The sequence below is a fragment of the Vibrio echinoideorum genome, from assembly GCF_024347455.1.
Taxonomy (GTDB): domain Bacteria; phylum Pseudomonadota; class Gammaproteobacteria; order Enterobacterales; family Vibrionaceae; genus Vibrio; species Vibrio echinoideorum.
This window is the reverse complement of the sequence record NZ_AP025483.1, coordinates 747,436-805,106: the sequence shown is the minus strand read 5'-3', so window position 1 is coordinate 805,106 and position 57,671 is coordinate 747,436. Positions and strand designations below refer to the sequence as shown.

The 57,671-nt window shown below is 43.8% G+C and carries 55 protein-coding genes (2 of these 55 only partly in view); 22 read left to right on the top strand and 33 right to left on the bottom strand.

From position 1 onward, the window contains the following. From OCV36_RS03770 to OCV36_RS03755, 4 genes are all read left to right on the top strand, one after another. Positions 1–687 carry the 3' portion of a tellurite resistance TerB family protein gene (locus OCV36_RS03770; protein WP_017072684.1) on the top strand. The gene continues 9 nt to the left of window position 1, outside the view, so the window shows 687 of its 696 coding nt (coding positions 10–696); the start codon falls outside the window, past its left edge; its stop codon occupies positions 685–687. A gap of 187 nt (positions 688–874) precedes the next feature. Continuing rightward, a complete protein-coding gene (locus tag OCV36_RS03765) occupies positions 875–1,078 on the top strand; it encodes a YaeP family protein (RefSeq protein WP_017072685.1) in 204 nt (67 codons plus the stop codon). 1 nt (position 1,079) lies between these two features. Continuing rightward, positions 1,080–1,271 carry a DUF4250 domain-containing protein gene (locus OCV36_RS03760; RefSeq protein WP_135456039.1) on the top strand — a complete coding sequence of 64 codons (192 nt, stop codon included), beginning with the start codon at positions 1,080–1,082 and terminating at the stop codon, positions 1,269–1,271. Between the two features lie 231 nt (positions 1,272–1,502). Next, complete coding sequence (locus tag OCV36_RS03755; RefSeq protein WP_017072687.1) at positions 1,503–1,829, top strand: hypothetical protein; 327 nt, start codon at positions 1,503–1,505, stop codon at positions 1,827–1,829. Positions 1,830–2,168: 339 nt separating this feature from the next. Here the strand turns inward: OCV36_RS03755 and glyA are convergent, their stop codons facing one another. After that, complete coding sequence (gene glyA, locus OCV36_RS03750) at positions 2,169–3,419, bottom strand: serine hydroxymethyltransferase (protein ID WP_017072688.1); 1,251 nt, start codon at positions 3,417–3,419, stop codon at positions 2,169–2,171. A 347-nt stretch (positions 3,420–3,766) separates the two neighbouring features. Here glyA and OCV36_RS03745 point away from each other — a divergent pair, with 347 nt between their 5' ends. From OCV36_RS03745 to OCV36_RS03735, 3 genes are all read left to right on the top strand, one after another. Next, positions 3,767–4,369 carry a YitT family protein gene (locus OCV36_RS03745; RefSeq protein ID WP_135456037.1) on the top strand — a complete coding sequence of 201 codons (603 nt, stop codon included), beginning with the start codon at positions 3,767–3,769 and terminating at the stop codon, positions 4,367–4,369. A gap of 88 nt (positions 4,370–4,457) precedes the next feature. Next, entirely contained in the window at positions 4,458–6,017 is a 1,560-nt protein-coding gene (locus tag OCV36_RS03740) for a winged helix-turn-helix domain-containing protein (RefSeq protein WP_135456035.1), read from the top strand. Positions 6,018–6,116: 99 nt separating this feature from the next. Next, positions 6,117–7,049, top strand: a complete 933-nt coding sequence (locus tag OCV36_RS03735) for a hypothetical protein (RefSeq protein WP_135456033.1) — start codon at positions 6,117–6,119, stop codon at positions 7,047–7,049. A gap of 98 nt (positions 7,050–7,147) precedes the next feature. On the opposite strand, the gene treC is transcribed toward OCV36_RS03735, so the two are convergent. The 5 genes from treC to gmhB form a co-directional block, all read right to left on the bottom strand. Next, entirely contained in the window at positions 7,148–8,833 is a 1,686-nt protein-coding gene (treC, locus tag OCV36_RS03730) for an alpha,alpha-phosphotrehalase (RefSeq protein ID WP_135456031.1), read from the bottom strand. A 121-nt stretch (positions 8,834–8,954) separates the two neighbouring features. Next, positions 8,955–10,379: a PTS trehalose transporter subunit IIBC gene (gene treB / locus OCV36_RS03725; protein ID WP_135456028.1), complete on the bottom strand. Its 1,425-nt coding sequence runs from the start codon at positions 10,377–10,379 to the stop codon at positions 8,955–8,957. A gap of 204 nt (positions 10,380–10,583) precedes the next feature. Next, complete coding sequence (gene treR / locus OCV36_RS03720; protein WP_017076201.1) at positions 10,584–11,528, bottom strand: trehalose operon repressor TreR; 945 nt, start codon at positions 11,526–11,528, stop codon at positions 10,584–10,586. A gap of 89 nt (positions 11,529–11,617) precedes the next feature. Then, positions 11,618–11,959 carry an MliC family protein gene (locus OCV36_RS03715; protein WP_135456026.1) on the bottom strand — a complete coding sequence of 114 codons (342 nt, stop codon included), beginning with the start codon at positions 11,957–11,959 and terminating at the stop codon, positions 11,618–11,620. A 65-nt stretch (positions 11,960–12,024) separates the two neighbouring features. After that, on the bottom strand, positions 12,025–12,576 hold the full coding sequence (gene gmhB, locus OCV36_RS03710; RefSeq protein WP_004734374.1) for a D-glycero-beta-D-manno-heptose 1,7-bisphosphate 7-phosphatase: 552 nt from the start codon (positions 12,574–12,576) through the stop codon (positions 12,025–12,027). 240 nt (positions 12,577–12,816) lie between these two features. On the opposite strand from gmhB, the gene metN reads away from it, so the two are divergent. The 3 genes from metN (at position 12,817) to OCV36_RS03695 (ending at position 15,400) form a co-directional block, all read left to right on the top strand. Beyond that, the gene (gene metN, locus OCV36_RS03705; protein ID WP_017076203.1) at positions 12,817–13,851 is read left to right on the top strand and encodes a methionine ABC transporter ATP-binding protein MetN; all 1,035 of its coding nucleotides are present in this window, start codon (positions 12,817–12,819) and stop codon (positions 13,849–13,851) included. After that, positions 13,841–14,524 (top strand): methionine ABC transporter permease, encoded by a 684-nt coding sequence (locus OCV36_RS03700; protein ID WP_017076204.1) that lies wholly within the window; start codon positions 13,841–13,843, stop codon positions 14,522–14,524. Before metN ends, OCV36_RS03700 begins: the two co-directional genes overlap by 11 nt. 66 nt (positions 14,525–14,590) lie before the next feature. Continuing rightward, positions 14,591–15,400 carry a MetQ/NlpA family lipoprotein gene (locus OCV36_RS03695; RefSeq protein ID WP_017110404.1) on the top strand — a complete coding sequence of 270 codons (810 nt, stop codon included), beginning with the start codon at positions 14,591–14,593 and terminating at the stop codon, positions 15,398–15,400. A gap of 91 nt (positions 15,401–15,491) precedes the next feature. On the opposite strand, the gene OCV36_RS03690 is transcribed toward OCV36_RS03695, so the two are convergent. The 3 genes from OCV36_RS03690 to syd all read right to left on the bottom strand — a co-directional run bounded on the left by OCV36_RS03690 (position 15,492) and on the right by syd (position 18,418). Continuing rightward, positions 15,492–16,697 (bottom strand): carbohydrate porin, encoded by a 1,206-nt coding sequence (locus tag OCV36_RS03690; protein ID WP_135456024.1) that lies wholly within the window; start codon positions 16,695–16,697, stop codon positions 15,492–15,494. Between the two features lie 394 nt (positions 16,698–17,091). Next, positions 17,092–17,868 carry a Zn-ribbon-containing protein gene (locus OCV36_RS03685; protein WP_135456022.1) on the bottom strand — a complete coding sequence of 259 codons (777 nt, stop codon included), beginning with the start codon at positions 17,866–17,868 and terminating at the stop codon, positions 17,092–17,094. A 4-nt stretch (positions 17,869–17,872) separates the two neighbouring features. Then, positions 17,873–18,418: a SecY-interacting protein gene (syd, locus tag OCV36_RS03680; protein ID WP_135456019.1), complete on the bottom strand. Its 546-nt coding sequence runs from the start codon at positions 18,416–18,418 to the stop codon at positions 17,873–17,875. 131 nt (positions 18,419–18,549) lie between these two features. On the opposite strand from syd, the gene queF reads away from it, so the two are divergent. The 6 genes from queF (at position 18,550) to OCV36_RS03650 (ending at position 26,919) form a co-directional block, all read left to right on the top strand. Then, positions 18,550–19,395 (top strand): NADPH-dependent 7-cyano-7-deazaguanine reductase QueF, encoded by an 846-nt coding sequence (queF, locus tag OCV36_RS03675; RefSeq protein WP_135456017.1) that lies wholly within the window; start codon positions 18,550–18,552, stop codon positions 19,393–19,395. A 37-nt stretch (positions 19,396–19,432) separates the two neighbouring features. Continuing rightward, a complete protein-coding gene (locus OCV36_RS03670; RefSeq protein ID WP_017076210.1) occupies positions 19,433–21,691 on the top strand; it encodes a tetratricopeptide repeat protein in 2,259 nt (752 codons plus the stop codon). Positions 21,692–21,809: 118 nt separating this feature from the next. Beyond that, positions 21,810–23,375 carry a sensor domain-containing diguanylate cyclase gene (locus OCV36_RS03665; protein ID WP_135456015.1) on the top strand — a complete coding sequence of 522 codons (1,566 nt, stop codon included), beginning with the start codon at positions 21,810–21,812 and terminating at the stop codon, positions 23,373–23,375. Positions 23,376–23,710: 335 nt separating this feature from the next. Next, entirely contained in the window at positions 23,711–25,078 is a 1,368-nt protein-coding gene (gene ppnN / locus OCV36_RS03660) for a nucleotide 5'-monophosphate nucleosidase PpnN (RefSeq protein WP_135456013.1), read from the top strand. Positions 25,079–25,219: 141 nt separating this feature from the next. After that, positions 25,220–25,996, top strand: a complete 777-nt coding sequence (gene xni, locus OCV36_RS03655; RefSeq protein WP_102553661.1) for a flap endonuclease Xni — start codon at positions 25,220–25,222, stop codon at positions 25,994–25,996. Between the two features lie 161 nt (positions 25,997–26,157). Then, positions 26,158–26,919 carry a DNA/RNA non-specific endonuclease gene (locus tag OCV36_RS03650; protein WP_135456011.1) on the top strand — a complete coding sequence of 254 codons (762 nt, stop codon included), beginning with the start codon at positions 26,158–26,160 and terminating at the stop codon, positions 26,917–26,919. Positions 26,920–26,979: 60 nt separating this feature from the next. Here OCV36_RS03650 and rlmM read toward each other — a convergent pair whose 3' ends face one another. From rlmM to pomA, 7 genes are all read right to left on the bottom strand, one after another. Continuing rightward, a complete protein-coding gene (rlmM, locus tag OCV36_RS03645) occupies positions 26,980–28,071 on the bottom strand; it encodes a 23S rRNA (cytidine(2498)-2'-O)-methyltransferase RlmM (protein ID WP_029225208.1) in 1,092 nt (363 codons plus the stop codon). Beyond that, on the bottom strand, positions 28,068–28,466 hold the full coding sequence (locus OCV36_RS03640) for a DUF423 domain-containing protein (protein WP_065103071.1): 399 nt from the start codon (positions 28,464–28,466) through the stop codon (positions 28,068–28,070). The genes rlmM and OCV36_RS03640 overlap by 4 nt, the downstream gene beginning before the upstream one ends. Next, positions 28,456–29,079, bottom strand: coding sequence for an alpha/beta fold hydrolase (locus OCV36_RS03635; RefSeq protein ID WP_135456009.1), 624 nt, complete (start codon positions 29,077–29,079; stop codon positions 28,456–28,458). Before OCV36_RS03635 ends, OCV36_RS03640 begins: the two co-directional genes overlap by 11 nt. Further along, positions 29,072–29,980 (bottom strand): transcriptional regulator GcvA, encoded by a 909-nt coding sequence (locus OCV36_RS03630; RefSeq protein ID WP_017076217.1) that lies wholly within the window; start codon positions 29,978–29,980, stop codon positions 29,072–29,074. The genes OCV36_RS03635 and OCV36_RS03630 overlap by 8 nt, the downstream gene beginning before the upstream one ends. 671 nt (positions 29,981–30,651) lie before the next feature. Continuing rightward, the gene (gene thiI / locus OCV36_RS03625) at positions 30,652–32,100 is read right to left on the bottom strand and encodes a tRNA uracil 4-sulfurtransferase ThiI (RefSeq protein WP_135456007.1); all 1,449 of its coding nucleotides are present in this window, start codon (positions 32,098–32,100) and stop codon (positions 30,652–30,654) included. Positions 32,101–32,418: 318 nt separating this feature from the next. Then, on the bottom strand, positions 32,419–33,366 hold the full coding sequence (locus tag OCV36_RS03620) for a flagellar motor protein MotB (RefSeq protein ID WP_135456005.1): 948 nt from the start codon (positions 33,364–33,366) through the stop codon (positions 32,419–32,421). Positions 33,367–33,378: 12 nt separating this feature from the next. Beyond that, positions 33,379–34,143, bottom strand: a complete 765-nt coding sequence (gene pomA, locus OCV36_RS03615; protein WP_004734406.1) for a flagellar motor protein PomA — start codon at positions 34,141–34,143, stop codon at positions 33,379–33,381. Between the two features lie 298 nt (positions 34,144–34,441). On the opposite strand from pomA, the gene xseB reads away from it, so the two are divergent. Genes xseB through dxs form a run of 3 tightly spaced genes read left to right on the top strand, consistent with a single transcriptional unit; the run spans position 34,442 to position 37,494 of the window. Beyond that, a complete protein-coding gene (gene xseB / locus OCV36_RS03610; protein ID WP_010436379.1) occupies positions 34,442–34,684 on the top strand; it encodes an exodeoxyribonuclease VII small subunit in 243 nt (80 codons plus the stop codon). Positions 34,685–34,704: 20 nt separating this feature from the next. Continuing rightward, positions 34,705–35,589, top strand: coding sequence for a (2E,6E)-farnesyl diphosphate synthase (gene ispA, locus OCV36_RS03605; RefSeq protein WP_017076220.1), 885 nt, complete (start codon positions 34,705–34,707; stop codon positions 35,587–35,589). A gap of 21 nt (positions 35,590–35,610) precedes the next feature. Further along, on the top strand, positions 35,611–37,494 hold the full coding sequence (gene dxs / locus OCV36_RS03600) for a 1-deoxy-D-xylulose-5-phosphate synthase (RefSeq protein WP_135456003.1): 1,884 nt from the start codon (positions 35,611–35,613) through the stop codon (positions 37,492–37,494). 190 nt (positions 37,495–37,684) lie between these two features. Here the strand turns inward: dxs and OCV36_RS03595 are convergent, their stop codons facing one another. The 15 genes from OCV36_RS03595 to OCV36_RS03525 form a co-directional block, all read right to left on the bottom strand. Next, positions 37,685–38,044: a putative quinol monooxygenase gene (locus tag OCV36_RS03595; protein ID WP_135456001.1), complete on the bottom strand. Its 360-nt coding sequence runs from the start codon at positions 38,042–38,044 to the stop codon at positions 37,685–37,687. Between the two features lie 50 nt (positions 38,045–38,094). Beyond that, on the bottom strand, positions 38,095–38,601 hold the full coding sequence (gene pgpA, locus OCV36_RS03590; RefSeq protein ID WP_029222743.1) for a phosphatidylglycerophosphatase A: 507 nt from the start codon (positions 38,599–38,601) through the stop codon (positions 38,095–38,097). Further along, on the bottom strand, positions 38,601–39,575 hold the full coding sequence (thiL, locus tag OCV36_RS03585; protein ID WP_135455999.1) for a thiamine-phosphate kinase: 975 nt from the start codon (positions 39,573–39,575) through the stop codon (positions 38,601–38,603). The genes pgpA and thiL overlap by 1 nt, the downstream gene beginning before the upstream one ends. Positions 39,576–39,857: 282 nt before the next feature. Next, on the bottom strand, positions 39,858–40,325 hold the full coding sequence (nusB, locus tag OCV36_RS03580) for a transcription antitermination factor NusB (protein WP_102553670.1): 468 nt from the start codon (positions 40,323–40,325) through the stop codon (positions 39,858–39,860). After that, complete coding sequence (gene ribH / locus OCV36_RS03575; RefSeq protein ID WP_004734398.1) at positions 40,325–40,795, bottom strand: 6,7-dimethyl-8-ribityllumazine synthase; 471 nt, start codon at positions 40,793–40,795, stop codon at positions 40,325–40,327. Before ribH ends, nusB begins: the two co-directional genes overlap by 1 nt. A 336-nt stretch (positions 40,796–41,131) precedes the next feature. Continuing rightward, positions 41,132–42,241, bottom strand: coding sequence for a bifunctional 3,4-dihydroxy-2-butanone-4-phosphate synthase/GTP cyclohydrolase II (gene ribBA, locus OCV36_RS03570; RefSeq protein ID WP_017076226.1), 1,110 nt, complete (start codon positions 42,239–42,241; stop codon positions 41,132–41,134). Between the two features lie 107 nt (positions 42,242–42,348). Further along, positions 42,349–43,005: a riboflavin synthase gene (locus tag OCV36_RS03565; protein WP_029225212.1), complete on the bottom strand. Its 657-nt coding sequence runs from the start codon at positions 43,003–43,005 to the stop codon at positions 42,349–42,351. A 137-nt stretch (positions 43,006–43,142) separates the two neighbouring features. Further along, a complete protein-coding gene (ribD, locus tag OCV36_RS03560) occupies positions 43,143–44,255 on the bottom strand; it encodes a bifunctional diaminohydroxyphosphoribosylaminopyrimidine deaminase/5-amino-6-(5-phosphoribosylamino)uracil reductase RibD (RefSeq protein WP_135455997.1) in 1,113 nt (370 codons plus the stop codon). A gap of 10 nt (positions 44,256–44,265) precedes the next feature. Next, a complete protein-coding gene (nrdR, locus tag OCV36_RS03555; protein ID WP_017076229.1) occupies positions 44,266–44,715 on the bottom strand; it encodes a transcriptional regulator NrdR in 450 nt (149 codons plus the stop codon). A 155-nt stretch (positions 44,716–44,870) separates the two neighbouring features. After that, positions 44,871–46,121, bottom strand: coding sequence for a glutamate-5-semialdehyde dehydrogenase (locus OCV36_RS03550; protein WP_135455995.1), 1,251 nt, complete (start codon positions 46,119–46,121; stop codon positions 44,871–44,873). A gap of 160 nt (positions 46,122–46,281) precedes the next feature. Next, entirely contained in the window at positions 46,282–47,466 is a 1,185-nt protein-coding gene (proB, locus tag OCV36_RS03545; RefSeq protein ID WP_181360270.1) for a glutamate 5-kinase, read from the bottom strand. Positions 47,467–47,542: 76 nt separating this feature from the next. Beyond that, complete coding sequence (gene crl / locus OCV36_RS03540; RefSeq protein WP_135455993.1) at positions 47,543–47,932, bottom strand: sigma factor-binding protein Crl; 390 nt, start codon at positions 47,930–47,932, stop codon at positions 47,543–47,545. A gap of 143 nt (positions 47,933–48,075) precedes the next feature. After that, positions 48,076–49,329 carry an esterase FrsA gene (frsA, locus tag OCV36_RS03535; protein ID WP_029222300.1) on the bottom strand — a complete coding sequence of 418 codons (1,254 nt, stop codon included), beginning with the start codon at positions 49,327–49,329 and terminating at the stop codon, positions 48,076–48,078. An 89-nt stretch (positions 49,330–49,418) separates the two neighbouring features. After that, positions 49,419–49,883 carry a xanthine phosphoribosyltransferase gene (locus tag OCV36_RS03530; RefSeq protein ID WP_135455991.1) on the bottom strand — a complete coding sequence of 155 codons (465 nt, stop codon included), beginning with the start codon at positions 49,881–49,883 and terminating at the stop codon, positions 49,419–49,421. A gap of 84 nt (positions 49,884–49,967) precedes the next feature. Further along, the gene (locus OCV36_RS03525; protein ID WP_017076235.1) at positions 49,968–51,257 is read right to left on the bottom strand and encodes an NCS2 family permease; all 1,290 of its coding nucleotides are present in this window, start codon (positions 51,255–51,257) and stop codon (positions 49,968–49,970) included. A 1,076-nt stretch (positions 51,258–52,333) separates the two neighbouring features. Here OCV36_RS03525 and OCV36_RS03520 point away from each other — a divergent pair. Then, complete coding sequence (locus OCV36_RS03520; RefSeq protein WP_017076236.1) at positions 52,334–53,806, top strand: aminoacyl-histidine dipeptidase; 1,473 nt, start codon at positions 52,334–52,336, stop codon at positions 53,804–53,806. Positions 53,807–53,977: 171 nt separating this feature from the next. Here OCV36_RS03520 and OCV36_RS03515 read toward each other — a convergent pair whose 3' ends face one another. After that, a complete protein-coding gene (locus OCV36_RS03515) occupies positions 53,978–54,517 on the bottom strand; it encodes a DUF3332 domain-containing protein (protein ID WP_029225216.1) in 540 nt (179 codons plus the stop codon). A gap of 270 nt (positions 54,518–54,787) precedes the next feature. Between OCV36_RS03515 and OCV36_RS03510 the strand changes: the two genes are divergently transcribed. Continuing rightward, on the top strand, positions 54,788–55,834 hold the full coding sequence (locus OCV36_RS03510) for a succinylglutamate desuccinylase/aspartoacylase family protein (protein ID WP_135455989.1): 1,047 nt from the start codon (positions 54,788–54,790) through the stop codon (positions 55,832–55,834). Positions 55,835–56,007: 173 nt separating this feature from the next. Here the strand turns inward: OCV36_RS03510 and OCV36_RS03505 are convergent, their stop codons facing one another. Further along, complete coding sequence (locus tag OCV36_RS03505) at positions 56,008–56,325, bottom strand: DUF3622 domain-containing protein (RefSeq protein WP_017076239.1); 318 nt, start codon at positions 56,323–56,325, stop codon at positions 56,008–56,010. A 353-nt stretch (positions 56,326–56,678) separates the two neighbouring features. Between OCV36_RS03505 and OCV36_RS03500 the strand changes: the two genes are divergently transcribed. After that, positions 56,679–57,671, top strand: partial view of an adenosine deaminase gene (locus OCV36_RS03500; RefSeq protein WP_135455987.1) — the 5' portion only. It continues 18 nt past the right edge of the window; only the first 993 of its 1,011 coding nucleotides appear in the window; the start codon lies at positions 56,679–56,681; its stop codon lies off the right edge, out of view.

Genomic DNA, 57,671 nt, shown 5'->3' with positions numbered 1-57,671 from the left:
AAAAGCTTACTTAACCAAGCACTTAAATCAGATCTCGTTAAACAAGGAACTCAGAAGCTTGCACAAGGATCTTCGAACTTAAGTAGCCTTTCCAAAAGCAGTAAGGGTGATGGTAAGAGTAGCAACAAGAGCACACTCGGTGCTTTAGGCGCAGGTGCTGTTGGTGGCGGACTCCTGGGTGCGTTAATGGGCTCTAAGAAGACAAAAAAAATGGGTAAGAAAGCCGTTGGGATTGGTGGTGCAGCGGCACTGGGTGCTCTGGCTTATAAAGTTTATAACGACTACCAGTCTAAACAAGGACAAACACCCAACGCCGAACAAGCTCAATTTGATGAGAACGATTCAAACCACAGCGTTCTGATTCTAAGATCGATGATTGCCGCATCCAAAGCCGACGGCCATGTTGATGAAGAAGAGATGGCTAAGATAGAGCAAGCCGTCGAGAACATGGGCGCGGATTATCAGCTGACTAAATTGGTGTCTGAAGAATTGCACAAACCACTCGACCCAAGCGAGATCGCTCAGCTAGCAACGTCGCCTCAACAAGCGAGTGAAATCTACTTAGCCTCTTTGATTGTGGCAGATGAGCAGAACTTCATGGAAAAGGCCTATCTCAAAGAGTTGGCAAAGCAACTCAACCTTGCTAATGAAGTCACTTATCAACTTGAACAGCAAATATCCGGCTAACTCAATAAATACAAGCTAATCGATAAAGATCGGTCTAAGCAGTGAGCTAACCAAGTGATATATTGAACATCAACAAAATAAGATATTGAGCAAGGACAAACTAACCCTGAACTTAATCAGATCCACTTTGTTTTTGCTTATCTCTATGTGTATATTGAGATCAGTTATCATTTGGTTAGGTATAAAAATGAAAGTATACGATTGTTGTGATTTGGTGCGTGCACTGTATTCTCAAATTGGCAGTGGCGACCAAGGCTATATCCCTAAAGCGATCACCTGCGCGGTAAAAACATTGAATGACCTTGCTGCGGATGAGTCTCTTCCTAAAGAAGCAAGAGATAGTGCTGCATTTGCCGCAGCTAACCTACTGATCTCAGATTTCGAGGACTAATATGAACCTCGCTAATTTTGCAAAGATGGATCCAGTGATGTTGATGAGTATCGTCAACATGAAGCTGCGTGACGACTTCGGCGGTGATTTGGATCGAGTAGTCAACTTCTACGAAATCGACAAAGCAGCCTTGATCGCTAAACTTGCGTCTGCTGGTTTTGAGTTCCTTCCAGAAGCCAAACAGTTTCGATAGTCATTTAAAACAAACTTGATTTTGAAAGGCCAACCTCAGTGTTGGTCTTTTTTGTTTGAGGTACGTGATAGACCAAGACCAATAAACCTATTATAAATTATCTGTTTGCACCTATACTTTTATATCTTAGAGTGAACCAACGCTCCTTGAATCAAAGCGTGTTGTTGTATAGGCTACCCAGAACAGCATATAAAACTCATCACTAAGTTTGATGATATCGAAGGACTAACAATGAAAAGACTCGGACTATTAGCCATTATCGCAGCCGCACTCACCGCAGGTTGCTCTTCAAACTCTCAACAAGACAACTTTCGTGAAGCGTCTTTTGAGTTGTGTAATACTGAAGTCGATATCTACTCTGTAAGCCATGATGAGCGAATTCGTATCGTCTGTTCAGATGGTTCTAAATTCGCTTTGAACAGCGAAGAAACGCTAGAAGTAATGCGTGATATCAACATCGACTACTGTGATGGTGAAGGCTTAGGTAAGTTTAATGAAAGCCGCAGCTACTACTCGTTTAGATGTAAGTCAGGTACTTTACTGAGCATCAAAAAGTAAAACCGATACCAACAAACAGCAAAGGGTTGATGTGCAAACATCAGCCCTTTTTAGTACCTGCCTTTCTGTATTCTCAGATAACCCAACGCTCATACCGACAAATACAAAAAAGGCCCCTATACAGGAGCCCTTCAAATCGTATGTTTCAATCAAATAGATTTAGTTCAAGGAAAAGGCGCGGAGTTTTCAGCACCTTTCCCTAAAACAAAAAAGGACTCAATGAGCCCCTTTAAAAGTACTTTTCAAAGTAGTCGTTTGAAATTCTAGGAGAGCACGCGGAGCTTACGGGTGTAAGTGAGCATGCTCGACAACGAAGTTCAAATTACTACGAAGAAAAAATTAAGCGTAAACCGGTAGACGCTTACAGATCTCTAGTACTTTCGCTTTAGTTGCTTCGATAACAGACTCATCACCCATATTATCTAGGATGTCACACATCCAACCTGCTAGCTCTTTCGCATCGGCTTCTGAGAAACCACGACGAGTAATAGAAGGAGAACCGATACGGATACCTGAAGTAACGAACGGGCTACGTGGGTCGTTTGGTACTGAGTTCTTGTTAACTGTAATGTTAGCTGAACCAAGTGCTGCGTCTGCTTCTTTACCTGTGATGTCTTTGTCAATTAGGTCAACTAGGAACAGGTGGTTCTCTGTAGAACCTGAAACGATGTTGTAACCGCGAGCTAGGAATTCAGCAACCATTGCTTTTGCGTTAGCAACTACGCGTGCTTGGTATTCTTTAAACTCTGGCTCTAGAGCTTCTTTGAACGCTACTGCTTTACCAGCGATAACGTGCATTAGAGGACCACCTTGGCCGCCTGGGAATACTGCTGAGTTCAGCTTCTTGTATAGATCTTCGCCTTCGTTAGAAAGGATAAGACCACCACGAGGACCAGCAAGCGTTTTGTGCGTTGTTGTTGTAACAACGTGAGCGTGTGGAACTGGGTTCGGGTAAACACCTGCTGCGATTAGACCAGCAACGTGAGCCATATCTACGAAGAAGTAAGCACCTACTTTGTCAGCGATTTCACGCATGCGTTTCCAATCACAAACTTGAGAATAAGCTGAGAAACCACCGATGATCATCTTAGGTTTGTGCTCGATAGCGAGAGCTTCCATCTCTTCGTAATCGATTTGGCCAGCTTCATCGATACCGTAAGGAATGATGTTGTAAAGCTTACCAGAGAAGTTTACTGGAGAACCGTGAGTTAGGTGACCACCGTGCGCTAGGCTCATACCAAGAACGGTATCACCAGCGTTTAGTAGTGCCATGTATACAGCGTTGTTAGCTTGAGAACCTGAGTGAGGTTGTACGTTCGCGTATTGAGCGCCAAAAAGTTCACATGCACGTTCGATTGCTAGAGTTTCAACTTTATCTACGAACTCACAACCGCCGTAGTAACGCTTACCAGGGTAGCCTTCAGCGTATTTGTTTGTAAGTTGAGAACCTTGAGCTTCCATTACACGTGGGCTTGTGTAGTTTTCTGAAGCGATAAGTTCGATGTGCTCTTCCTGACGAAGAGTTTCTTCTTGGATAGCTGCGAATAGGTCCGCATCGTAATCAGCAATGTTCATGTCACGCTTAAGCATCTGTATCTCCTGACTCAGATTGTACTGAAAGTTTCAAAAAAACCACACAACGACCGAAAGCAAACGTTTCCGTCACCGTTTTGATGTGACGCATTCTACATAATTTGATCTAGGTCATAAAGAGCTAATTGCAATTTTATCATGCAGTTTTTTCATAATCACAAATAAGATTTATCATGGTTATTAAGCTTATCCAACCAAAGATGAAGCTTACTGTCAATTTTACGCTTTACACCCTGTAAAACGCAGATTACATAGGTTTACCTTAATTTTGCACCTCAAGCTACCGAAAGCTAAGGTTTTTCTCTACTATGCACGCCTTTATTGGTTAGGTAATTATAAAAACGATGGAAAAACACTCACGTAAAGAAGATTGGGTCGCTATTCTTACTGGCACGTTTTTAGTGGCATTAGGCGTCTTCTTTTTACAGTCAGCGAACCTGCTTACAGGTGGTACTACTGGCTTGGCTCTGCTTTTGAGTCAATTTACGCCGGTAACCTTTGGTATTTTGTACTTTATTGCCAATTGTCCATTCTACCTATTAGCATGGAAACGATTTGGCCGTCACTTTGCGATTAGCAGTGCCATCTCTGGCGCTTTGGTGTCTGTATTTGCCGACCATTTATACTTGGTAATCTCATTAGAAGTTCATAATGAAATTTACTGCGCGGTAGCAGGTGGCTTGTTAATGGGTTTAGGTATGCTGATACTATTCCGTCATCGCTCAAGCTTAGGTGGCTTTAACGTGTTGTGTTTGTTTATCCAAGATCGCTACGGTATCTCTGTAGGTAAAACCCAGATGGGCATTGATGCTTGTATTCTGTTTGCATCCTTCTTCTTTATATCGCCTTGGGTAATTGCCGTTTCTGTATTGGGAACTGCGGTATTGAACATCGTATTGGCCATGAATCATAAGCCAACTCGTTACTCTGTTAACTACGCGTCTTAACATTAGCTATCCAACGAATGAATTACTGGCTGTTTTTCATAACAAAAACAACTAGTATTTAGCTTTTATAAGCCGCCTTCTTTTTTCTATGCAAGATTACCTCTCTAGCGCCAAAGACACTCAAACCTCGATTTATATTGAAGGTTTAAAATTCAACCCAACCACGCGTGTTTTAAGTTGTGATGAGCAGGTCATTGATTTAGAACCTCGTTCTATCGAACTCTTAGAGCTGTTTCTTACCAGCGTTGGTGACCCGTTAGCTGCCGAGCACATCATCGAAACTGTTTGGCAAAGCAATTTCATATCAAAGAACGTTCTTACTAATAGAATCAGTACGCTACGTTCGATCATTCAAAAGTACCTACCAGAAAGCGACGCCACTAAGATCTTGGTGACTTATCCACGAAAGGGGTACTTCCTTAGCCCGAGCTCAGTGAGCTTGGCCAATGCACCGACTGAAACAACGATAGCGCCAAAACAAACCGAGCAGCCTAAGCCTCACAAAAAAACGTCACTGGTTACTTCATTACTGCTTTTAATGTCTTTGATATTTCTAATCAGCACTGCAACCTTGGGCTATATGTTTTGGCAGTCTTCGAACCAAGCCTCCGTGCTTGAGCGCGAGCAGAGACTCATTCCGAAGGTAGAACTATTGTTGAACCGCATCGACGCCATCGGTGACAATGCGAGAAAACACAGAAAGTCTGTCAAAGCACTGCTGCTTCAACAACAAATTGAATACGCTTATACCGATTTAGCTAACCAAGATGCACCGAGTTACTTCGTCGATCCAGTAGATAACTCTCCCTTCTTTCCTGGCGCAAAGAACATGCGCACCAGTGATTACCTACTCAATGTTCAATTGAAAGATCAAGAAGTCGATAAACGTCTTACCGCCAAAGTAAGCCTGATTTACCCAAGCTCCGGGAAGCTCGCCTTTCGTGGCATCTACTCAATAGAAATCGATAACCTCAGTGAAAGCCTGATGGAAATCAATCGAGAACTGGCGAACTACTTTGCTCTGCCTGCTCCTTTAGCTTCAGAATGGTCTGTCAATAATGAAGAACTAAATCGTTTACTTGATGGGCAAACACTGGAGCTTGATAAATTCCCCCTCAACGTAATGACCTCAACATTGATTGCACGACAACTGGCGTTGTTTGAGACCGACCACCTACGCCTGATTAGTTTCACTAGTCTTGTGCAAACACGCTTTAAATTGATTCCCGACGAACTCAAACTCTGGCTTGGGATTATTCATTTCAAGTTAAGAGACCTACAAACCGCAAAAGATTTTCTGACTAACACGGCGGGTAACTCCACCATCGAAAACGCACTTGTTTATATGATGATTTCTCATATTGCTTACAAGCAAGGGGACATGGATAAGTTCCGTCTAAACTACATGGAGTCCTTAGTTGCGTTACTGCGGGTGGTTCCTTCTGAAGAACTGTTTGCAAGGTTATCTAAGCCCGAGTCAAAATCGACTTGTCTCCAGCCTTGGAAAAATCTAAAACTGAGCATCAAAGAGCCACTGATCATCAAGCAATGGGAAAACCTAATGCTTAGCTACTGCACGGCGGTAGAACAACAGATAACGAATAAAAAACCTAAAGACTATGATAACAATGACTTAAATATAAATTAAGATCTCGTGTGTCTTCGTTTTTTGCCCTCTAAACCCTCTCAGCAATAGCATTCCTAAAAACATCAGGCCACCTGGCCATTCACATTAGGAATACTCAACATGAAAAAAACCATGACGCTGCTTGCGACCTCTCTATTTGCTCTTTACGGGTGTGGCGGCGGAGGTGGATCTTCAACTGGCTCAACTGAGGCAAGTCAGTTCGATTACCCAATTAACAACTCTCAATTTACCCCACAGAACATCACATTATTATCGTACCTAGTATCAGAAGATGGTGGAGAGAACATAACGCTGGAGCTTGCATACCGAGACATCAGTTCTGAGCTAATGTTGGCCAATATTCAGCTGGAATTGGATAAGCTAGCTATCTCTAACACTACTGAAGGTGTTGCTCAACTAGAGAAGCTAAAAGCAACGGTAGAAAGCATGGTAAATAGTGGTATCAACGGCTTTTACGCTGCTGATATGACAGTGCAAGGTGATACGGACAGTGAACTATTTTACAAAGGCAGTGATGGCTTTGTTAACTCAGTTGATTCCAATATAGAACTGAGCAATGGTGAGGCTGTCGACTTTTTGGTGACCAACCCAGTATTCAAATCTTCAAGCCGCACAGTAAAAGAAAAAAGCCCAAATATTGATATCAGTGACAATTCAGTGAGCCTCTCGTTTGATGTGACGACTGGACAACTAGAAGCCTTGCTTGATGATTTCTATGAAGAAGGCATCAATGATTTAGGGCCATCAGAAACACAATGTCGATTCAACTGGAGCCAACAAGTATCTGAGAATGGCCAACGATCAACGATGACGGTTCAAGGTAAGAAAATTGAAACGGCGTACCTGAAAGTTGAAAACACTTACAACGTTGCATGTGATGGGTATGACTCAGCTGAATTTCAAAGCAATACCGAAACATGGTTTAACCCAAGCTTTGGTGTTGTAAAAACGATGGGCTGGGATGAAAAGAACGGTACTCAACTGAGCGAAAGTGTGTGGGTTCTCGATTCATTTACCGTAAATAAAGGCTAATCAATCGAACAAGCCTTCCGCTGAAATAGGAAGGAAAGCTTTGAGCCTAACATTTAGAATTCAGGCTCAAAGCTTATACTCGCATAGGGGAACGAGTATTATTGCTCTATCAAGAGAATTCTTGTTTCATACGGTCGCAAGATCATCGTATTTACAGAAACTGGCGACGGATCTTCAGGGTAATTCCCCAATAGCAATTGCGCTTCATCCAGATCAAGTTCATTGGGCAACTCAACCTGACACGCTTCACCATAATAGTTATTAATACACAGCAGGATCTGCCCTTCACTCTCACGAGAGTACGCAAATACCGACGGGTGCTCAGGCAATAGATCTTGGTAACTACCGTAAGTAATCACTGGCACTTCTTTACGTAACTCAATCAAGCTCTTGTAGAAATAGAAAACAGAGTCTTTATCTTCGAGCGCTTGCTCAGCGTTGATCTCAGTGTAGTTATTCGCAACATCTAGCCATGGCTGTGATTGTGAGAAGCCTGCGTAAGCTTCACGATTCCACTGCATTGGCGTACGAGAGTTATCACGAGATTTCTGCGCCAAGATCGCCATCATATCTTCATGAGCTACACCATCACGGTTAACCATGATGTCGTACATATTGGTGCTCTCTACATCACGATATTGGCTGATGTCGGTATAACCTGGATTAGTCATCCCAATCTCTTCACCTTGATAGATATAAGGCGTGCCTTGCATCATGTGTACAGACGCGGCCAGCATCTTGGCCGATTCAATACGATATTGTTGATCGTTACCCAAGCGGCTCACGACTCTTGGTTGGTCATGGTTACACCAAAATAGCGCGCCCCACCCTTTGCCGTTCAAACCGGTTTGCCAGTGATTGAAGATCGACTTGAGTTGTAAGAAATCAAACGGTGCATTGGTCCACTTTTCACCATTGGTGTAATCAACCTTAAGGTGGTGGAAGTTAAACACCATCGACAGTTCGCTGTTATCAATATTTGAGTATTTCTGACAATGTTCCAACGTGGTTGAAGACATCTCGCCGACTGTCACGCTGCCGTATTTCTGAAATACCGCTTCGCTGATCTCTTTCAAATATTCATGCACACGTGGGCCATCGGTATAGAAACGGCGACCATCACCAATATCATCATTCGGGAAATCTTGCTGTTTTGAAATCAAGTTAATCACGTCTAAGCGAAAACCATCGACGCCCTTCTCAGCCCAGAAGCTGATAACGTCTTTTACTTCTTCACGTACAACAGGGTTCTCCCAGTTAAGGTCGGCCTGCTCTTTCGCGAATAGGTGCAGGAAATACTGCCCTGTGGCCTCATCCATTTCCCATGCATTACCACCAAACTTAGATTGCCAATTAGTTGGTGCTTGGCCATCTACTGGATCTTTCCAAATGTAATAATCGCGGTATGGACTGTTTTTGTCACCCAATGCAGACTGAAACCACGCATGCTCGGTCGAGGTATGATTTACCACGATATCCATCACGATACGGATGCCACGTTGGTGAGCTTCAGACAGTAACAGGTCGAAGTCTTCCATGGTGCCGAATTGAGGGTTAATCGCGTAGTAGTCTGAGATATCGTAACCATTGTCGATCATGGGTGACGCGTAAACTGGGGTTAGCCAAATCGCATCCACACTCAAGTGTTTAAGATAATCCAGTTTTGAAATGATTCCTTTGATATCGCCAGTACCTTGGCTCCCGCTGTCACAAAAGCTCTTTGGGTAGATTTGATAGATGGTTGCGGTTTTCCACCAACTTTCATCGCGCTCAGTCATCGCCATCTCTAACACTCACTTACCAGAAAATATAAATAAAAAATCACCATGTGAATCATGGTCGAATAGCCGTTATTACTAAGAGAAAAAGCGATGACTCACTTAAAGTCATCGCTTGTTAAATGCATTATGCGTTGGCGGTTTCTAGTTCGCCTTTCATCTGTGCTCGCTTGTAGAAGAACAGCGTCAGCGTTATCGGCAGTACAACCGCCACCAGCATCGCGACTAAGTAAATCGACCAATATTGCGGTTGAATCGAGAAGATACCCGGCAAGCCGCCCACACCGATACCATTTGCCATAACACCAGCGCTACCACAGATTGCAGCGGCTACGGCACTGCCGATCATCGCGCTCAACATTGGGAATTTGTATTTAAGGTTGATGCCGTACATCGCTGGTTCCGTCACGCCTAAATATGCTGAGATTGCCGCAGGTACCGAGATGTCTCGTTCACCTTCGCGCTTACTCAAAATAATGATGCCGACAACCGCAGAAGCTTGTGCAATGTTTGATAGTGCAATTAAAGGCCAGATTGGTGTACCACCTAAGTCTTGCATCAATTGCAAATCCACAGCGTTGGTTGTGTGGTGAATACCCGTGATAACTAAAGGTGCGTATAAGAAACCAAAGACTACTGAACCAAGAATCGCAAAGTCACCGGTCATTGCAGCTTTAGCCGCGAATGCCACACCATCGCCTAACATACGACCGAATGGGCCAATAAAGGCGTGAGCTAGAATCACTGACAATATAATCGATACAAACGGTACAATCACAAGGTACAAGTAAGCAGGCACAATGCGCTTGAGGTTAGTCTCGATGAACGCCAGAGCCACACCCGCTAGCATCGCAGGGATCACTTGTGCCTGATAACCGACTTTCTCAATAACGAACAGACCAAAGTCCCACACTTCAGGTACCGATTTACCTATCATGTATGCGTTCATGAGTTGTGGTGAAACCAAGGTCACACCAAGTGTGATACCCAGAATAGGCGTTCCGCCGAGTTTCTTAACCGTTGCCCAACAAACGCCAACCGGTAGGAAGAAGAAAATAGCTTCACCAATCAGCCACAAGAATGAGTGAACGGTTGCCCAGAATTGGCTGATTTCAACCAAGGTTTTGCCGTCGAACATGCGAATGTCGCCAATCACATTACGGAAACCAAGGATCAAACCACCAGTAATAATGGCAGGCAGCAGTGGTACGAAAATTTCGGCTAAATGGGAGATACCACGTTCAAGAAAGTTCATGTTCTGACGGGCTGCAAGTTTAGCCTCACCTTTTGACGATGAATCTTTGCCAGTTTGCTCAATCAGAAGTGCGTACACCTCATCAACCTCGGTGCCAATCACAACTTGGAATTGACCTGCGTTAGTAAAGCAACCTTTTACTAGTTTCAGCTTTTCTAGTTCTGCTTTGTTCGCCAGTTCCGTATCGTTCAATACAAAACGCAGTCGAGTCAGACAATGGCTGACACTCGCAATATTCTCTTTGCCACCGACTAACTCGATAAGACGCGCAACGTCTTGCTTCGCTATCTTACTCATACTACCCCACCCTGGTTTCATTCAATTATTCATCTAAACCATGCGGCTATAACCACTCAGTTCTAGACCTATGGGAACATTCCCAATTACGGTTATTATAATGCCCGCATGAATGATAAATTAAAATGGGAACAGTCCCATTAATTGAAAGAGATCACACTCTAATTTTAATCTAAGCGGTTCTATTTCGCTTGATTGAGTGAATTATAGAATAGGTGATTGAGTGTGATGTGAGATCTCTGCATTGCCTAAAAGCTGAGAGATCAATAGATTGGCGGCCAATTTACCTGCAGATTGATACCCAGGATCAATACTAAAGACACGAGGAAACAAAAAAGAGAGCAGAGTGTTGCCACCAACGCCAGTAACAACCACATCTTCACGCTGTAGCTCTTGAAGACGCTTAATCACGCCGAGAGCTAGCGTGTCACTGGCACACACAATAGCTTGAGTTGTGGGTGTTAATACATCATCTACTAACTGATAAGCACTTTCATGGTGGAGCTCTCCAGTTCGATAGTTTGCAATCGAACTGGTATTTTCACACCACTCTAGATAAGCCTTCAAACGCAGTTCACCGGTTGATTTATCGCTAGGATCAACACCAATAAACCCAACATCAGAGATCCCTTGATCGGATAAATGCGCTAAAGCACGATCAATGACCTGCTGGTTATCATAGTTAATAGATGTCACGTTCTCGGTATCTAGAGCAATAACTACGGCTTTATGCTCCCAAGCTTCGATCGCAGGAATATCGCAGTCAGTAAAGCCAAACACGATTATGCCGTCTACATTACGACGCTTGAGAACCTGAAGGTGCTCATTGGCTTTTTCTCTATCAAGCTGACTTTCCATGATCACGACATCGTAATCCGCTCGATACAACTCGGCCAGCATTGTGCTAACAGCTTTATTTTCAGAGGGAGAGTCCAAACGAGAAATAATTACACCGATGACTTTTTGACTACCACCACGCATCGACTGCGCAGACTTAGACGGCGTATACCCAGATTCTTGAATTACTCTTTCCACCCTTTCTCGGGTTTCAGGTTTCACTTTTGGATCGTTGGTCAGAACGCGAGATACGGTTGACTTACCAACACCGGACAGTTTAGCAATATCGAGAATAGTGAGTTTTTTGCTCATAAAAAGTCTAACGTTAAAGGGAAGAGAAGAAAAAGTGAGGGCATAATCCCTCACTTAGCTGTTTGTAAATCTTAGAAGTTAACTATGACCTACTTTCGGCAATTTTTATAGACGACACGATCAAGTTCTAGACGAGCATTGTCACCTTTAGTGCGTAAAGTTACGCTGTTAACCACCTCAGATGTACCATCATCTAGGATGTATTTCGTTCCTGAACCTGCCGCTATTTGAATCAGGCGATATTCATTATTAGGCAAACGTAATACTGCTTTTTCATTATCAAGGTAAGCCACTTCGAACGAAACGTCAGACTCACATTGATAAGTCACGAATTGATTATCCGATGTTGCGCTCTCAGTCTCAGGAGCTGCTGATTTAGAGCACCCGACTAATGCAACCGTACATAGAGATGCTATCAACAATGCTTTCATACTGCGTTCCTCATCTTAATATAGTGAACGACACTTATATCTAAAGTGAAAGATATCTTAGTGTCTTAACCTTTTAAGAATGCTGGTACGTCTTTAATACTGTCAAGCACGACACTTGCTAGAGCCTCGCCTTTTTCAGTCACAGGCTTGCCCGTTCTTACCAAGACTCTGGTACCAACACCAGCGGCTTCTGCTGCCATCATATCTTCAGCTTTATCGCCGATCATGACAGAGTTCGCCATATCAATTTTCAGAAAGTCACGAGCAGAAATGAACATGCCTGGTTTAGGCTTGCGACATTCACAATCTTGTTTGTAGTCGCCAATGCCGTGTTCAGGATGATGAGGACAGTAATAGATACCATCTAACTCAACGCCATTATCGACAAAGTTCCAATCCATCCACTGCGTCAAAGAAAGAAAACGATCTTCGCTAAACTTGCCACGAGCAATACCAGATTGGTTGGTCACAAGTACCAATAAATAGCCCATATCTTTAAACGCTTTCGCCGCTTCAAACACACCATCGATGTATTCAAAGTCATGCTCATCATGTACGTAGCCGTGATCAACATTAATCACACCATCACGATCTAAAAAAACAGCAGGTTTAGACAAAATTCAGTTCTCTATCAACTCTCTATTAATCATTAATTATTACACGCTTTATTTGCTTCATCACTATCTATTTAGTTTTGCGTTCGTTAACGATTTGTTTCTACCTCAGCAGCACCATCGCCGTTTAGCCGTCTAGACGTAAAAATATCTATTGACTTAGATCATAGAACACCATAGCATCATCTGTAAATCGAGCGAGCTATCGATATATTATTCTGTTTTACCTGCACGAGTTTCCCTATGATTAAAGTGAATCAAGTCAACAAGGTTTTTTATCAAGGCACTAAAGAAATCAATGCCTTAATTGATATCAACCTCCACATTCCTCAAGGTCAAATCTTTGGAGTCATCGGCTCTTCAGGTGCAGGCAAAAGTACCCTTATCCGCTGTGTAAACATGTTGGAAGCTCCAACGTCTGGTGAAGTGATTGTTGACGGTATTGACCTAACAAAACTTAGCAAATCAGAACTTAGCGAAGCGCGTCGTAACATCGGCATGATATTCCAGCACTTCAATCTTCTGTCTTCTCGTACTGTATTTAACAATATCGCACTGCCTTTAGAGCTTGCAGGTAAAGATAAAGCGGTTATTGAAGCGAAAGTCAGTGAGTTACTTAAGCTTGTTGGCCTAGCAGACAAGCGTGACACCTACCCTGCGAATTTAAGTGGTGGTCAAAAGCAGCGTGTTGCGATTGCTCGCGCACTGGCATCTGACCCGAAAGTTTTGTTATGTGATGAAGCGACCAGTGCACTGGATCCTGCGACCACTCAATCTATTCTTGAGCTGTTGCGTGAAATCAACCGCAAGCTGAACATCACTATCCTACTCATTACTCATGAAATGGATGTAGTGAAAAGCATCTGTCACGAAGTAGCGATCATTGGTGATGGTGAGCTAGTAGAGAAAGGCACTGTGGGTGAAATATTCGCACACCCTAAAACAGAGCTGGCACATCAATTTATTCGCTCAACGCTGGATCTGACGATTCCTGAAGATTACCAAGCACGCTTACAAGAGACTCGCGTAAACAGCAGCTATCCGTTAGTACGTCTTGAGTTTACTGGCGCAACCGTTGATGCACCGCTAATGACGCAAATTGCTCGCAAATTTAATATCGATGTCAGCATCTTAAGCTCAGACTTGGATTACGCAGGTGGCGTTAAGTTCGGCATGATGGTTGCTGAACTGTTCGGTAATGAAGCCGATGATAATGCTGCTATTCAATTCCTACGCGACAACAATGTAAAGGTAGAGGTACTGGGTTATGTCCTTTAGTTTCAAAGAGATTGCTGACTGGATCAGCCTTAACGGTAACCTTCTATTAGGCGCAACAGGCGAAACACTTTACATGGTTGCTGTAGCAGGCATTGTTGGCTTCGCTGTCGGTATCCCATTAGGCGTGATTCTACATACGACTAAAAAAGGTGGTCTGTTAGAGAACACCAAGCTAAACAAAATTCTCGGTGCGGTTGTGAACGTGGGTCGTTCAGTGCCTTTCTTAGTGTTGATGGTTGCTATTATCCCACTGACTAAGATGCTGATTGGTACCTTCATCGGTACAACAGCAGCGATTGTTCCACTGACGATTGGCGCTATCCCATTCGTGGCTCGACTTATCGAGAGTGCGCTACTTGAAGTACCAACAGGTTTAGTGGAAGCCGCTCAATCAATGGGCGCAACACCAACACAAATCATCAATAAGGTTCTGCTTCCTGAAGCACTACCGACTATCATCAACTCAGTAACAATTACATTAGTAACGCTGGTGAGCTACTCAGCAATGGCAGGTACCGTAGGTGGTGGCGGCTTAGGTGATGTCGCGATTCGTTACGGATTCCACCGTTATGATGTGACTATCATGGCTGTGACGGTAGTGATGTTGATTGTGCTGGTACAAATTATTCAATCAATCGGTGATTCATTAGTTCGCCGTGTTGACCACAGATAACGACTTACAGACCAAACTCAAAGTCGTCTGAACCAAATTAAATAGATTTATTAAAAGGAGATTATTATGAAATTTAACCTTAAAGGTTTACTTACTATCGCAGCAGCGGCATCAGCGCTAGTACTAGCAGGTTGTGGTGACAAAGAAGTCGACACTTCTAAAGTAAAAGTTGGCGTAATGGCAGGTGCTGAAGCACAAGTTGCAGAAGTAGCAGCTAAAGTAGCAAAAGAGCAGTACGGCCTAGATGTTGAGCTAGTGACTTTCACAGATTACGTAACACCAAACGCGGCACTGGATGACGGCTCTATCGACATTAATGCATTCCAACACGCACCGTACCTAGATCAGCAAGTTGCTGACCGTGGTTACAAACTGACTATCGCTGGTAACACGTTTGTTTACCCAATCGCGGGTTACTCTAAAGAAGTGAAATCTGTAGACGAAATCCAAGACGGCGCGCGCATTGCAGTACCAAACGATCCAACTAACCTAGGTCGTTCTCTACTGCTTCTTGAGCAACAAGGTCTGCTTGAGCTTCGTGAAGGTGCTGGTCTTCTAGCAACAGTTCGTGACATCGTTAAGAACCCTAAGAACCTAACAATTGTTGAACTAGACGCAGCACAACTACCACGTTCTCTTGATGATGTAGCACTGTCTATCATCAACACAACTTACGCGAGCTCTATCAACCTGACTCCGCAAAAAGACGGTATCTTCGTTGAAGACAAAGACTCTCCATACGTAAACCTAATCGTTTCTCGTGAAGAAAATCTAAACGCTGAAAATGTACAGAACTTCGTAAAAGCTTACCAAACTGAAGAAGTGTACAAAGCAGCTTCTGATATCTTCCAAGGTGGCGTAGTTAAAGGTTGGTAATCAACTAAACTACAGCAATCTATAGATACCCGAAGGGGCTGACATAACGTCAGCCCCTTTTTATTGGTTAGGATTTACAAGAAAGTTCGACTTACCACCAAGCTTCCACTTGCATACCAACGCTCATTTCACTGTTTTTACCTTCACCGAAGGCATTGTCATTTTCAGCATCGTTTAGGTAAGTCGCAAAGATACGGAATTCAGGACGAGACCAGAAACCCACTTGTGGAACCCAAGCCTGAGCGATTGTGAATTTACCACCTGCCCCATCTTTGTTATCGATAGTTTCAACAAAGCCACCAATTTCAAGAATGGTACGCATACGCTTATCCCACTTGTAAAGCGGGCGAATGACCGCACTGAAAGAATCATCATCGCTATTATTAGCACCAACACCCGTCGACATTGCATAACGAACAGTGTGACCAAACTCGATGTTCTCACCAACAGCAAGCACACCCCAGTTAATCAATCGAAAGCCTTCAGCGTCATTATTGTTTGCATCACGTACGATGCCTTTACCGGTACCAAAGGTTGTCATCTGCTCGGCATAGCCAGAGTTAGCCACTTGGAGAATAGTTTTGTTGAAGCCACCTGACAGGTTTTGATTTAAGCTTGCCGTTAGCATCACGCTATCATCCGCATCGACCGTTTGACCTTGCTTTTCATTGGCGAAGTTCATATCAATACCGACCTCAAGATCCGCATTTTTCCACAATGGAATCCCGGCATAGCGCACGTCAGCAATCATGGCTGTGGTTTCTTTCCCATCAAAAACATCACCCGTAACCGTGTCTTGAATCAGGGCGACCGATAATTTACCTGGGCCCATATTGATGTGCTCAACGCCAGCACCAATACCACTGACATCCCAATAGTAGTTATCAACAATGTGTACATCATGACGCTGGTAGTAACGTTCACCCGCCCAAATCCCAATGTCCTTATCTTCAAAAAGCCCGACCGCCTGAACATTCAATTGCACCACATCAACGCTTTTATCCGCGGCGTTTTCATCTTGGCCTTGCCAGTACGACAACATGGAATCAACTAAAAATGAAACGTCGTCCTCCGCATACACCTCTTTCTTAAAACCAAACTCACCATACAGGTCATTTTCGTTGCCAAGTCGGCCAACTTTACTCACCTCCCACTTGCTGTTTGAGCCGCCTTCATTACTCAGGCCAACACCGCCGCGCATGTAGCCATTGAACTCCAATGGTGTGGTTTCGTCAGCGTATAAATTAGGAGTAAGTAAAGCAGTAGAGAGTGCAGCAGCAATAGGTAACAGTTTCATCGTCCATTCCTTTTCAATCTAGAATTAGGTCACTTTCATAAATGGGAACATTCCCATGGGATCGATCCCATTTATATTGAGTAGAATATAAATTGAAAGAGAACTGATTGATTACTGTGATCCAGTTAACTATTGAAATGAGCAAAAGTTGATGGGTGTGGAATTATTCTGGTGAATACCTAAGGGCTACAGAGCGAGAGATAAAACACAGAATGAACGTATTAAAGTGCAAAATTCGTTCGGCAGATGGGTTCTCCCAATACTGATAAACGATCAATATTAAGGAATAAAAAGAGAAATAAACGGAAAGCTAACAGGGAGAAAAGCAGAGGAACAAGTATCGAAGTATTGGCTCATACTTCGATACTCTGAATCTAGAATAGAGCTAAGTGGGTTACTTAATATGATCCCAAGAAATGTTTGACACCAATCGGCAGTCATCACACTTGAAATAGAAAATGTCGTGAATAGGCGCATCAAGCAGCCATTCACCATCACATTGCGGGCATTTACGCTCTTTTTCAGCTTTTAGGCTAATGCCACCGACACGGTATAAGTAGTAATACGTTGGGATCTTAGTGAGGTACTCAATGCGCCCTCTCAAGCCCCAACCGCGTTTAAATAATACGCTTTTGGTATCACTGATCTCGGTTAGAGTTGCGTGTTCAGCTCGACAACCACCGCCCATTTGTACTTCATCACAGGCTTGCCACTCTGTCTGCCATTTCAACACAGCCTTGTGGTCGCCATTAAAGGTTGGCGGGTTACGATATAAAGGGATCGGCAACAGGCTCTCGCCACTGCGTAGCGGTGAACAAGTATGAACAAACGTCGTGTACAACACTTGCCAGCTCGGTGCTTCATCTTCTGCCACTTCTTCCGAGTTAAGATCTCGGCCAAGCAAGCGCATTTTAGGAGCAAGAAGGCTCGCAGCAGACAAACGTTCAAAACACACTTTAACAAAGTCCGAGTGATTGCGCGGATGCAAACTGTCTTGCTCTGGGCACACAACGCGAACATAAAATTCACCGTCGCCCATCACGATTGGAAACTCACGACCTAACACTTGTCCGTTGTAACGAAGTGCATCCATTAAGCCATTAACTGCCTTATCGACAGCGCTGACCGTTGTGTTATCAAAACACTCAAATTGAAGCTCTAGTACGTACATCTATTTATACCGCTGGTTGTAACTTGTTTAAAAATTCTGCCAATGTCTCGGCTAACACATCACGATTTTTGGTTCCCAAACGCTCTAAAACTACGTTACCCGTTAAGTTACAGATAGAGATAACATCCAGTTCAGCGTCAGTAGCTGCGATAAAAACCGTTGGCTTTAGCTTCAAACGACGCTGAGTCACTAGGTGGCCTAAGACGTTTTCTTGCAGGCATTCGAAGTCTTCATCACTCCAAATCTGTAATAACGTCAGATCGTTACCGTCAAAAGTCGCGTTCATATCTGCGCTGTATTGCGCACCGTAGAAGGTTTTGATGTCTTCATGCAGCGTCAACTCGATACCCGTTTCAACGTTAGTGAAATCCGCGAATTGCTCACGTGGATAGTTTTTCCATAACACGGCGTCGCCGCTCTTTTCTTCTACGCAAGGCGACACAATATCAACCAACTCCTCATTGCGAGGTAAGCTTTGGTGCTGCTGCTGCCACGCGTCAACGTATCGCTGACTAAAAGAAAGTAGTGCGTCTTGAGCACGTTGAGTCATGAAAATCTCCTAAACACAAAATAATAAATAGAATCCGAGCCCTTTCAGCGCCGATTAAGCGATGACTTAATGACAGGGTAATAGGGATTCAGTAAAATCGAACCCATTCTAATCGAATTTGAAACGAAAGTATGAGCAAATATTCTGACGCAAAAGAGCTAGCGGGTTTAACCCTTGGCCAAAAAACTGAGTACTCTAACCAATACGATGCAAGTTTATTGCAGCCAGTACCTCGCAGCCTGAATCGTGATGACCTTGCGCTAAACGGTGACCTGCCTTTTGTTGGCCATGATATTTGGACGATGTACGAGCTTTCGTGGCTAAACACCAACGGCCTACCACAAGTGGCGGTGGGTGAAGTTTTCATCCCAGCAACGAGCCCAAATTTAATTGAATCAAAATCTTTCAAGCTGTATCTGAACAGCTACAATCAAACTCAATTCCAAAACTGGGACCAAGTCACTGAGCGTCTGACTCAAGACTTGTCGGCATGCGCTGGCGAAGCCGTGATTGTGAACGTTAACTCGGTAACCGACTACACCAACCAACCTATCGTGACGATGGAGGGTGACTGTATCGACAACCAAGACATCCAAATCACCAGTTATGATTTTGAAGCGTCATTACTTGAAGGTGCTGCTGGCGAGCAAGACGTAGAAGAAACACTGCACAGCCACCTATTAAAATCGAACTGTTTGATCACCAACCAACCCGATTGGGGCAGTGTTGAGATCGCATATTCAGGCAAGAAAATTGACCGTGAATCACTGCTACGTTATTTAGTTTCTTTCCGTGAGCACAACGAATTCCACGAACAATGTGTTGAGCGTATCTTCACTGACATCATGAAATACTGTGCACCATCGAAGCTAACCGTGTTCGCACGTTACACGCGTCGTGGAGGTTTAGATATCAACCCATACCGTTCAACAGAGCAAGATAGACCAAGTCACAATAAGCGTATGGCTCGCCAATAATCAGGTTGAAACACCCAATCTTTAAAGGGATATTGAAATGCGTTGGTTATACGTTGTTAGTCTATTTATTTTAAGCTTAAGCACATCGGTTCATGCGTCGGTTTATTCATCGGCGCTGCTCAATGAAGCCAATAACTTGGTTGAGATCGAGCCGAGCCAAGCAAAACAAATGGCGAATAGCTACCTAACGCTACGTATCCTTTCTGATCAAAGCGAGAAAAGCCCATCGGCCATTTCTCGCGAAGAGACAGATTCTTCGATTAGAACTCCAAACAGCAGTATCGATGCCTACAAGATATTAGCGAAAGCAGAATACAACCTTGGCAACATTCATACTGCAATTCAACATATCGACAAAGCGTCTGAGTTAGCAAAAACTTATAAACTTGAGTACCTAAAACTGGATCTTCAGATCCTAAAAGTTAGATTACTTTGGCTTAGTGATAGAAAATCAATCAAAGCGAAAACAGAACTAGCGAGTATCGAAACAGACCTAGAATCGGTGAATAAAACCTTACGCTTAACAGAAGGCATCACCTATCGTTTGATCATGTTAAAAGCCGATATCGCCTCTTATGATAATAAAGTAGACGAAGCCGAGAAGTTCTATCAAGAAGCGAAAACTTACCTAGATCAACGCTACTCAGAAAAGGTCACCATCGACTACCACATCGCAGTCGGTGAATTTTATCTGAACCACAAAGAATACAATCACGCGCTATCTGAATTACTTTATGGTTACTGGAAGTCGGTAGAAGGCAACCTAAGCGCACGCTTAGCCAAAGTAAACCGCTTGCTTGCACAGCTTTTCTTTGAGCGCCAAGTATTGGATAAAGCACTAGAGCACCTTTCTCAAGCCGCTGATTTCTACGACAACTTTGAAAACTCTCCGATCTTGGCACAAGTGCTAAAGAAAATGGGTGATGTGTACTTCTTCCAAGGAAAATATAACCTCGCTTTAGTGCATTTTTTTAACGTCCTAGATCATGAAAGTACCGACCGAGACATCCACCAAGTTATTGATATTAGGTTAAGTTTATCAGCAACTTACTTGCGTCTTTATAACTACCCTCTGGCAGAGCAGTACCTAACACGCGCACTGGAACTGTTGGAATACACTGACATTCCAAAACTGGAAGGACGCGCTGCGCTGTTATCGGCAGGATTGGCTTACCACTTGCAAGAAAGCGATGATGTAATCAAGCATGCAACGCGTGCACTCGAAATTTCACGTCAGGTAGAAAATATGCGCCTGTCGCAACGCTCATACTATTTACTCTCTTTGGGTTATGAGCAAGCAGGCCAACCTCAACAGGCATTAGCCAACCTCAAGCAATACAATAGTCTGGTGTCTTTAGAGCAACAAAAACTCAACCGTGTTGGCGAGGATGCATTCCGTCAACAGAAAGAGTTTGCCGAACAAACACTGCACTATGCCGGCCAAGCGCAAGAACTGGAAAGATACAAACTAGAGCATCGTAAATTCCAAAAAATATCGTTCGCCCTATTTTTGTTCAGCATCATTTTGTTCTTCTTTGTTCTGCGCCGAGGCTACCTGATTCAAACCTTAGCCAAAGAAGTGGACTCACTGCGCACGGACCTCTTTACCCACTCACGTTCAAAGCTTCCCAATCTAAGAATGCTGAATGCTAAGCTCTCAAATTCGTTAGAACAAACGAGCCAAACCTTCGAGCAATGGCAGCTTGGTGAATTAATCTATGAGCCACTGAACGACCGTTTACGCTTTGTGATGATTGATTTACCTTTCCTACGCAATATGTACACGCAGAATGGCTACAAAGCAGGTCTAGAGTTAGAAGACGCTTTCGGTGACTTCCTAAAATCAAAACTTGAAGGCCCGGCACGCGTCTACCATTTCTCAGATGCGAACTTGCTTTATATAGAGCCAAATTCAGACCGAGATTCATCACCAGAAGCCATGTTCCTAAAGATTCAATCGTGGATTAATAACTTCGAACCAGAACGCAACATCAACCGTACGCTTCGAATGGGCATCGCTGACTATCCGTTCTTACCACGCGCTTACACTGCGATTAACGACCAAGAGTTACTAGATGTATTATTGATGTCGACCAACTTAGCACGCGAGATCAGCTTAAAAGAACGCACTAGCCAATGGGTATACCTCAAAGCTATCGATAATGCTCCAGCGGCAAGCCTTGCAACTGGTAACATAAGAGAAGCTTGTAAACATGCCATTAATCAAGGGTTAATAAAAATACAATCGTCGTACCAGAATGAGGACAACATCAAAAAAATGCTAAAAGATGACTGATTTGCGAGCGGTTAAGACTTGCAAGTCGTGACCTTATTTTTAGTTTTGTTATTATCGATGCAACGGAATTTCATTTAAATGATCGTGATCGGTCTACGCGGCGCTAATTAATACATCTATGGGCATTCTTGAAAAAGACATTCAGGCGCAACTACACCAATTGAAATTTCAGTTGGAGCAAGTTCGTTTGACGCAAAGAGACACCTCGTTCAAATTTATTAGAGAGCAGAAAGTTCTTAAGCGTATCGTCACATCTTTAAGTGATGCGTGTGTTGGTAGTAACAGCTATTTAGATGAAAACCTCATTGCCCTTAGGGAAGAGCTAGAAAAGCAAAAAGACATCAGCTCAATGATCCCAAAGTTGGCAGTCTTAGAAAGGATGCTCAAGCAGAAAACGTTGGCTATGGATAAACAGAACGGATATCTGGACGACAGCATTAAGCACAGTGGAGAAACGCTACAACGTATAACTGGCCTTCCAGCACCGTTGAAACGTGACCTGCGAAACTTACTTAGCTTCTCCGAATGTAATGGCAGTCAGAAAGTTGACCACGCTATGAAACTTCTCGGTATTTACGAGCGTGCCATAAAGATTATGGCGAATAACTCGCGTACTCATTTCGCCGACGCTGCCCAATCGCCAGAACAAGAACTCCTTTCCGACCTATCAAACGAATTACAACATCTGATCACTGAACTCGACTTTGAGGGTGAATCAGGTGATTTACTCGCCGATATTCGAGCAAAACTTTTGATTGGCGTTTCAACACAAAGCTTACTTGAGCTAACACTTCAGATCCTCAAACTGGTTATTGAAGGCACCAACCTAGAGCGTAAGAAGTCTGAACAATTTATCGATCAACTCAACGCATCACTCGCTTCCAGTATCAAAACAGCAGACCAAAATGCTGACCAAAGCCAAAGTTACTTTGAGCACCGCCAAGGTCTGAACTCTGAGTTAAATGAGCTTGTATCTAAAAGCCAAAACTCCGTTGATAAAGCCACAGACATCGATAACTTAAAGCAGACAATTAATCCTCTGCTTAGTGAAATCGCCTCTCTTTCTGAAAGACTGAATCATGCCGAGCAAAAAGAACAAGCTCTGATAGAGAGAATGAATTACGGGAAAACTCAGTTAGACTCGCTCTATGAAGTGACTCAAGACTACCGAAAGCGTTTGGAAGATCAGGCTCAGCGTATGCTGCTTGACCCTCTAACCAAGGTCTACAATCGTACTGCCTTTACCGATCGTCTAGAACTTGAATACCGTCGTTGGATTCGCGCGCAACACTCACTGCGAGTCGTTCTGCTCGACATCGACAACTTCAAAGCCATTAACGATAGCTTTGGTTACACAGCGGGTGATAAAGCGCTCAAAATCATAGCGAGAACCATCACCAAAGAAACAGGCACTACCGACACCGTCGCGCGTTTTTCTGGTGAGGAATTTATCTTGTTGTTGCCAGAACAAACCGATGAATATTGCCATCAGGTAATTCAAAACATCCAGACGCAAGTGAGCCGATTGCCATTTAAGTTCCGTGACCAACAGATCACCATTACCTTGTGTGCGACAACCACTCAGTTTAAAGAATCAGATACACCTGAAGAAATATTAGAGCGACTAAATAAAACGCTAAACAAAGCAAAACAGCGCGGTACTAACCAACTGGTTTGGAACTAAGCCGACCTTAGATTTAATTTATTTCTTTTTTTCAAATACTTATCACATACCAATTCCCTCAATGTTTGCTAAGCTAATGATTAACATTCGCTTAACAAGCATTCTTGACAAGCAATGCTGTTTATAAGAGCTTGAACAACTGGATATTGACTCTTAAGCAACTGGATATTAGCTCTTAAGCTATCCCATACAATCCATTAAGCAACGCTGTCGTAACCGTTTCGTCTGGTTAACTCTTCTCACCTTTAACCAAACACTTGCAACGTTTGCTTCTCACTCTCGAGCCAGAGGGTCACTTCAAAAGTCGCCTCTGCTCTTATCAACAAGGAGGCATTATGATTACTCATATCAGCCCTGCCGGTAGCATGGATTTACTCTCTCAACTTGAAGTTGAGCGTCTTAAGAAAACCGCATCTAGTGATCTGTACCAACTGTATCGTAACTGTACATTGGCGGTACTCAACTCAGGTAGCCACACCGACAACTCCAAAGAATTACTAGATAAATATCAATCATTTGATGTTGAAGTCGTTCGTCGTGAGCGTGGTATAAAACTCGAACTGAGTAACCCACCAGAGCATGCCTTTGTCGATGGTGAAATCATCAAGGGTATACAAGAGCATCTGTTTTCTGTTCTGCGTGACATTGTCTACGTCAATATGCATTTAGCAGACAACCAAAGACTGAACTTAACCAATGCTACTCACATTACCAATCTAGTGTTTGGGATCTTGAGAAACGCAGGAGCGCTCACGCCAGGCATTGAACCGAACCTGATTGTTTGTTGGGGTGGGCACTCGATCAATGCCAGCGAATATCAATACACTCGCGAAGTCGGTAATGAACTTGGGTTGCGTGAACTGAACATTTGTACCGGCTGTGGACCGGGCGCTATGGAAGGACCAATGAAAGGTGCAGCTATTGGCCATGCTAAACAACGCTATACCGAACATCGTTATTTAGGTCTTACTGAGCCTTCGATCATCGCTGCTGAGCCACCAAACCCGATCGTAAATGAACTGGTGATCATGCCCGATATAGAAAAGCGTCTTGAAGCATTCGTTCGTATGGCGCATGGCATCATTATTTTCCCTGGAGGCCCCGGTACGGCTGAAGAGCTACTGTACATCTTAGGTATCATGATGCATCCGAATAACGTAGACCAGCCGATGCCTATTGTTTTGACGGGCTCGAAAGAGAGCGAAGCTTACTTCCGTTCAATTGATAAATTCATTGGCGAAACTCTGGGTGAAGAAGCACAAAAGCACTATGAAATAGTGATTGATGACCCTGCACGCGCTGCGAAAATCATGAAACAAGCGATGCCAGATGTACGCTCTCACCGTAAAGAGACCGGCGATGCTTATAGCTATAACTGGTCACTGCATATCGAGCCTGAGTTCCAACTGCCCTTCGATCCGACACATGAGTCTATGGCGGCACTTGATCTTCATATGGACCAGAAAACAGAAAGCCTTGCGGCTAATTTACGTAAAGCGTTCTCAGGAATTGTGGCGGGTAATGTCAAAGCCGAAGGTATTCTAGAGATAGAAAAACATGGTCCATTCCTCATTGATGGTGATAAAGAGTTGATGACAAAAATGGACCAACTGTTAAGTGACTTTGTTGAACAACATAGAATGAAACTGCCGGGCGGCACTGACTACGTTCCTTGCTATAAAATTATGCCGAGTAGCGAATAACGACAAGTGACTGATAACAGGCCACAAGCATAAAGCTAAACAAGTCATGACGTTTACGTCACCAACGTTTCAACTAACCTACTGATACGTTACTATAAGGGGCTAGCAACCCCTTATTTATTGCCTACTTAGTGGAAACCTATGTCTATCCATCTTGTTATTATCGATGCCTTAAATCTCATCCGACGCGTACACTCTGTTCAGCCGGATCCAGCCGATATAGCAAGAACCATTACCACCACAACTCGCACACTGAACCGAATTCTAAACGAATCACAACCAACCCACATCATCGCGGTATTTGATCACCATTTACAAGATAGAGGGTGGCGCGCTGAGGTACTTCCTGCCTACAAACAGAACAGAAAGCCAATGCCTGAACCATTAATGAAAGGTCTTGATGCTATTCAGCAGGCTTGGTGGGAATTAGGTATTGATTCGCTGCTTTCTGATGGTGATGAAGCGGATGACTTAGTAGCAACGCTCGCTAAGAAAGTGGCCGATCACGGAGAAACAGTCACCATCATCTCGACGGATAAGGGCTACTGCCAACTGTTGTCACCAACGCTACAGATCCGTGATTACTTCCAGCACCGTTGGTTAGATAAACCCTTTATCGAAGCGGAATTTGGCGTAAAACCTGAACAGCTCGCAGATTACTGGGGATTAACGGGCGTCAGCTCAAGCCAAGTGCCGGGGATTCCTGGAGTTGGACCAAAAGCTGCCAAAGAGATATTAACAACGTATCCAGATATAGAAACGGCATTCCTAGCTGAAGACTTACCAAAAAAATATCGCAAGAAATTCGATGAGCATATTGAATCGGCTCGCGTATGTAAGCTCGTTTCAGCACTCAAAACAGACATCGATTTGGGTTTCAATCTTCAAGATATTCGTTACTCTGATAACCAAGCTTAACACTTCTAGATGTTCATCTTTTCTGTTGTGTTCTCCATTACATTCACAACCTAATCATAATGTTAATCAATACCTTACCGAGTATTGATTAACATTTATCCTTCATCACAGTCTTATTGATATAAGTATTTAATTTCATTGCTCCAATAAGGAGAAATACAATGAAAAACATACTGTTACTATCATTAACTACCCTCTTACTTAATATCACACCTCTTGCTGTTGCAAACGAGGCCTGTGGTGAACACCTAGCTAAAGGTTTACCTTCAGAAAACTCTGATCAAATGCTTTGTCGAACCGGTTATGCCATTGGCTACAACTATTCCATGAAAAATGCTGATTGGGTTGCCTATCATGTCACCGCAGAAAGCATAAATGGGCAGTTCAAACGAAGTAACCGCTTTAAAGCCGATTCAGAACTACCCGAATACACCCAATCAACACTAAGTGACTACTCCAAATCCGGTTATGACCGCGGCCATCTTGCTCCATCTGCAGCAATGGACTTCAGCGAAGTGTCGATGCAAGAAAGTTTCTTGCTAAGCAATATGTCACCACAACTTCCAGGGTTTAACCGAGTTGGCTGGCGATTGCTAGAAGAGCATGTACGTGACCTTGCCAATGAATATCAAGAGCTCTATGTGGTGACAGGCCCTATTTATGACGGGAATGAAACCTTTATTGGCAATGGAGTTATGATTCCAAGTGCATTCTACAAAGTGATTCTCGACCCGTATTACAACGATGCGATTGCTTTTATTGTGCCGCACCGTGACGTATCGAGCAGTGAGCTCGCAAGCTTTGTCACAACTATTGATGAAGTAGAAGTCCGCACCAACTTGGATTTTTTCGCAAACACTAGCGATGATATAGAAAGTAATATGGAAGCAATGCTTTGGGAAATGTGGCCTACCTCAGAGTAAACCTCTCACAATAAAAAAACGCTCCTTATTAGGAGCGTTTTTTTGTTATCGAACTGCGAATTAGTACGGTGAGATATTCGAAAGCGACTGAATATGAACCGTGATCTCTTCGCGATCGTGGTAAAGGTGCTTCGCCTGCATCTTGAATTTAACTTTGTTATCAATCAGGAACTGTTTCAGGTTCTCGATATCCTGCAGTACTTCATCGTAACGGCCTTTCATTGGCAGTTTAAGGTTGAACAGTGCTTCTTTCGCCCAGCCTTTGATGATCCACTCACCCATTAAGTGAGCAACACGAGCTGGCTTCTCAACCATGTCACAGATAATCCAAGTCACGTTCTTACGGTCAGGTTCAAATTTAAAGCCATCCACCATGTGGTGCTTGATTTGACCCGTTTCCATTAGGCTGTCTGCCATCATGCCGTTGTCAACACAGTGAACGAACATAGAACGCTTAACCAGTTGGTAAGTCCAACCACCTGGACACGCACCTAAATCTACGCCCCACATACCTGGAGCAAGACGCTCATCCCATTCATCACGAGGGATGAATACATGAAATGCTTCTTCTAGCTTCAATGTAGAACGGCTTGGTGCATCTGATGGGAACTTCAAACGAGGAATGCCCATAAAGAACTGTGAGTTGTTGGTTGGGTAAGAGTAACCGACCAAGCAGTGACCCGGAGCGATAAAACATAAGTGAAGCACAGGCTTCTTAACATTGTCTTTCGCTGTCATCAGGCCTTTACCACGCATAGCTTGACGCATTGGCACGGTAAACTTACGGCAGAACTTCAAAAGCTCTTTCGCTTCATTGGTGTCAGGCGTTTCAATACGGATATCGCCACAACGTGGGAAACCTTCTTTCTCAGAAAGCGCCTCAAGAATTGGGGAGATACGATCATCAGTCGGCAGATCTTTGATTTCAACCGCTACCGCGATCATTTGACGAGCAAAGATCAGCGATTGGAAGTCGATCTCTTTAACCAGTTTATCGGCTTCGCCTGCTTGATAACATTCAAACAATACAAAGCCTGTATTGTTCTTTAAGCGAGGAAAACCAAACACTTCCAGTTGTGTTGCCTTGTCTTGAATTTCGCCAGCACATTCTTTTTCAAAACCAGAGCGACAATAAAGTAGTACGTGTTTCACTGAGTTACCTCTTTTATATTCAAAGCAGCGAAGGAGAAGACTCCCCAACCAATGATAAATAGTAGACCACCAAACGGTGTTATAGGGCCAAACCATTTTATTCCTGTCAGTGCTAGCCCATAAAGGCTGCCACTAAAACAAAGGATGCCGATGATAAAGCAAATTGCCGCAATGAAAAAATATTTTTGTGATTTAGCGCCAAGTTTCATCTGTAACAGAGCACCACATGCCAATATCGCTAGAGTATGAATAAACTGATACTGAACACCCGTCTCAAACACACCCAAAAGATACTCAGGCAAGATCGCTTTTAAGCCATGAGCGGCGAATGCACCAAGCATCACAGCAATGGCACCAGAAATGCCTGCGATAGTGAGTAAATACTTACTTCTCATTGAGCACCTCTTTGATAAACGCGGAAAGTTTTTCGACCGTCAACGCAATGTTCTGCTGCTCGGTATAACCAGAACTCTTACGAGGTTTAAAGCTATGATCGCCATCGGGAATAAACTCAACACGAATTGAATCCGACAAATCGAAATCAGCAAACTCTTCACGCTTACCAAAGGTATCGCGCTCGCCTTGTAGAATAAGACACGGCTTTGCTAACTCAGCAAGATGCTCACCTTTGTATTTCTCTGGTTTGCCTGGAGGGTGGAAAGGAAAACCTAAACACGCCATCGCTGCAACCTTATCAAGTTCAGACAAATGACTCGCCATGCGCCCTCCCATCGACTTACCGCCAATCACAAGTTTATCGGCATCAACCTGCTCGATAATCTCTTGGTAAGCTTCAAGCAGCTTAGGGGCTCTGTCAGGTGGACGACGCTTGCCATCTTCAGCACGCTTAATCATATAAGGGAAATTAAAGCGGATAACGCGTATTTCTTTCAACGCTAACCCTTTCGCCACCGACTGCATGAATTCATGATCCATACCGGCACCCGCACCATGTGCGAAAATAAAGGTGATAGGATAATCTTCACCATCAATGATGACATTATTCATCAAGTAGGTCCTCTTGCTCGCTCTGCGCTTTGGCAAGCATCCAGTCACGAAAAGTGGCAATACGTCCCATGTCAGCTTGTTTCTCATGACAGACAACATAGAAGGCATTCTTGCTGACCAACACCTCGTCAAATGGTGCTATCAAACGGCCTGCCTCTATTTCAGGCTGTGCTAATACATTATTGCCCAATGCAATGCCTTGGCCGTGAGCCGCAGCTTGCAGCACCATGGTTGAGTGACTGAAGATCGGACCATGATTAACGTTCACGCCGTCGATACTATTTTGCTTGGCAAATTGTTTCCAATCTTTACGAGAGGTATCGTGCAATAACGTATGGCATGCCAAATCACTAAGCGATTCTAATGGCTTGGTTCCAAGTAACACCGAAGGTGAGCACAAAGGAATTAAGTATTCTTGATAAAGCTTATCGGCTCTTAAGCCAGACCAATTACCTCGCCCGTAGTAAATAGCAACGTCTACGTCATCGGTTAACGAGCCTTCATCCATATCAACGGCTTTGATTCGTACATCAATATCAGGTTCTTGCTGATTAAAGTCTGCAAGCCTTGGTACTAACCATTGAATGGCGAAACTTGGCGGTAAACTAATAGTCAATGCGCCCTTCTCACTTCGCTCAAGCACTTTGTCAGTGGCTTCTGCGAGTGATGTGAAAATATCTTTGATATCCAAGAAGTAACTTTGCCCTTCTTCGGTCAGCAGCAAAGAACGGTTTCTTCGACGAAAAAGCTTCAAAGACAAAAATTCTTCAAGTGCTTTTATCTGATGGCTGACCGCAGCTTGAGTAACAAACAACTCTTCTGCAGCACGCGTAAAACTCAAATGTCGAGCAGCGGCTTCAAACACTCTTAACGAGTTTAATGGGGGTAATCGACGAGACATAGTCACTCTCTAAATAAGCATTAGTTTTTTTTATCTGAAACATTATAATTTGTCCATTGCCTAGCGGCCAGAGAAATTCTATATTTCATCCCGCAGTAGCTAGCCTGAACGGCTTGATTCTCTCTAGAATCAATTGGTTTAGCTCCTGCGATGTTGTGTTTGCAAACTCGTTCTTTTCGAGTTGGGTAGAGTTCTACCAAATGTTTTGTTGCAGTTCTATACTGAAACGAGGCATGTACTTCCTGTATTTATTTTGACCTGTCTGTCAAATTTGTTTGCACCGCCTTATGGGCGGTGTTTTTTTATGTGCAAAGAAAAGTAACAACAAGTTTATCAATAGCTGAACTAATTAATCTTGATTATTTTTCATCGTTAATCACAGAATTAGACACGCACTCAAATAGTCAACTGAACACATACAAATAGAATCATTGAATAGCACTAAAAAGTAACAGAACCCTTCAAGATACTCACATTTCCCAGTCACAAAGAAACTAACTTAGAAATCAGCTTAGAACCCAAAAAATTAAAATATCAAAGCCTGCCGATACCGCACCAAACTCACGCCCCCTCCCGACTTACTGTAAATCATTAACAATAGAAAATAAAAAAGCCGCTTACTTTCTAGTAAGCGGCTTTGCAAAATATTCAGCTATTCGGTTAACACACCACTATGGGCGGTAAACCTTAACGTTATGGAAGCCTTGCTCTTGTAGGTAAAGTGCCTGTAGACGACTCATTACACCACGGTCACAGTACAGCAAGTACTCTTTCGCTTGATCCAAGTCGCCAAACTGAGTCGAAAGCTTGAAGAACGGGATGTGTTTCACTTCAACACCATCGATCTCTAGTGGGCTTTCGTCTTCTTCGTCTGGGCTACGGATATCAAGAACGATAGCGTGCTCAGCAACAGCCTGAACTTGTTCAACTTCAGGAGCTTGCTCTTGGCTCTCTTTCTCGATGTCACGGATATCCATAACACGAGCGTTCTCGATCACTTGCTCCAGCACTTCAAAGTTAAACTTAGCTTCTTCTGCTTCTAGTTTACCTTTCTTCGCTTTTATTGTTGGCTTCTTAGAGATAACACCACAGTATTCAGGCATTACTTTTGCGAAATCTTCGGTGCCAATCTTACGAGATAGATCGATGATGTCTTCTTTGTCCCAGTTGATGAGCGGACGTAGGATCAACGTATCAGTCACGTTATCGATGTGACGAAGGTTAGTTAGCGTTTGGCTAGAAACCTGACCTAATGCTTCACCTGTTACTAGGGCTTCGATACCGAAGCGTTCTGCAACCATACCGCCAGCACGCATGAACATACGCTTAAGTACAACGCCCATTTGGCCGTCTTCTACGTTTTCTAGGATTTCAGCTACTACCGGTTCGAAATCAATAGAGATAAATTTCACTTTTGCAGAAGCACCAAACTTGTTCCACAAGTAATGTGAAACTTGCTTAACACCAATTTCGTGCGCAGGGCCACCTAGGTTAAAGAAGCAGTAATGCACTTTAGAACCACGTTTGATGTGTAAGTAGCTTGAAACGCCAGAATCGAAACCGCCAGAGATCAAGCTAAGCAGATCTTCTTGAGTACCTAGAGGGAAACCGCCTAGGCCTTTATGACGCTCAATAACTTGGTTAAGCTTCTCGTTCTCGACTTCAACTTTAACGGTAATATCTGGATTCTTCAGTTTTACTTTTGCTGATTCAACCGCTTGGTTTAAACCACCACCTACGTAGCGTTCTAGCTCGATAGAGGTAAAGTCATGTTTACCACGACGCTTGGCTCGCACAGAGAAAGTCTTACCTTCAATAAGAGCACCGCTTCGTTCAAGAACTTGCTCGTAAATATTGTGCAGGTCTTTAAATTCTGATTGCTGAACTTCAAGGGAGTGATGAATACCCGGAGTTTGCGTCAGTACTTCGAGTGTTTCTTTAAAGTACTTGTCGCTCTCAGACGTCACTTCGATGTGGTCACGACGGTTGAAGACAGCCACAGACTCAGTACGACGCTGAAGAATAGTACGAATATTACGTTCTAGAATCTTTGTGAAGCGCTTACGCACCGATTCACTTTTAATAAAAATTTCCGGATGAGGCTTAACAATAAATTTCATAGTACTTTCACGCCAATAAGGTTCACAAATTTTAGTAGGTTCATCACCACGTAAAAGGTCATTTCACATAGTTATTGAAGCAATAATAGATCAATATTAAATCTAAGGGCGCGAATTATACATGAGAAAGTGAAACAAGGAAAAGAGTGCGTGCTTTAGCACCACCAATAAACAGAACCTGAGGACAAACTATCGTATCAATTTCTTTCTATCTCTCTTTCCACCTCTTCCCAAGTTTCGTACAGACACCTTTATGTCTCAAACAAAAAGCCCAATCGATTAAAGATTGGGCTTTGGAATACATACTCTTGGTAAAGACTATTCGGTAATCGCTGGAACTTCTTCGCTGTAAAGTGGTTCACCTTGCATGATGCTGATTTCTACGCGGCGATTTAGGCTGCGTTGCCACTCCGTATCATTTGGCTCAACAGGTTCTGTATCCGCCATACCACGCACTCTCAAACGTTGATGAGAGAAACCGCGAACCTTTTCCATCTCTTGAGCAACAGACACCGCTCGCTGTGATGACAAATCCCAATTAGAACGATAGAGCTCTGAATCAAGTCTCTGGTTATCGGTGTGGCCTGAAATACGAACAATACCCGGCACATCTTTTACCAGTTCAGCAACCTGCCTAACTAAAGGTCGAAACTTAGGTTGTAAGAAAGCGGAACCCGATGGGAATGCGCCTTTCTCACGAATTCGAATGACGATCTGCTGGCCAAGATTTTCAACCTCAATCGCGCCTTGGTCAATCTCTCGCTCCAACGCCTTCTTGATGCTTTCCATCAAGGTTTCCATCTCTTGCGATTGAGCCTCAGCTTGCTGTTGCTGTTGGTCTGACTCAGAGTTTTGATTGTCATGAGTAGAGACCTCTGGCGACTTGCCTCCGGTCATCTTGCCTTGGTCTCGCATTGTACCGCCAGCACGCTCAGATTCACCTTCATGAAACTCAAGCGTTTGCTGCGTAATATCAATGGTCTGTTGCATGATCACATCAATCGGTGTCGGCTCAGGGCGACCAGGACGGAACTCCTGTGCAATGATGCTAGTACCTTTAGGAATATCTTTCACTTCCAAGCGGTTTTGTACACCAAACGCAAATTTCATCGACCCTGCGATCTGTTTGAACTTCAGTACGTCCATCTCAGAGAATGAGAGCAGCAGTACGAAGAAACACATCAGCAGTGACATCAAATCAGCAAATGTCCCCATCCATTGAGGTAACCCCGGAGGAGGACATTTGCATGGATTTTCTTCATCCATCTTCAAATCCTTTTACGCGGGTTCACCATCAATAGTTCGCTTACCTTCATTTAGGTAGCTCTTCAGGTAACCATCAATAACTCGTGGGTTCTGACCATCTTGAATCGCTAAAACGCCATCCATAACCAAGCGACGGTTCAGCGTCTCTTGGTCACGACGTAGGGCAAGTTTGTCTGCAATCGGGAAGAACACCATGTTCGAAAGGATTGCACCGTAAAGCGTGGTTAAAAGTGCAACTGCCATTGCCGGGCCGATCGCTTTAGGATCATCCATGTTCGAAAGCATAGCAACCAAACCAACCAGGGTGCCAATCATACCCATCGCAGGTGCAACATCACCAAATGCAGAGAACACTTTCGCGCCCTGCTCGTGACGCTCTGTTGTCAATGCGATGTCTTTTTGCAGTGCAGCACGCACCACATCACCATCATGGCCATCCACCAATAGGTCGATACCTTTTTGCATAAAACTATTACTGATTTCCATCTCTTCGAGTGCTAAGAAGCCGCCTTTACGCGCTGCATCAGCCATCTCTACGACTTTAGCGATAAGATCTTCAGGCTCATCGGCTTTAAACATAAATGCTTTGCCGGCAATTTTAGTCGCGCCAAAGAACTGCCCCATAGTGAACTTCATCAGAACAACAAACGTTGAACCACCCACCACGATCAAAATGGATGTCGTGTCATAGAACATCCCGAGGCTTCCACCTAGGATCATTGCCATGATTACAAAGGCAAATCCACCAATCAAACCTATTAGGGTTGCTAAATCCACTGAGCACTCCTCATGCTTTTTTGTAGCTCTACGTCGACGATAATCTTTTTATCGGCCAGACTATAAGATCTTTTAGTAAATTCTTGGCCTAAGTATCACACTTTTCGTTTTTGAGTCACAACTATTAGCCGACTTTAGCCCTATCCGTAGCGCATAAACTCGATAAAGCTAAGGTTATTCAATCAAAGTGAGTTCAAGTCCCTTAAAAACGAACTTTCTAGCAAAATTTATTGGTTACATTTGACCATATCAACGGCCTAGGGTAACGTTCGTTCATCTTTCCAAACGCAGATTTATTATGGCTACTAAGAAACCTGAAAATATGAGCTTTGAAGCAGCAATCGAAGAGCTTGATGGCTTGGTTGATCAACTAGAAAATGGTGATCTAGCTTTAGATGATGCGCTGAAAAAATTCGAACGAGGCATCTCCCTCGCTCGTGCTGGTCAAAGTAAACTAAACGATGCTGAACAACGCGTTAGCATCTTACTGCAAAATGATCAAAATGCAGAACTTAGCGACTTTAACCCACAACCTGAATAACGAATTGTATGAGATCCCCTATGATTGAGACTTTATTGTCTTATCAAGCACGTAATAACGAGCAACTGAACCTTTGGCTTGATCGCCTGCCACACCAAAATCAGAATCTTATCAACGCGATGCGTTACGGATTACTTTTAGGCGGCAAACGTGCACGTCCATTTCTTGTCTACATTACAGGGGAAATGCTTGGCTGCACCGCTGAAGAACTCGACACTCCAGCTTCTGCAATCGAATGTATTCATGCCTATTCTCTGATTCACGACGACCTTCCAGCAATGGATGACGACGAACTGCGTCGTGGTCATCAGACTTGTCACATCAAATACGATGAAGCGACAGCCATTTTAACTGGCGATGCACTACAAACTCTCGCGTTTACTATACTTGCAGAAGGCACATTAAGTGCTGCTGGGGAAAGCAATCGCGTTCGAATGATTCAACGCCTAGCTGAAGCCTCTGGTGCTCAAGGTATGTGTATCGGTCAGGCGCTTGATATTGAAGCAGAAAACCGCGCTGTCACGTTAGAAGAACTGGAAGAAGTTCACCGTAATAAAACGGGCGCTCTTATGAAGAGTGCGATTCGTTTAGGTGCACTGGCTGCTGGTGAAAAAGCGTTAGAAGTCATGCCTCAATTAGACAAGTACGCCGATGCAATCGGGTTAGCCTTCCAGGTTCAAGATGATATTTTAGATATCATCAGCGACACCGAAACTTTGGGAAAACCACAAGGTTCTGACCAAGATTTGAACAAAAGCACCTATCCTTCTTTGTTAGGTTTAGAGGGCGCTCAAGAAAAAGCGCAAACTCTGCTACAGGAAGCGCTTCAAGCTTTGGCTGCAATCCCATACAATACCCAGTTACTCGAAGAGTTCGCCCGATACGTCATCGAGCGCAAGAACTAAGACAATAAGCGCGCATTACCTATGACTCTTGATATATCAAAGTACCCAACTCTTGCTTTGGCTGATAAGCCAGAGGATTTGCGTCTACTTCCGAAAGAGACGCTAACACAGCTTTGTGATGAATTACGCACCTATCTTCTTAACTCAGTGAGCCAGTCAAGTGGTCACTTAGCGTCAGGCTTAGGTACGGTAGAGCTAACAGTTGCTCTGCACTATGTGTACAACACTCCTTTTGACCAATTGGTTTGGGATGTTGGCCACCAAGCATACCCGCACAAAATTCTTACTGGTCGTCGTGACCGCTTGTCGACTATCCGTCAGAAAGATGGATTGCACCCATTCCCATGGCGACAAGAGAGCGAATACGACACCCTATCTGTTGGTCACTCTTCAACATCGATCAGTGCCGGACTTGGGATGGCGATCAGTGCGAAGAAAGAAGGTAAGAATCGTAAAGTCGTAAGCGTTATTGGTGATGGCGCGATTACCGCAGGTATGGCTTTCGAAGCAATGAACCACGCGGGCGATATTCACAATGACATGCTGGTTATCCTTAATGATAACGAGATGTCGATCTCTGAAAACGTCGGTGCTCTAAACAACCACCTAGCTCAAGTTCTTTCTGGCAGTCTTTACACGTCTATTCGTGAGGGTGGCAAGAAAGTGCTATCAGGCGTTCCGCCGATTAAAGAGCTCGTTCGTCGTACAGAAGAACATCTAAAAGGCATGGTTGTCCCTGGCACCATGTTCGAAGAGCTAGGCTTCAACTACATTGGTCCAATTGATGGTCACGATGTGAATGAGCTGATTAAAACGCTCAAGAACATGAGAGATCTTAAAGGTCCTCAGTTCCTGCATATCATGACGAAGAAAGGCAAAGGCTACGAGCCAGCTGAGAAAGATCCAATTGGCTACCATGGCGTACCTAAATTCGATCCGGCACATTCAAGTCTGCCTAAGAGCACCAGCTCTAAACCAACTTTCTCTAAGATTTTTGGCGACTTCCTATGTGATATGGCCGCTCAAGATCCTAAGCTAATGGCGATCACGCCTGCAATGCGTGAAGGTTCTGGTATGGTTCGTTTCTCTAAAGAATACCCAGAACAGTACTTTGATGTAGCGATTGCTGAGCAGCACGCTGTGACGCTAGCCACCGGTATGGCGATTGCGGGTGATAAGCCGATTGTCGCTATTTACTCGACTTTCTTGCAACGTGGCTACGATCAACTGATCCACGATGTTGCCATCATGGATCTACCGGTTATGTTCGCGATTGACCGTGCAGGTCTTGTCGGAGCGGATGGTCAAACACACCAAGGTGCGTTCGACTTAAGCTTTATGCGCTGCATTCCAAACATGGTGATCATGGCACCAAGCGACGAAAACGAATGTCGCCAAATGCTTTACACCGGCCACCAGCACACAGGTCCAAGTGCCGTTCGTTACCCTCGTGGTAATGGTATGGGTACTGAGATTCAAAGTGAGTTTACTGCGCTTGAGATTGGTAAAGGTCGTATCGTTCGCGAAAGCGAAAAAGCAAAAGATGGCTCGAAGGTCGCTATCCTGAGCTTTGGTACTTTCCTTGAGAGTGCACTTCAAACCGCAGACACTATCGATGCGACAGTTGCAGACATGCGTTTTGTGAAACCGCTAGATGAAGCTCTGATCAAACAACTTGCTGCTGATCACGATGTCCTCGTGACTATCGAAGAGAACGCAATTGCAGGTGGTGCAGGCTCTGGGGTGGTTGAATTCTTGATGAAAGAGAAACTACTGATGCCCGTATTGAACCTTGGCTTACCAGACAAATTTATTGCTCAAGGTACTCAAGGTGAACTGCACGAAGAGCTTGGCTTAGATGTTAAAGGGATTGAGCAATCAATCGCGGCTTATCTAGCTAAATAGATTCTTTACAAGGTAAGTAGGTGTTTACTAGGTCAACATCTAACTAAGTAAATACCCAGCTAAGTGAGTCTTTAGCTAAACAGCAAAATCAAAAAAGGTTGGCCCTAGGGTCAACCTTTTTAGTATGTGTCGATTAACTAAAGTCTTATCGACTAAAAAACTTATTCGTTAAAACCTTAGCTTACTAACCTTAACAACAAGGCTTAAGTACTGGCGCGTCATAGTTCTCTGGTTCGTCAGAGTAGATAGCAACATTGAACTTCTCGACTAACCCCGTCTCTTCAACGCACTGTTCTTGGAAGAACTGTTGGATTTCATTACGCTGACAGTGAGCTTCAAATGCCTCGTTGTCTGCCCAGATTTCATTGAATGCGATAGGGAAACTCTCACCTTCAGCAAATGGGCTCTTGATGTGACGAGTCACTGTATATTGGATACAACCGTCTTCACGCATTGTGTTTGGCTCTAGTGACTTTAGCACTTCAAACAACTCGTTCAATTTGCCTTCTTTAGGCTGAAATTGAGCAACGCAGTAAATCTTCTTAGACATTGTAATTCCTTGTTTTTATCTATTATCATCAGTGCTTTGGATATTGATTCTTAAACGAGCCAACCTGAAAAATGAGCCACTGCATACAGCGAAATCGCCGCCATAATACCCGCCACGATATCATCAATCATGATACCTAAGCCGCCGTGAACTCGCTTGTCTAACCAACCAATTGGCCAAGGCTTTACCATATCGAAAAAACGAAACAGAACAAAGCCAGCGAATAGCCATTTCCAATCATTAACAGGAATACCCAACAACGGCACTAGGCCCATGGTGATCCAAAAGCCCGCAAACTCATCCCATACAATAGAGCCGTGATCGTGCACGCCCATGTCATCAGACGTCACTTGGCATATTTTGATACCAATAATGCAGCTCACAACCACAAGAATGACATAAATAGGGAAAGGTAACTGAACCAGCAATAGATAAAATGGGATCGACGCAAGCGTGCCCATGGTGCCGGGAATAATCGGCGATAAGCCACTACCAAAACCCGTTGCCAATAAGTGCCAAGGATTTTTAAGAGAAATAAGAGAAAGTGGGTTTGTCATCAATTAACCTTAAAGTGATCGTAACCAGTTAAGTTCCAACTCAGTGGTTCACCATTATTGTGTAATTCAAAATATTCTACAGGTCTTATCTGGCCAATGCAGGTGACTTTTGTTCCAGTGTGTGACAAAGCACTTTCCAATGAACCTTTATTTTCTTCAGGTACAGTAAAGCACAATTCGTACTCTTCACCACTGGTGAGGGCATATTGCTGAGCCGAAGTAATATCAGAAGCGAATTGGCGTAATTCTGGAGAGATTGGTAGCGTGCTTACATCAATGCTCGCACCAACCTGAGAACGTTTGAGGATATGTTTTAAATCAGCAATAACACCATCAGAGATGTCAATAGCAGACGAAGCAAGGCTTACTAATGCTTGACCTGCTAAAACTCGAGGGGCGCTCAGGTAGTGTCGCTCTTCAAGCTTGAGAGCATAAGGTTTAGCTTTATTCTGCTCAGGGTCAAGTAACACTTCTAGACCTGCTTTGCTGTCCCCTAGATTACCCGTAACGTAAATCCAGTCGCCAACTTTAGCGCCATCTCTGCGTAGTGCTCGCCCTTCAGGCACAAAGCCTTGCACAGTCAATGTCAGACTTAACGGCCCTTTGGTCGTATCACCGCCAATTAACTGAATACCAAAGTAGTCTGCAAGTTTAAAAAAGGAATCACAAAATGGGGCAAGCCACGCTTCATCGACTTCAGGCATAGTTAACGCAAAAGACACCCATGCAGGCGTCGCGCCCATAGCGGCAAGATCGCTAATGTTTGAAGCCAAAGCTTTATGTGCCACCCAAGCAGGGCTAGCCTCTGCTAAGAAATGTGTGCCTGCGACTAAGGTGTCGGTGCTGATCGCAATCTCAACATTGCCAGGTGCTTTGACCAAAGCACAATCATCGCCCGCAGCCAAAAGCACATCTTTACGTTGTGGTTGTCGATTTACAAAATATTTTTCAATCAGGTTAAATTCGCCAGACATCACATGCCCTATTTTTGGTCTTCATACAAATCACAGTAATTATACCAATCACAGTAAGTAAGTGATCAAAATTAGCGTAGGGAAAAGGCTTGAGAACAAGGCAGCTCTTTTCGACAAGAAGTTTCGATAAGTAGTTATTCTACAATTAAAAACTCTAACGCAGTTATCGAGCGTTTTAGCAAGCTAGGGTGACCAGTTATTTACTACGATTGATATTACGATAATTTAGTTACAAAAAAGGCCAGCATGAGAGCTGACCTTTAGATTCAATATACGAACGTCTTATTTCTTACGAACGTGCGGCGCTGCTTTATCAAGCACACCGTTAACAAACTTATGGCTGTCTTCTGCTGCAAATACTTTTGCAAGCTCGATAGCTTCGTTGATAACCACTTTATATGGTACATCTTCGCGACGAGTCATCTCGTACATAGCTAAACGTAGAAGCGCTAGTTCCATCAAATCGAGATCTTGCATTGGGCGAGATACGAATGGACGAAGCTTGCTATCAAGTTCCATGTGGTTAAGAGCAACACCAGTTAGCAGGTCGCGGAAGTATGCAACGTCTGTTTCTGGCATAGCTAGCGCAGGTTCTGCGGCATGATGCTCTTCTTCATCATACTTACCACCAGATAAGAACTGTTCTTCAACGGTAGCAATATTTTCTTTAGTAATTTGCCAAGAGTAAATTGCTTGTAGAGCAAATTGACGTGCGTTACGACGTGCGGCTGGTTTCACACTGGCCCCCATTAGGAATCGATTTCAGAAAGAACGTTGATCATCTCAAGTGCGCTAAGTGCTGCTTCTGCACCCTTATTACCAGCCTTGGTTCCTGCGCGTTCAATAGCTTGATCGATCGTATCAACAGTAAGAACACCAAACGCTACTGGAAGAGAAAATTCCAGAGACACTTGTGCCAAACCTTTATTACATTCACTACAAACATAGTCAAAGTGAGGTGTACCGCCACGAATTACTGTACCAAGAGATACAATCGCATCGAACTTACCCGTTTTTGCAACGCGCTGCGCTACAAGTGGAAGTTCTACTGCACCAGGGCATCGAACAACAGTGATGTTGTCTTCGCTTACTTGTCCGTGACGCTTTAAAGTATCGATTGCACCAGAAAGTAAACTTTCGTTAATAAAACTGTTGAAACGAGCAATAACGATAGCAATTTTTGCATTTGGCGCTGGGAAGCCACCCTCGATCACTTTCATAAGCCTTCCTTTAACTATTTTCATCAAGTGAGAATCGCCGGATTCTAGCACAAAACTGTGAGCAATATCTAATGCTAATTTAGCAGAGCAGACGCCGGAGATGTAAAGATGATAGTGCAGCGTTGCTCCCAAACATATAGGAACAGCAAGCAGAAAAGCTCGTTCATTTGTCACAGAGCAAATCAAGCTTCCCTACTTTGCTCTTTTGGCATTATTTACAACCAAAAGAGCAACTAAAATCATCCGTGAATTATGTTGCTACGACCTATGTCGCAGCGATCTATATTGAAACGAGAACAGGCGTGCTTGCTCATACAAAGCTTATGCACCCAAGTCTTATTCACAAACGTACTCAACAACGTTAAGACCAAAGCCACCCAATGCGTGGTAACGCTTAGAGCTTGAAGACAACAAACGCATATCGTGAACGCCTAGGTCTTGTAGAATCTGAGAACCTACGCCAACACGACGAGAGGTACCCTGCTTCTTAGCCATGGTTGGTTGCTCATTCTTATCTTGAGCTTCGAATGTCTTCACTTTGTGGATCAAAGAATCAGACGACTCTTCGTTACCCAGAATAACCAACACGCCGCCTTCGTCACCAATACGCTTCATCGCTTTATCTAGCGACCAGCTACGCTCGGTACCACGATCTGAATGAAGCAGATCGGTGAACGTATCGTGCAGGTGAACACGCACTAAAGGAGCCCCCTCAGACAGGTCGCCTTTTTGCATCGCGTAGTGGATCTGGTTATCAATCGTGTCGCGGTAAGTCACTAGCTCGAAATCACCAAACTCTGTTGGCAGGTGGCACTGTGCTACACGCTCAATTGTCGTTTCAGTGTTGTTGCGGTATTCAATCAAGTCAGCAATCGTGCCTAGTTTGATATCGTGTTTTTCAGCGAACACTTCAAGATCAGGGCGACGAGCCATGGTGCCATCGTCGTTTAGGATCTCAACGATAACTGAAGCAGGCTCACAACCGGCTAGACGAGCTAAATCACAACCAGCTTCTGTGTGGCCAGCACGCGTTAGAACGCCGCCTTCTTGAGCTGTCAGCGGGAAGATATGACCAGGTTGAACTAAGTCAGCCGCTTTCGCATCTTTTGCCACTGCTGCTTGAACGGTAACTGCACGGTCTGATGCAGAGATACCTGTAGTTACACCTTCAGCTGCTTCAATTGAAACCGTAAAGTTTGTGGTGTACTGCGCGTTGTTGTCTTGAACCATAGGCGCTAGACCCATACGGTTTGAACGCTCTTTGGTAAGAGTTAGACAGATTAAGCCGCGGCCATACATCGCCATGAAGTTAATGGCTTCTGGCGTTACATGTTCTGCTGCCATGATAAGATCGCCTTCATTTTCGCGATCTTCATCATCCATCAGGATAACCATTTTTCCTAGGCGAATGTCTTCAATAATTTCTTGAGGAGTACTAATTGGCATTGTTTTATATCCTTTGAAATGGTTCTGCTTCCTAGAACCGACATATTTAAACCTGATGATATTGCTTAGCTTTTACAAAGTGCTATTTGGAGACTGAGTAAAAGTTATTAGGCAAAACCATTCTGCTGTAAGAATTCCATCGTCAATCGAGATTCAGGCTCAGACTCTTGCTGTTGACCTTGTAATAGACGCTCCATATAACGCGCCAATACATCGACTTCTAGATTCACTTTACGACCGACATTGAATTGGTCGATGGTTGTTTCTGACGAGGTGTGAGGAACGATGGTTAACTTAAATGCATTTTTACGTAAATCGTTCACCGTAAGGCTTATACCATCAACTGTGATTGAACCTTTCTGAGCCACGTACTTTGAGATTTCAGCGGGCATTTCTACCCAGAACTCAATCGCACGTCCAACTTGGTTACGCTCAACAATCTCGCCCACACCATCAACGTGACCAGACACGATATGACCACCGAAACGTGTCGTCGGCAGCATCGCTTTTTCTAGGTTAACCTTATCGCCTGCTTGGTAATCCACAAAACCCGTTTTTTTCAGGGTCTCAAGCGATAGGTCTGCACTGTAGCTATGGTCATTGAATTCAACAACCGTCAAACAAACTCCGTTGGTGGCAATACTGTCACCAAGTTTAACGTCGGCCATATCAAGCTTACCAACGTTAACCGTTACGGTAATGTCTTCTCCGCGGGGAGTAATAGCACTCAATGTACCTACGGTTTCTACAATTCCTGTGAACATTTTAAAACTCTTCTTGTTGTCAACGATACTCATGCTGCTCGCTACTTTTAGAGCTCAACACTTACCGTTGAACATGTATTTCTGATGCGAGGGTTTATGGTCGTGTCAGTTATTTTTTACGATTGGTATTACGGCTTCTATTGTAGTTTCGCCAATATTGGCTTCGCCACAATGCGAATATCTACGCCAACCTGTCTAACATCTTTAATTTCTAGGTCAATAACGTCAGACATTGAAGTGAGCCCTAATGCTCCCATCAAGCCTCGTCCGTCACTGCCCATTAGTTTAGGCGCTAAATAGAGGATTAGCTCATCCACCAACTGCGCTTCAATTAAGCTTTTTGCTAAGGTAGCGCCCGCTTCGACCCAAATATGGTCAATATGATTCGCTGGCAATTGACGCATTAAATCGTGTAAGTCTAGCTTACCTGCATCCGTTGTTCCGACTGTAATATCAGCAGAGGTTTCAGCTACTCTCAATACCGAAGTTGGAGTCTGGAATAACTTGAGCTCAGGATACAGTTGATTTTGGCGATCAAGAATCACACGAATCGGCTGACGCAACTCGTCTTCAAGGTAATTTATTTTGGTATTGCTTGGCAATTCTGCCCAGCGAACATTCAGCGATGCGCTGTCTTCAATCACCGTCTGGCTAGTTGATAGCACCGCGCCTGCTTTTGCTCGGTAATTCTGAACATCACGACGCGCTTCTGGCGATGTGATCCACTGGCTTTGACCATTTCCCAATGCAGTTTGGCCATCAAGGCTGGCCGCCATCTTTAACTGAACGAATGGCATGCCCGTTTGCATACGCTTGATAAATGCAGGGTTCAAGTCGAGAGCATCTTGCTCTAGTAAGCCTATTTCAACCTCAATACCCGCGTCGCGTAGCATCTTGATACCACGTCCTGCGACCTTCGGGTTTGGGTCTTGCATGGCACAAATTACTTTTGAAACTTGAGCCTTAATCAAACCTTCGGCACAAGGCGGTGTTCGACCATAGTGCGAACAAGGCTCTAACGTGACATAAGCAGTCGCACCTTTTGCCTGGTCACCTGCCATGCGCATAGCGTGAACTTCAGCATGAGGTTCACCGGCTTTGGCATGAAAACCTTCACCAACGATCTGACCATCGCTTTGTACGATGACACAACCAACATTAGGGTTCGGCGCAGTGGTGTAAATGCCGCGCTTCGCTAACTGAATAGCACGCGACATCATTTGAAAATCTAGGGGAGTAAAATTTGACATGATTGAGGCATTAATCCTCTAATTTAGCGATTTCTTCGCCAAATTCTCGGATATCTTCAAAGCTGCGGTAAACAGAAGCAAAACGAATGTACGCTACTTTATCCAAATCTTTTAATTGGCCCATAACAAGGTTACCAATCATTTCACTAGGAACTTCACGCTCGCCCGTTGCACGGAGTTGTGACTTAATCGTACTAATTGCCAGTTCAATAGCATCAGCACTCACTGGGCGTTTTTCGAGAGCGCGCTGAACGCCACCCACCATCTTATCTTCATTGAATGGTTCGCGGTTTCCGTTCGACTTTATGACTTTAGGCATCACAAGCTCTGCCGATTCAAAAGTAGTAAAACGTTCACTACATGCAAGGCATTGACGGCGACGACGAACCTGATGGCCATCGGCTACCAGTCTTGAATCGATTACTTTAGTGTCGTTCTCTGAACAAAAAGGACAATGCATATCACCTCCAAATAATTGAATATCAGTGTAACGGAATTGCCAAACGTTAGGAAAGAAAAAGGGCCAATTAAGGCCCTTTTGTGTGGTGATTCATTGATTATTGCTACGCGATAGCAATTTCAAAAATGAGCTGAGGAGAAAAATTAACGTGAACGTTAACCACGAACTAAATAGTTCGCTTTACCCACCCATTTGTAGCTTGTGAGTTCTTCTAAGCCCATTGGGCCACGAGCGTGTAGTTTCTGAGTCGATACAGCCACTTCAGCGCCTAAACCAAACTGTGCACCATCGGTGAATCGTGTTGATGCATTCACATAGACCGCAGCAGAACCGACAGAGTTAATAAAACGCTCTGAGCTCTCTAGACTATTGGTCATGATCGCGTCGGAGTGGCTCGCGTTGTGTACACGCATGTGGTCAATCGCTTGTGCGACATCCGCGACTACTTTCACGCCTAGCGTGTAGCTTAGCCATTCAGTGTCAAAGTCACCTTCAACGGCATCACGTTGATCTTCAAAACCAACCAGCAACGATTTTGCGCTAACATCAGTAACCAAGGTAACCTTGCCCGCTAAACGCTGTGTTAGCTGCGATAAGAAAGCCTCAGCAACCGCTTCGTGCACTAATAATGTATCTAGTGAATTACACGCAGACGGGCGTTGAACTTTAGAGTTTTCAACCACATCTACCGACTTTTCAATATCCGCACTTTCATCAACAAAGATATGACTGATACCAAATCCGCCAATGATCACTGGAATGGTGCTGTTCTCTTTGCACATCTTGTGCAAGCCAGCGCCACCACGAGGAATGATCATATCCACGTAGTCATCCAACTTAAGCAGTTGAGATACTAATTCACGATCAGGTTTTTCAATGTACTGAACTGAAGCAGCAGGAAGTTCCGCTTTCTCTAATGCAGACTGGATGACTTTAACCAGCTCCATGTTCGAGAAGAACGTCTCTTTGCCACCACGTAAGATGCTTGCATTACCTGTTTTAAGACACAGTGCCGCAATATCGATGGTTACGTTCGGACGAGCTTCATAAATAACGCCAACTACACCAAGCGGTACACGACGACGAGACAGTGACATACCGTTTTCCAGTACCTTACTGTCCATTTCGCTGCCAACAGGATCATTCAAACTAATAACGTTACGTACATCGTTAGCAATACCCGTTAAACGTTCTTCGTTGAGTAATAGACGGTCAAGTAGAGCATCGGTTAAACCCGCTTCGCAACCAAGCTCAATATCTTTCGCGTTTGCTTCTAAAATGGTCGTTGCGTTTGCTTCTAGCTCATCAGCAATGATCGCCAATGCTTTGTTCTTCTGCGCCGTTGATGCGGTCGCTAGGTGAAAAGCAGCGTCTTTTGCTGCGATACCCATATTAGTTAAATCCACGTTTAACTCTCCCTAAATTCTGTCTGTCTTTGGATGTAAAAAAGCGATTCGCACTACCTACTAAAACTAAATGCTAAGCACTAAAGCTAGATACTAAATGCTAGAAACTAACGCTAGATGCTAGAAGTAGATGCGCAGTTAATCGCCTTATCATCACGAACTACTCTTGAATCACTACCATGTCGTCACGGTGAATGACCTCTGACCCGTAATCGTAACCAAGAATATCGCCAATATCTTTACTGTGCTTGCCTGCGATTTTTGCTAGGTCTTGGCTTGAATAACTGGCGATACCACGCGCAATGACTTTGCCTTTGCTGTTGGTAACTTGGGTGACTTCACCACGAGAAAATTCGCCTTGAACTCGAATGACCCCTTTTGCCAACAAGCTGCTGCCTTTAGTGTTCACGGCATTGACCGCTCCATCATCAACAACAATATCTCCAGCAGAAGCTGGGCCTGCTAAAATCCAGCGCTTACGGTTTTCAAGCGCTTCTTCTAACGGCAAGAAACGCGTGCCTTGTGGGTTATCACTTAATGAGTCAAACACCACGTTTTCAGCACTGCCAGCTGCAATGATCACTTCAATACCCGCACGACGAGCAATATCAGCGGCCTGCAGTTTTGTCGCCATGCCACCAGTACCTAACGTAGTACCACTGCCGCCTGCGATCTTACGCAATGTATCATCAATGGTTTTCACTTCTTTTATGAGCTCAGCATTCGGATCTTTGCGAGGGTCTGCCGTAAACAGGCCTTTTTGGTCGGTTAATAGCAGAAGCTTATCGGCGCCACATAAAATACCCACCAGTGCCGACAAGTTATCGTTGTCACCCACTTTAATTTCATTGGTTGCTACTGCGTCGTTTTCATTAACTACGGGAATAATATCGTGTTCAACGAGTGCGTTGATCGTGTCACGAGCGTTAAGAAAACGTTCGCGATCATCAAGATCTGCACGAGTCAGTAGCATCTGGCCAATCTTAAGGCCATAAATCGCAAACAAAGACTCCCAAGCTTGAATCAACTGACTCTGCCCAACTGCCGCAAGCAACTGTTTGCTCGCCATCGAGTTGGGGAGTGCGGGGTAACCAAGGTGCTCGCGTCCTGCTGCAATTGCGCCAGACGAAACCATAACCACAGAGTGGCCTTGTTTTTTTAATTCAGCACATTGACGAACCAGCTCAACCATGTGAGCACGATCTAATGCCAATGTTCCACCAGTTAAGACACTGGTACCCAGTTTAACAACGACAGTTTTGCGCTGTGTTGTTGTCCCGCTTTGATGATTTGTTGTCATGAAGTCTTTTATGGATAAAACAAATAAGAGGTGATGTTTTAGCAATCAACAGGGGAATTCACAAGCAGAAAAGGTGCGAAACCGCACCTTTTTGCTTTATAGAGAAGAGTAACCTTTAAAATCAGACGAATTCGACAGACTCTTCGTCGAATTGAACACTGATTTCAAACTTACTTTGAAGCTCATCAACCAGTTTTTGGTGAAAGGCTTCTTGAGTGCGAGACACCTCGGCTACTGCCTTCTTAGGTAATGGTAAGCAAACCCAGTTGCCATCGACGTTGTATTTACCGATGTTGTACTTCGCCGAATATCCTTCTTCCGACTTATCCAACTCTAACCACCAGCCCCAGAACTCACGCTCTTCTGGTGACTTTTTATCGTTCACACACACAGACAAGCAATCAAAAATGTAGTGACCATCTTCTGATTGCGGCTCCCTCAAGTAAGGCCCAATAGCCTTTAAAACGTTTAACAAGCGATAATGCGTAGGTTGTTGTGTCACTTCTGACATATTGAATCTCCATTTCAATGTTAAGAATGACGTTACTCAGACTGCAATACGTAGAAAGCACGCAGTTGGATTTTATAAATTTTCTCTGAGTATCAGGTACTTACTTTGTACACTTTTCATGCTTAACTAATTTCGGAGAAATGTCATCTAAATAATTCATCCTCAAGCCACTTTATCGCTAATTCGAGGGATTGCTCATACCCCTGTGTAATTGATTTGGTTTTGATTTTCTTCGCTTTGCCGTAATCACTGTAAATAGCAACCAGTTGATTATCCAGATGCGGTGAAACAGGGTCACCTTCCAAAGCCAATGCCAAAATAGGAACACTGGTTTTACTGTTAGCCAGCAAGCCTTGCACCTTCAATGACCAAGCCATCAGTTGTCCAGAAAGGCTATTGATATCCACCGCCCCTTTACCAAGACGCGAAGCCAATACATCCAAGTGCATCTTAGGCATCTGCTTTAGTTTGTCGGCATGAACAAAGATATCGTGGATCGGAGCCCCTAAAGAGATACAGGCTTTGAGTTTATGTTGCTCAAGGAAGGATAACCTCACCATCGCGTTACCACCGAATCGGAAACCGAACAGACCGACTTTATGATGGTCCACCCATGGGATATTAGGCAGTTCATTCAACACGGCTTGATGCAGGCAAGAAGAGTCTTCGGTTAGTGGCCAATGCGAACTGTGCCCTATCGACGGCATATCAATCGTTAGCATCGCAATATTTTTCGGTGCTAGGTAATCTCTAAACAAACGCCACATGTCTGTTTGCAGGCTATCTAAACCTGCACTCACGATCACGACAGGTTGTGGTTTGTCTGTTTTGGTTAGATGTAAGTTCGCCTTAATCTTTTTGTTTTGATACGGCACTTCGATTTGTTTGACGATCAATTTAGTGTGTTTGATCGCTTCAGAATACGCCGCATTCGCTAGTACCTGTGCCTGAGCAGCAAGGTTATCGTTCTTTAGATGTGGGTAGCCCGCAATGCTGAAACACAGCGATGCTGAAAACAACTCTTCAGCCATCTCTTCACCGCTCTTTTCATTCGAGCGATTTTGATGCTGCATGCCCAGCTTGGTCCACTCGTATGCCCAGTTACCGCTGCGGTAGCCCATCACGGTATCTAGCCACTCATCAGTGGTACGAGAATTATCGGATGACGCGATGCGTGCCAATACCGCTTCTTGCTCTATCGGGTTAACGCCTTGCCATACCCACTGAAGACGTCTTAGGTTTCGATACCAAGATGAGTTCTGCTCTTCACGCTTTTTATCCAGCAGTTCTTCTGAACTTGGCATGTAGCGAGTAAGCATTGAGGTCTCTTTGGCCTGCTTGTGCTTTACAAACAAGGTTTCCGAAAGGTTCGAGCTCGTTTCTTCTGATTCAGACATTGGGATACTTAATAAGAAATGGTTGTTACTAATCATATAAAAAAAAATGACCCTATAAAGGGTCATTTCTCAAAAAACTAAGTTTACACTTATTTTGACTTGCGATTTACCGGCTCAACGAAGCTTAGGCTAGTATCCCAAGGTTGCTCAATCCATGTGTCTTGAGCGATATCAACGATGTACTCGTCTAATAAATGTGCGCCAGATGGTTTTGCACAAACAGCGATCAGTTTCGCTTTAGGGTACATTTCGCGAAGCTTGCGTGCAGTGTCACCACTATCAACAAGATCTTCAACGATTAGGAAGCCTTCACCGTCACCTTCAGGTGCTTTAACTACAGTCATATCACGCTGGTGATCGTGGTCGTAACTAGAAATACAAATCGTATCTACGTGACGAATACCTAGCTCACGAGCCAAGATTGCACCAGGAACCAAACCACCACGGCTTACAGCCCAGATACCTTTCCACTGTTCTGCTGGCATTTGCTTTTCTGCTAGTTGACGGCAGTAAGTCTGCATGTTGTCCCAAGTGATAATGAATTTGTTGCTCATAGTATAAAACCTAATAATTTTGTCATGTTATTAAAGGCTATGCCAAACATAGCCTCTTCAGCGATTAAGCAGAAATCTAGACGATTAAGCGAAAATGTATTTGAGAATAAAGATAGCCGACATTACCCACACAGCAGGTGAAACGTCGCGACCTTTACCACTTAGCAGCTTAATTGCAGCGTAAGCGATGAAGCCTAATGAGATACCCTCAGCGATAGAGTACGTCAACGGCATTAGCAGACATGTTACCACGACTGGTGCTGCTTCCGTAAGATCACGCCAATCAATGCCAACTAGGCCTGACATCATCAGAATTGCTACATAGAACAACGCACCTGATGTTGCGTAAGCTGGAATCATACCTGCAAGTGGCGAGAAGAAAAGAGCCAGTAGGAACAAGATACCAACAACAACCGCTGTTAGACCTGTACGACCACCTTCAGCAACGCCAGCAACACTTTCAACGTAAGACGTGGTGTTTGATGTACCCAGAAGAGCACCAATAGACGTTGCTGTTGAGTCAGCAAGCAGGGCTTTATTCAAGCGTGGCAGTTTGCCGTCTTCTTTGATTAAGTTTGCTTTTGTAGCAACACCAACCAAAGTACCTGCTGTATCGAATAAATCGACGAACAAGAATGCGAATACCACTGAAATCATACCAATTTCAAATACAGCAGAGAAATCAAGCTGCATAAATGTTGGTGCTAGGCTTGGCGGTGTAGACATGATGCCGCCGTATTGAACGTCACCTATAGCAATACCAATCGCTGTGATAGCGAGAATCGCGATCATTACTGCACCTTTCACACCACGGTGAACAAGAGCAATCGTAATGAAGAAACCAAGCGCGCCTAAGATTGGAGCAATCGCTGTAATATCGCCCAGTGAAACCTTAGTTGCTGGGTTAGAAACTACGATGCCAGCATTGCTAAGTGCAATAAATGCTAGGAAAAGGCCGATACCCGCAGAAATACCAACACGCAGAGACATCGGAATCGAGTTGATAATCCATTCACGGATCTTAAAGATACTTAAGAAGATGAAGATTACGCCTGATACGAAAACTGCTGCCAGAGCAACTTGCCACGTATAACCCATACCCATTACAACAGCATAGGTAAAGAAAGCGTTCAAACCCATACCTGGAGCTTGAGCAATTGGATAGTTAGCAACAAAGCCCATGATGAAACAGCCAATAGCAGCCGCTAAACAGGTTGCTACAAATACAGCGCCATGGTCCATCCCAGCGTCAGCTAGAATCATTGGGTTTACAAAAATGATGTAAGCCATTGTTAGGAAGGTTGTTAGACCTGCGATGATTTCAGTGCGCACATTGGTGCCATTTTCACTGAGTTTAAATAGCTTTTCGAACATTATCGAATCCTATAAGGGTAAGAGTAAACGGTTGCGTAATCGATTGGCTGTGGATTATAAAGTTATCAAATAACAAATTCCAGATAGAATTAAGGCTCTAATTAATATTTATCAGAATGCCGTATGAAACAGAACGATTAAAAGAGAATGAGGGAAATGCAAATTACCATTAAAAACAATATCTTAAAAACAAAAAAGACGACGGAATAATTTGGTTATTTTTTCGACCATTGGTTATTTTCATTAAGAATGTAGCTCACAAATTCTCAATCCAAACTCACAAGAGTTATGTATTTTCCAACAGAATCAGTAATAAGGTGCAAATTGATAGCTTGGCGTTCAAAAAACGACCGCAACGAATAGCGGAGAAATGGTCAATGAAAGTAGTTAATAAAAAAGCAGGCGGTAAAGTAGCAGGCAAAAAAAACGCCACTCAAAACTGAGTGGCGGTAGAATCTGTCAACCAAAAGGGCTGTAAAAGAATTCCAATATATAGGGGTGAACAAAACTGTTCGAGTTACATGCTTCCGGTATTAGTAACCAAAGCTTGTAGGGTATGCAAAGTTGCTAGTGTAAACAGAGCTGTTAATCCAGAACATTGCAGATGGTAAACCTTTCATAACTATCACCTTAATAAATCAATAAAAAACGAATTTGATTTCTCGGTTCCTTGGAGGCGATAAAACGGACTCATCCTTTGAGCATTTACTCTTCATCTCAGAAGTTGGTTATTAATATACCTCAAAGAAAAAAGATTACAAGTATTTTTTGCTGTTCGTCACACTTTTTACCATTTATGGTTATTTTACAAACTTATTTATGTAATTAAATTACAGGATGGAGCTAAACAAACGTTTGCCTACGCCATCAATAAGCATCAGCGCACTTATTAATGATCAGATAGACAAGATCGCTTTCAAAATTTGAGGATTTTGAGGTTTAGAACCGCTACTCGTCAAAACGCTCAAGTGGTATGCTGTTGCCATCAAAACAGACCCATATTTTAGATTTTTGTTCTAAGTTTTCACCTATAGAAATCCTAAATATATGGTTATCAAATAAAAAAGGAGTCATCCGTGTCTGAATTCCATTCTGAGATCAGTAAATTGTCCCCTGCCCCTATTTGGCAGTTTTTCGATAAGATTTGTTCAATCCCACACCCTTCAAAGCATGAAGAAGAGCTTGCTCAATACATTATTGCTTGGGCAACAGAGCAAGGCTTAGATGTACGCCGTGATCCAACGGGCAACGTATTCATCAAAAAACCTGCAACGCCGGGTATGGAAAACAAAAAAGGTGTCGTGCTACAAGCTCACATCGATATGGTTCCACAAAAGAACGAAGACACTGATCACGACTTTACAAAAGATCCAATCCAGCCATACATCGATGGTGAATGGGTTACAGCAAAAGGCACAACGCTTGGTGCTGACAACGGCATGGGCATGGCATCTTGCCTAGCTGTTCTTGCTTCAAACGAAATCCAACACGGCCCTATCGAAGTTCTACTAACCGTAGATGAAGAAGCAGGCATGACTGGTGCGTTTGGTCTTGAAGCAGGTTGGCTAGAAGGCGATATCCTTCTTAATACTGACTCAGAGCAAGAAGGTGAAGTGTACATGGGTTGTGCTGGCGGTATCGACGGCGCAATGACATTTGAAATTGCACGTAACGCAATTCCAGCTGACTTCGTAACACGCAAGCTAACGCTAAAAGGCCTAAAAGGCGGTCACTCTGGTTGTGACATTCACACTGGTCGTGCAAACGCAAACAAACTGATTGCTCGCTTCCTAGCCGGTCACGCAAAAGAACTAGACCTTCGCATCGTAGAATTCAAAGGTGGTAGCCTTCGTAATGCGATCCCTCGTGAAGGTTTCGTAACGGTTGCGGTTCCTGCTGTAAACCAAGAAAAACTGGCTTCGCTATACAACTACTACACAGAGCTGCTTTCAACAGAGCTAGGTAAAGTAGAAGACAGCATCGTAACTTTCAACGAAGAAGCTTCAGTTGAAATGGGCACACTAGCATCAGCAGACCAAGCTCGCTTTATCGCGGCACTTAACGCATGTCCAAACGGCGTGATTCGTATGAGTGACGAGATTGAAGGTGTTGTTGAAACGTCTCTAAACGTAGGTGTTATCACAACGGAAGAAGATTCAATCACAGTACTTTGCTTGATCCGCTCTCTTATCGACTCTGGCCGTAGCCAAGTAGAAAGCATGCTTCATTCTGTTGCTGAACTAGCAGGGGCTAACATCGCGTTCTCTGGTGCTTACCCAGGTTGGAAACCAGACGCTGATTCAGAAATCATGCATATCTTCCGAGACATGTACGAAGGTATCTACGGTCACAAGCCAAACATCATGGTTATCCATGCTGGTCTTGAATGTGGTCTATTCAAAGAACCTTACCCGAACATGGATATGGTTTCTTTCGGCCCAACGATCAAGTTCCCACACTCTCCTGATGAGAAAGTGAAGATCGATACTGTTGAATTGTTCTGGAACCAAATGGTTGCATTACTAGCAGCCATTCCAGAAAAAGCATAATTCGATTAGCTAGTGTTTTTCAGTAAATGGTGTTTTCCAATAAATGGGCTCTTCAATAAATAGCACTTTTCAGTAAACACCGTTTATTCGACACAAAATAAAACAGGTACTCAATGAGTACCTGTTTTTGTATCTAATCTTTGTAGCTACTACTTGTGACTAAATAAGCGATTAAGCGCGTGTAGCCGCGTAGCTCTCTAGCTCATCAATTGAAGTTTGTGCCACAACTTCACCATCGATGAAGTACGTCACCATCTCGCCATCGCGAACACCGATTAACGTCGCACGCTCACCAGATTGGTAAGTGATGTCCATTTGGATAGTGTTCTCATCAATCTGCTGCATTTGACCTTTCTCGATCATATCGGCACTAGTGATAGGACCCACTGGAGCTTCCGTTAAAGACGGATCAAGTTGGTGGTTGATGTCTAGGTAAGTATCAGTCTTAGTGTCAAAAATATGCGGAGAACCAGTCAGAGGGTTGCTACCAGTCCAGAACTCTAATGAGTTGAATACCAAGTAATCCGCAGCAACAGTTAAACCGTAAGCTGGAGCTAATAGAATGTTAAGACCACCACGAGCGTAACGGTTATCAACAGCCTTCACGTTAAACTTCATTAAGTAACCTGTAACTGCGTTGCTACCAACACAACCAGATAGAGCGACAGAAACCACCGCCAGTGCAACGATCTTAGTAATTGTTTTTTTCATTTTTATCTCAATATATGAATTTGGCCGCCAAAAAATGGCGATGGATGATAACAGCCCTCACATCCAGAATTATCAGATTAAAATCAATAAATTGTCAGGAAAATCACAAATAAAGCCCCCTCAGTTATCGTAAATAAAAAATAGAAACCAATTCCAAAGCCCCTCCATAAAAAAGTTTTGTCGTCACCGTAAAGCGATTGATTCGTACTAAAATTCAACGATTGCTACATTCCGTGTTAATGAATTATCACTATGTTGAGAACAACCTAAATGGCAAGACTAAAACCTAATCAACCATTCGAATTACTTGGTTATACTGTTCAGCCAGGACAACGAAAAGAGATTGAACTGCAAGCGGCTCAGCTTTACACGCACTCTCCACTTTCGATCCCGATTGAGATCATCCACGGTCGCCAAGCAGGCCCAACACTAATGGTAAACGCTGCTATCCACGGTGATGAGTTAAACGGTGTTGAGATTGCACGACAGTTAACGAACGCAATTGAACCCAATAAACTAAAAGGGACATTAATTGTTGTGCCGATCGTTAACGTGTTTGGCTTCATTCATAAGTCTCGTTACCTACCAGACCGTCGCGACCTAAACCGTTGCTTCCCTGGCAGTGAGAAAGGATCACTGACATCACGTATCGCACACACTTTCTTTGAAAATGTAGCGAAGCACTGTGATTACATTCTGGATCTTCACACGGGTGCGATTCACCGTACGAACCTGCCACAAATTCGTGCAAACTTGTCTAACCCAGAAACACTACGTATTGCGAAAGCGTTCGCAACACCAGTCATCATTGATTCACCTCTGCGTGATGGTTCACTGCGTAGCGAAGCCGAGAAGCTTTGCATTCCAGTGTTAACGTACGAAGGTGGTGAGGCTCTGCGTTTTGATCATTTAGCGATTCGTGCAGGCTACCTCGGCGTTCATCAAGTAATGAAAGAAATTGGCATGCTGCGTCCAAACCGCAAAAAGCTACCTGAACCCGTGCTCAGTAAATCAACCAGTTGGATCCGCGCTGAATCAGACGGTATCTTGCGTAATATGGTAAGACTTGGCGAACAAGTGGAAGCCGGACAAACTTTGGCTTACATCAGCTCTCCTCTAGGGCACGAAGAAGGGCAAGTGATCACGACTAAAGGTGGTATCGTGATTGGTCAGCAAACGCTGCCTCTGGTGAATGAAGGTGATGCGGTGTTCCACATTGCTTACTTCAAACAAGACGATGAAGAAGTAGGCCAATCCGTAGAAAGCTACATTGAAGAAGTAGCAGAAGACGATTGGCTAACCGCGCTGAACAACTGATTAAAGCTTGAGAGATCGACGTTAAAAGCGACAAATCAAAACCGTCGCTCTTAGGCAAAATAGAAACGAACTCCACAAACGAAAAAGCCCCAATATAGGTGACTATATTGGGGCTTTTTTTATAAGTCCCTTATCTTAAAATTAAGGGACCTATAAGTTAATCGTGCACCGAATTACTCAGCGTCTTCTTGCTCTTCTTCACGAGCTTTTGCGCGTGCTTCACGTGCTTGCTCAGCTTTAAGCTCTTTAGTGTGACGTAGGTCGTCACGCTCTTTACGCTGTTCTGATTTACGCTCGTTACGTTCAGCTTGGTTTGAGATGAAAGATGCTAGTTCTTTCTCAGCCCACTCTTGTGCTAGAGCTTCAGTTTCAAAATCAGATTGACGCTTAGATACTGTCGTGCTGCGAGACGTTACTTGACGAGTAATTTCTGCACACCAACCGCTGCGTTTTTCTGTAAGGCGGATATCAAATTTTTTGTTCTTAGACATGTTCTATATTTTCCTAAGGGAGATCATTAAGGGATCGGTCACTTTGATAACTCCATCTAAGTGAGCATCTTTTAACACCATCCCTTGGTAAGCGCGGTATTAGAGCACAAATCAATGAATATTGCTGCAAATATTTGCAGCGGATCACACTCTAATGCTGCAAATCGTTTGCGCCTGATTTCAATTGGTTCGTAACTCTCGATTCGCCACCAATTTACGCCCAGTTTTATCAGCCACAACGAAATAGACTATGCTCAAACAAAGATAAAAAACGAGATAGCTTATGTACTCAGATCTCGCCATCAAAACATCTCACCTACTCCGCCCATAATTACAATAGCTAAGGAGTTGCTATGGATAGCTTTATCAAAAACTTACCTAAAGTTGAGCTGCACTTGCATATTGAAGGCTCGCTAGAACCTGAGCTAATGTTCAAACTCGCCAAGCGTAATAACATTTCAATTCCCTTTGAAAACCCAGACCAAGTAAAAGACGCGTACCAATTCCACAATCTTCAGTCCTTTCTCGATATCTATTACCAAGGCGCTAACGTACTGATTAATGAACAAGACTTCTATGACCTAACTTGGGCTTACCTCCTGAAATGCCAGCAAGACAACGTAATTCATACCGAGATATTTTTTGACCCGCAGACTCATACCGAACGTGGGGTAGCTTTTGAAACCGTTGTTGGTGGTATCACTCAAGCTTTGCAGCAAGCCGAACTCGAACTCGATATTACTAGTCAACTCATCATGTGCTTTCTTCGACATCTTGATGAAGAGAGTGCTTTTGAAACACTAAAACAAGCGCTTCCCTTCAAAGACAAAATTATAGGTGTCGGACTTGATTCATCAGAGCAAGGCAACCCACCAGAGAAGTTTAAACACGTATTTCAAGAGGCCATCAATCAAGGGTTTTTGGCCGTTGCACATGCCGGAGAAGAAGGGCCAGCACAAAACATTATCGATGCATTAAGCCTGTTAGGCATTACTCGCATTGATCATGGCGTTCGCTGTGTTGAAGATGAAGACTTGATGGAACAGTTAATCGCTAAACGCACACCGCTGACGGTCTGCCCACTATCGAATACAAAGCTCAAGGTCTTCGACAGCATGCAAGAGCACAACATCGTCGAGTTACTGAGAAAAGGGCTGTGCGTCACCATCAATTCCGATGATCCCGCTTACTTCGGTGGCTATATGAATGATAACTTCTTCGCCGTCGCTAATGCTCATCCACTGACGAAAAACGAATTAGCGCAATTCAGTATTAATGCTGTCGAAGCGAGTTTCATCTCTCCTCACGCCAAAGAAGACCTCATTGCACAAGTGCGCCAATATCTT

What these genes read in the sequence shown, in the direction of transcription:
- syd (WP_135456019.1), bottom strand. Translation starts at nt 18,418, where the DNA reads ATGACTCAACGTGCTCAAGACGCACTACTTTCTTTTAGTCAGCGATAC.
- OCV36_RS03715 (WP_135456026.1), bottom strand. Translation starts at nt 11,959, where the DNA reads ATGAAAGCATTGTTGATAGCATCTCTATGTACGGTTGCATTAGTCGGG.
- OCV36_RS03530 (WP_135455991.1), bottom strand. Translation starts at nt 49,883, where the DNA reads ATGAGCAACAAATTCATTATCACTTGGGACAACATGCAGACTTACTGC.
- queF (WP_135456017.1), top strand. Translation starts at nt 18,550, where the DNA reads ATGAGCAAATATTCTGACGCAAAAGAGCTAGCGGGTTTAACCCTTGGC.
- ribD (WP_135455997.1), bottom strand. Translation starts at nt 44,255, where the DNA reads ATGTCAAATTTTACTCCCCTAGATTTTCAAATGATGTCGCGTGCTATT.
- OCV36_RS03510 (WP_135455989.1), top strand. Translation starts at nt 54,788, where the DNA reads ATGGCAAGACTAAAACCTAATCAACCATTCGAATTACTTGGTTATACT.
- ispA (WP_017076220.1), top strand. Translation starts at nt 34,705, where the DNA reads ATGATTGAGACTTTATTGTCTTATCAAGCACGTAATAACGAGCAACTG.
- crl (WP_135455993.1), bottom strand. Translation starts at nt 47,932, where the DNA reads ATGTCAGAAGTGACACAACAACCTACGCATTATCGCTTGTTAAACGTT.
- treC (WP_135456031.1), bottom strand. Translation starts at nt 8,833, where the DNA reads ATGGCGATGACTGAGCGCGATGAAAGTTGGTGGAAAACCGCAACCATC.
- treR (WP_017076201.1), bottom strand. Translation starts at nt 11,528, where the DNA reads ATGAGCAAAAAACTCACTATTCTCGATATTGCTAAACTGTCCGGTGTT.
- nusB (WP_102553670.1), bottom strand. Translation starts at nt 40,325, where the DNA reads ATGGGGGCCAGTGTGAAACCAGCCGCACGTCGTAACGCACGTCAATTT.
- OCV36_RS03765 (WP_017072685.1), top strand. Translation starts at nt 875, where the DNA reads ATGAAAGTATACGATTGTTGTGATTTGGTGCGTGCACTGTATTCTCAA.
- ribH (WP_004734398.1), bottom strand. Translation starts at nt 40,795, where the DNA reads ATGAAAGTGATCGAGGGTGGCTTCCCAGCGCCAAATGCAAAAATTGCT.
- ribBA (WP_017076226.1), bottom strand. Translation starts at nt 42,241, where the DNA reads ATGCCAATTAGTACTCCTCAAGAAATTATTGAAGACATTCGCCTAGGA.
- OCV36_RS03740 (WP_135456035.1), top strand. Translation starts at nt 4,458, where the DNA reads ATGCAAGATTACCTCTCTAGCGCCAAAGACACTCAAACCTCGATTTAT.
- thiL (WP_135455999.1), bottom strand. Translation starts at nt 39,575, where the DNA reads ATGTCTGGCGAATTTAACCTGATTGAAAAATATTTTGTAAATCGACAA.
- OCV36_RS03525 (WP_017076235.1), bottom strand. Translation starts at nt 51,257, where the DNA reads ATGTTCGAAAAGCTATTTAAACTCAGTGAAAATGGCACCAATGTGCGC.
- OCV36_RS03695 (WP_017110404.1), top strand. Translation starts at nt 14,591, where the DNA reads ATGAAATTTAACCTTAAAGGTTTACTTACTATCGCAGCAGCGGCATCA.
- OCV36_RS03745 (WP_135456037.1), top strand. Translation starts at nt 3,767, where the DNA reads ATGGAAAAACACTCACGTAAAGAAGATTGGGTCGCTATTCTTACTGGC.
- treB (WP_135456028.1), bottom strand. Translation starts at nt 10,379, where the DNA reads ATGAGTAAGATAGCGAAGCAAGACGTTGCGCGTCTTATCGAGTTAGTC.
- OCV36_RS03505 (WP_017076239.1), bottom strand. Translation starts at nt 56,325, where the DNA reads ATGTCTAAGAACAAAAAATTTGATATCCGCCTTACAGAAAAACGCAGC.
- xseB (WP_010436379.1), top strand. Translation starts at nt 34,442, where the DNA reads ATGGCTACTAAGAAACCTGAAAATATGAGCTTTGAAGCAGCAATCGAA.
- OCV36_RS03565 (WP_029225212.1), bottom strand. Translation starts at nt 43,005, where the DNA reads ATGTTCACAGGAATTGTAGAAACCGTAGGTACATTGAGTGCTATTACT.
- OCV36_RS03760 (WP_135456039.1), top strand. Translation starts at nt 1,080, where the DNA reads ATGAACCTCGCTAATTTTGCAAAGATGGATCCAGTGATGTTGATGAGT.
- thiI (WP_135456007.1), bottom strand. Translation starts at nt 32,100, where the DNA reads ATGAAATTTATTGTTAAGCCTCATCCGGAAATTTTTATTAAAAGTGAA.
- ppnN (WP_135456013.1), top strand. Translation starts at nt 23,711, where the DNA reads ATGATTACTCATATCAGCCCTGCCGGTAGCATGGATTTACTCTCTCAA.
- OCV36_RS03640 (WP_065103071.1), bottom strand. Translation starts at nt 28,466, where the DNA reads ATGAGAAGTAAGTATTTACTCACTATCGCAGGCATTTCTGGTGCCATT.
- OCV36_RS03690 (WP_135456024.1), bottom strand. Translation starts at nt 16,697, where the DNA reads ATGAAACTGTTACCTATTGCTGCTGCACTCTCTACTGCTTTACTTACT.
- OCV36_RS03630 (WP_017076217.1), bottom strand. Translation starts at nt 29,980, where the DNA reads ATGTCTCGTCGATTACCCCCATTAAACTCGTTAAGAGTGTTTGAAGCC.
- OCV36_RS03515 (WP_029225216.1), bottom strand. Translation starts at nt 54,517, where the DNA reads ATGAAAAAAACAATTACTAAGATCGTTGCACTGGCGGTGGTTTCTGTC.
- frsA (WP_029222300.1), bottom strand. Translation starts at nt 49,329, where the DNA reads ATGTCTGAATCAGAAGAAACGAGCTCGAACCTTTCGGAAACCTTGTTT.
- OCV36_RS03665 (WP_135456015.1), top strand. Translation starts at nt 21,810, where the DNA reads ATGGGCATTCTTGAAAAAGACATTCAGGCGCAACTACACCAATTGAAA.
- OCV36_RS03595 (WP_135456001.1), bottom strand. Translation starts at nt 38,044, where the DNA reads ATGTCTAAGAAGATTTACTGCGTTGCTCAATTTCAGCCTAAAGAAGGC.
- nrdR (WP_017076229.1), bottom strand. Translation starts at nt 44,715, where the DNA reads ATGCATTGTCCTTTTTGTTCAGAGAACGACACTAAAGTAATCGATTCA.
- OCV36_RS03670 (WP_017076210.1), top strand. Translation starts at nt 19,433, where the DNA reads ATGCGTTGGTTATACGTTGTTAGTCTATTTATTTTAAGCTTAAGCACA.
- metN (WP_017076203.1), top strand. Translation starts at nt 12,817, where the DNA reads ATGATTAAAGTGAATCAAGTCAACAAGGTTTTTTATCAAGGCACTAAA.
- OCV36_RS03635 (WP_135456009.1), bottom strand. Translation starts at nt 29,079, where the DNA reads ATGAATAATGTCATCATTGATGGTGAAGATTATCCTATCACCTTTATT.
- OCV36_RS03620 (WP_135456005.1), bottom strand. Translation starts at nt 33,366, where the DNA reads ATGGATGAAGAAAATCCATGCAAATGTCCTCCTCCGGGGTTACCTCAA.
- OCV36_RS03700 (WP_017076204.1), top strand. Translation starts at nt 13,841, where the DNA reads ATGTCCTTTAGTTTCAAAGAGATTGCTGACTGGATCAGCCTTAACGGT.
- OCV36_RS03755 (WP_017072687.1), top strand. Translation starts at nt 1,503, where the DNA reads ATGAAAAGACTCGGACTATTAGCCATTATCGCAGCCGCACTCACCGCA.
- pgpA (WP_029222743.1), bottom strand. Translation starts at nt 38,601, where the DNA reads ATGACAAACCCACTTTCTCTTATTTCTCTTAAAAATCCTTGGCACTTA.
- xni (WP_102553661.1), top strand. Translation starts at nt 25,220, where the DNA reads ATGTCTATCCATCTTGTTATTATCGATGCCTTAAATCTCATCCGACGC.
- glyA (WP_017072688.1), bottom strand. Translation starts at nt 3,419, where the DNA reads ATGCTTAAGCGTGACATGAACATTGCTGATTACGATGCGGACCTATTC.
- OCV36_RS03735 (WP_135456033.1), top strand. Translation starts at nt 6,117, where the DNA reads ATGAAAAAAACCATGACGCTGCTTGCGACCTCTCTATTTGCTCTTTAC.
- OCV36_RS03650 (WP_135456011.1), top strand. Translation starts at nt 26,158, where the DNA reads ATGAAAAACATACTGTTACTATCATTAACTACCCTCTTACTTAATATC.
- dxs (WP_135456003.1), top strand. Translation starts at nt 35,611, where the DNA reads ATGACTCTTGATATATCAAAGTACCCAACTCTTGCTTTGGCTGATAAG.
- OCV36_RS03685 (WP_135456022.1), bottom strand. Translation starts at nt 17,868, where the DNA reads ATGTACGTACTAGAGCTTCAATTTGAGTGTTTTGATAACACAACGGTC.